Source organism: Veillonella rogosae JCM 15642 (assembly GCF_002959775.1).
In the GTDB taxonomy this organism is placed as follows: Bacteria; Bacillota; Negativicutes; order Veillonellales; family Veillonellaceae; genus Veillonella; species Veillonella rogosae.
The window spans coordinates 1-57671 of record NZ_PPCX01000014.1 but is presented as its reverse complement, the minus strand read 5'-3'; the positions used below and the strand labels follow the sequence as shown (position 1 = coordinate 57671).

53 protein-coding genes, 1 tRNA gene and 1 pseudogene (1 of these 55 running past the window's edge) are annotated in these 57671 nt (G+C 38.4%); 52 read left to right on the top strand and 3 right to left on the bottom strand.

Going from position 1 to position 57671, the window contains the following annotated elements:
• From VRHSUH09_RS10575 to VRHSUH09_RS09720, 11 genes and pseudogenes are all read left to right on the top strand, one after another.
• Positions 1–72 carry the end of a hypothetical protein gene (locus VRHSUH09_RS10575; RefSeq protein WP_009351667.1) on the top strand. The gene continues 114 nt to the left of window position 1, outside the view, so 72 of the gene's 186 nt are visible here — the last part of the coding sequence; the start codon falls outside the window, past its left edge; its stop codon occupies positions 70–72.
• Positions 73–197: 125 nt separating this feature from the next.
• Positions 198–1085: a shikimate kinase gene (locus VRHSUH09_RS09765; protein WP_105082062.1), complete on the top strand. Its 888-nt coding sequence runs from the start codon at positions 198–200 to the stop codon at positions 1083–1085.
• Positions 1057–1971 (top strand): annotated as a pseudogene (locus tag VRHSUH09_RS09760) (ATP-dependent 6-phosphofructokinase). Before VRHSUH09_RS09765 ends, VRHSUH09_RS09760 begins: the two are co-directional and overlap by 29 nt.
• A gap of 176 nt (positions 1972–2147) precedes the next feature.
• Positions 2148–3230 (top strand): efflux RND transporter periplasmic adaptor subunit, encoded by a 1083-nt coding sequence (locus VRHSUH09_RS09755; RefSeq protein WP_105082061.1) that lies wholly within the window; start codon positions 2148–2150, stop codon positions 3228–3230.
• A 12-nt stretch (positions 3231–3242) separates the two neighbouring features.
• Positions 3243–3965 carry an ABC transporter ATP-binding protein gene (locus VRHSUH09_RS09750; protein WP_009351652.1) on the top strand — a complete coding sequence of 241 codons (723 nt, stop codon included), beginning with the start codon at positions 3243–3245 and terminating at the stop codon, positions 3963–3965.
• Positions 3958–5169, top strand: a complete 1212-nt coding sequence (locus tag VRHSUH09_RS09745) for an ABC transporter permease (RefSeq protein WP_009351697.1) — start codon at positions 3958–3960, stop codon at positions 5167–5169. Before VRHSUH09_RS09750 ends, VRHSUH09_RS09745 begins: the two co-directional genes overlap by 8 nt.
• 166 nt (positions 5170–5335) lie before the next feature.
• A complete protein-coding gene (locus VRHSUH09_RS09740; RefSeq protein WP_105082060.1) occupies positions 5336–5800 on the top strand; it encodes a PaaI family thioesterase in 465 nt (154 codons plus the stop codon).
• A gap of 36 nt (positions 5801–5836) precedes the next feature.
• The gene (gene pheS / locus VRHSUH09_RS09735) at positions 5837–6859 is read left to right on the top strand and encodes a phenylalanine--tRNA ligase subunit alpha (protein WP_105082059.1); all 1023 of its coding nucleotides are present in this window, start codon (positions 5837–5839) and stop codon (positions 6857–6859) included.
• A 9-nt stretch (positions 6860–6868) separates the two neighbouring features.
• Entirely contained in the window at positions 6869–9313 is a 2445-nt protein-coding gene (gene pheT / locus VRHSUH09_RS09730) for a phenylalanine--tRNA ligase subunit beta (RefSeq protein WP_105082058.1), read from the top strand.
• An 88-nt stretch (positions 9314–9401) separates the two neighbouring features.
• A complete protein-coding gene (locus VRHSUH09_RS09725) occupies positions 9402–11825 on the top strand; it encodes a U32 family peptidase (RefSeq protein ID WP_105082057.1) in 2424 nt (807 codons plus the stop codon).
• Positions 11826–11838: 13 nt separating this feature from the next.
• Complete coding sequence (locus VRHSUH09_RS09720; RefSeq protein WP_105082081.1) at positions 11839–14217, top strand: endonuclease MutS2; 2379 nt, start codon at positions 11839–11841, stop codon at positions 14215–14217.
• Between the two features lie 138 nt (positions 14218–14355).
• On the opposite strand, the gene VRHSUH09_RS09715 is transcribed toward VRHSUH09_RS09720, so the two are convergent.
• Together VRHSUH09_RS09715 and VRHSUH09_RS09710 are read right to left on the bottom strand one after the other, a co-directional pair.
• Positions 14356–15477, bottom strand: a complete 1122-nt coding sequence (locus VRHSUH09_RS09715) for an IS1249 family transposase (protein WP_009351498.1) — start codon at positions 15475–15477, stop codon at positions 14356–14358.
• 264 nt (positions 15478–15741) lie between these two features.
• Positions 15742–17835, bottom strand: coding sequence for a transglycosylase domain-containing protein (locus VRHSUH09_RS09710; RefSeq protein ID WP_105082056.1), 2094 nt, complete (start codon positions 17833–17835; stop codon positions 15742–15744).
• Positions 17836–17997: 162 nt separating this feature from the next.
• On the opposite strand from VRHSUH09_RS09710, the gene tyrS reads away from it, so the two are divergent.
• The 9 genes from tyrS to VRHSUH09_RS09660 all read left to right on the top strand — a co-directional run bounded on the left by tyrS (position 17998) and on the right by VRHSUH09_RS09660 (position 27493).
• Positions 17998–19206: a tyrosine--tRNA ligase gene (gene tyrS / locus VRHSUH09_RS09705; RefSeq protein ID WP_105082055.1), complete on the top strand. Its 1209-nt coding sequence runs from the start codon at positions 17998–18000 to the stop codon at positions 19204–19206.
• Positions 19207–19444: 238 nt separating this feature from the next.
• Positions 19445–20062 carry an NUDIX hydrolase gene (locus VRHSUH09_RS09700; protein WP_105082054.1) on the top strand — a complete coding sequence of 206 codons (618 nt, stop codon included), beginning with the start codon at positions 19445–19447 and terminating at the stop codon, positions 20060–20062.
• Entirely contained in the window at positions 20059–20301 is a 243-nt protein-coding gene (locus VRHSUH09_RS09695; protein ID WP_054748518.1) for a hypothetical protein, read from the top strand. Before VRHSUH09_RS09700 ends, VRHSUH09_RS09695 begins: the two co-directional genes overlap by 4 nt.
• A 2-nt stretch (positions 20302–20303) precedes the next feature.
• Positions 20304–20750: a hypothetical protein gene (locus VRHSUH09_RS10440; protein WP_167386492.1), complete on the top strand. Its 447-nt coding sequence runs from the start codon at positions 20304–20306 to the stop codon at positions 20748–20750.
• Between the two features lie 410 nt (positions 20751–21160).
• Positions 21161–21769 carry a hypothetical protein gene (locus VRHSUH09_RS09685; protein WP_105082053.1) on the top strand — a complete coding sequence of 203 codons (609 nt, stop codon included), beginning with the start codon at positions 21161–21163 and terminating at the stop codon, positions 21767–21769.
• A 796-nt stretch (positions 21770–22565) separates the two neighbouring features.
• Entirely contained in the window at positions 22566–24947 is a 2382-nt protein-coding gene (gene ppsA, locus VRHSUH09_RS09675) for a phosphoenolpyruvate synthase (protein ID WP_054748510.1), read from the top strand.
• A 98-nt stretch (positions 24948–25045) separates the two neighbouring features.
• Positions 25046–25675: a helix-turn-helix transcriptional regulator gene (locus VRHSUH09_RS09670; protein WP_009351664.1), complete on the top strand. Its 630-nt coding sequence runs from the start codon at positions 25046–25048 to the stop codon at positions 25673–25675.
• Between the two features lie 10 nt (positions 25676–25685).
• A complete protein-coding gene (locus VRHSUH09_RS09665; protein ID WP_054748506.1) occupies positions 25686–26507 on the top strand; it encodes a pyruvate, water dikinase regulatory protein in 822 nt (273 codons plus the stop codon).
• Positions 26504–27493, top strand: a complete 990-nt coding sequence (locus VRHSUH09_RS09660) for a deoxyguanosinetriphosphate triphosphohydrolase (protein WP_105082052.1) — start codon at positions 26504–26506, stop codon at positions 27491–27493. The genes VRHSUH09_RS09665 and VRHSUH09_RS09660 overlap by 4 nt, the downstream gene beginning before the upstream one ends.
• Before the next feature lie 85 nt (positions 27494–27578).
• On the opposite strand, the gene rpmB is transcribed toward VRHSUH09_RS09660, so the two are convergent.
• Positions 27579–27767 carry a 50S ribosomal protein L28 gene (rpmB, locus tag VRHSUH09_RS09655; protein ID WP_008601135.1) on the bottom strand — a complete coding sequence of 63 codons (189 nt, stop codon included), beginning with the start codon at positions 27765–27767 and terminating at the stop codon, positions 27579–27581.
• A gap of 223 nt (positions 27768–27990) precedes the next feature.
• On the opposite strand from rpmB, the gene recG reads away from it, so the two are divergent.
• From recG to VRHSUH09_RS09495, 32 genes are all read left to right on the top strand, one after another.
• A complete protein-coding gene (recG, locus tag VRHSUH09_RS09650) occupies positions 27991–30033 on the top strand; it encodes an ATP-dependent DNA helicase RecG (RefSeq protein WP_105082051.1) in 2043 nt (680 codons plus the stop codon).
• A gap of 132 nt (positions 30034–30165) precedes the next feature.
• Complete coding sequence (locus VRHSUH09_RS09645) at positions 30166–30351, top strand: 4-oxalocrotonate tautomerase (RefSeq protein WP_004696087.1); 186 nt, start codon at positions 30166–30168, stop codon at positions 30349–30351.
• A 76-nt stretch (positions 30352–30427) separates the two neighbouring features.
• Entirely contained in the window at positions 30428–31882 is a 1455-nt protein-coding gene (gene guaB, locus VRHSUH09_RS09640) for an IMP dehydrogenase (protein ID WP_105082050.1), read from the top strand.
• A gap of 15 nt (positions 31883–31897) precedes the next feature.
• Positions 31898–32620, top strand: a complete 723-nt coding sequence (locus VRHSUH09_RS09635; protein ID WP_105082049.1) for a WecB/TagA/CpsF family glycosyltransferase — start codon at positions 31898–31900, stop codon at positions 32618–32620.
• Between the two features lie 13 nt (positions 32621–32633).
• On the top strand, positions 32634–33275 hold the full coding sequence (locus VRHSUH09_RS09630; RefSeq protein WP_009351347.1) for a phosphatidylserine decarboxylase family protein: 642 nt from the start codon (positions 32634–32636) through the stop codon (positions 33273–33275).
• Positions 33268–33939, top strand: coding sequence for a CDP-diacylglycerol--serine O-phosphatidyltransferase (gene pssA, locus VRHSUH09_RS09625; protein ID WP_009351323.1), 672 nt, complete (start codon positions 33268–33270; stop codon positions 33937–33939). Before VRHSUH09_RS09630 ends, pssA begins: the two co-directional genes overlap by 8 nt.
• Positions 33940–33958: 19 nt before the next feature.
• A complete protein-coding gene (locus VRHSUH09_RS09620) occupies positions 33959–35221 on the top strand; it encodes a glycosyltransferase family 2 protein (RefSeq protein WP_009351363.1) in 1263 nt (420 codons plus the stop codon).
• Between the two features lie 17 nt (positions 35222–35238).
• Entirely contained in the window at positions 35239–36000 is a 762-nt protein-coding gene (gene surE, locus VRHSUH09_RS09615; protein WP_054748497.1) for a 5'/3'-nucleotidase SurE, read from the top strand.
• 54 nt (positions 36001–36054) lie between these two features.
• Positions 36055–36138: transfer RNA gene (locus VRHSUH09_RS09610), tRNA-Leu, on the top strand.
• Between the two features lie 94 nt (positions 36139–36232).
• Positions 36233–37024, top strand: a complete 792-nt coding sequence (locus tag VRHSUH09_RS09605) for a hypothetical protein (protein ID WP_105082048.1) — start codon at positions 36233–36235, stop codon at positions 37022–37024.
• Positions 37025–37092: 68 nt separating this feature from the next.
• A complete protein-coding gene (gene acpS, locus VRHSUH09_RS09600; RefSeq protein WP_105082047.1) occupies positions 37093–37464 on the top strand; it encodes a holo-ACP synthase in 372 nt (123 codons plus the stop codon).
• 1 nt (position 37465) lies between these two features.
• Complete coding sequence (locus VRHSUH09_RS09595; RefSeq protein ID WP_105082046.1) at positions 37466–39037, top strand: NAD(P)H-hydrate dehydratase; 1572 nt, start codon at positions 37466–37468, stop codon at positions 39035–39037.
• A gap of 2 nt (positions 39038–39039) precedes the next feature.
• Complete coding sequence (locus VRHSUH09_RS09590) at positions 39040–39984, top strand: ComEC/Rec2 family competence protein (RefSeq protein WP_105082045.1); 945 nt, start codon at positions 39040–39042, stop codon at positions 39982–39984.
• 245 nt (positions 39985–40229) lie between these two features.
• Positions 40230–41327 (top strand): N-acetylmuramoyl-L-alanine amidase family protein, encoded by a 1098-nt coding sequence (locus tag VRHSUH09_RS09585; protein ID WP_105082044.1) that lies wholly within the window; start codon positions 40230–40232, stop codon positions 41325–41327.
• A gap of 3 nt (positions 41328–41330) precedes the next feature.
• A complete protein-coding gene (locus tag VRHSUH09_RS09580) occupies positions 41331–41891 on the top strand; it encodes a GerMN domain-containing protein (RefSeq protein WP_105082043.1) in 561 nt (186 codons plus the stop codon).
• Positions 41892–42005: 114 nt separating this feature from the next.
• Complete coding sequence (gene thiL / locus VRHSUH09_RS09575) at positions 42006–42986, top strand: thiamine-phosphate kinase (RefSeq protein ID WP_105082042.1); 981 nt, start codon at positions 42006–42008, stop codon at positions 42984–42986.
• The gene (tsaE, locus tag VRHSUH09_RS09570) at positions 42976–43470 is read left to right on the top strand and encodes a tRNA (adenosine(37)-N6)-threonylcarbamoyltransferase complex ATPase subunit type 1 TsaE (RefSeq protein WP_054748493.1); all 495 of its coding nucleotides are present in this window, start codon (positions 42976–42978) and stop codon (positions 43468–43470) included. Before thiL ends, tsaE begins: the two co-directional genes overlap by 11 nt.
• The gene (gene tsaB / locus VRHSUH09_RS09565) at positions 43454–44212 is read left to right on the top strand and encodes a tRNA (adenosine(37)-N6)-threonylcarbamoyltransferase complex dimerization subunit type 1 TsaB (RefSeq protein WP_105082041.1); all 759 of its coding nucleotides are present in this window, start codon (positions 43454–43456) and stop codon (positions 44210–44212) included. The genes tsaE and tsaB overlap by 17 nt, the downstream gene beginning before the upstream one ends.
• Positions 44212–44661, top strand: a complete 450-nt coding sequence (gene rimI / locus VRHSUH09_RS09560) for a ribosomal protein S18-alanine N-acetyltransferase (protein ID WP_043005854.1) — start codon at positions 44212–44214, stop codon at positions 44659–44661. Before tsaB ends, rimI begins: the two co-directional genes overlap by 1 nt.
• On the top strand, positions 44658–45689 hold the full coding sequence (gene tsaD / locus VRHSUH09_RS09555; RefSeq protein ID WP_105082040.1) for a tRNA (adenosine(37)-N6)-threonylcarbamoyltransferase complex transferase subunit TsaD: 1032 nt from the start codon (positions 44658–44660) through the stop codon (positions 45687–45689). The genes rimI and tsaD overlap by 4 nt, the downstream gene beginning before the upstream one ends.
• A 2-nt stretch (positions 45690–45691) precedes the next feature.
• Positions 45692–47080, top strand: a complete 1389-nt coding sequence (locus VRHSUH09_RS09550) for a sensor histidine kinase (protein WP_105082039.1) — start codon at positions 45692–45694, stop codon at positions 47078–47080.
• Positions 47081–47647, top strand: coding sequence for an ANTAR domain-containing response regulator (locus VRHSUH09_RS09545; RefSeq protein ID WP_054748489.1), 567 nt, complete (start codon positions 47081–47083; stop codon positions 47645–47647).
• A gap of 200 nt (positions 47648–47847) precedes the next feature.
• Entirely contained in the window at positions 47848–48129 is a 282-nt protein-coding gene (gene groES, locus VRHSUH09_RS09540) for a co-chaperone GroES (RefSeq protein WP_004696047.1), read from the top strand.
• 113 nt (positions 48130–48242) lie between these two features.
• Positions 48243–49868 carry a chaperonin GroEL gene (groL, locus tag VRHSUH09_RS09535; protein ID WP_105082038.1) on the top strand — a complete coding sequence of 542 codons (1626 nt, stop codon included), beginning with the start codon at positions 48243–48245 and terminating at the stop codon, positions 49866–49868.
• 298 nt (positions 49869–50166) lie between these two features.
• Positions 50167–51423 (top strand): diaminopimelate decarboxylase family protein, encoded by a 1257-nt coding sequence (locus VRHSUH09_RS09530; protein ID WP_054748487.1) that lies wholly within the window; start codon positions 50167–50169, stop codon positions 51421–51423.
• 293 nt (positions 51424–51716) lie between these two features.
• A complete protein-coding gene (gene sufC, locus VRHSUH09_RS09525) occupies positions 51717–52460 on the top strand; it encodes a Fe-S cluster assembly ATPase SufC (protein WP_105082037.1) in 744 nt (247 codons plus the stop codon).
• An 8-nt stretch (positions 52461–52468) separates the two neighbouring features.
• Positions 52469–53878, top strand: a complete 1410-nt coding sequence (gene sufB, locus VRHSUH09_RS09520) for a Fe-S cluster assembly protein SufB (RefSeq protein ID WP_054748485.1) — start codon at positions 52469–52471, stop codon at positions 53876–53878.
• 9 nt (positions 53879–53887) lie between these two features.
• The gene (locus VRHSUH09_RS09515; RefSeq protein WP_054748483.1) at positions 53888–54934 is read left to right on the top strand and encodes a SufB/SufD family protein; all 1047 of its coding nucleotides are present in this window, start codon (positions 53888–53890) and stop codon (positions 54932–54934) included.
• 11 nt (positions 54935–54945) lie between these two features.
• Positions 54946–56175, top strand: coding sequence for a SufS family cysteine desulfurase (locus VRHSUH09_RS09510; RefSeq protein ID WP_105082036.1), 1230 nt, complete (start codon positions 54946–54948; stop codon positions 56173–56175).
• Between the two features lie 13 nt (positions 56176–56188).
• Positions 56189–56614, top strand: a complete 426-nt coding sequence (gene sufU, locus VRHSUH09_RS09505; protein WP_009351377.1) for a Fe-S cluster assembly sulfur transfer protein SufU — start codon at positions 56189–56191, stop codon at positions 56612–56614.
• A gap of 1 nt (position 56615) precedes the next feature.
• Positions 56616–57299, top strand: coding sequence for an HAD hydrolase-like protein (locus tag VRHSUH09_RS09500; RefSeq protein WP_105082035.1), 684 nt, complete (start codon positions 56616–56618; stop codon positions 57297–57299).
• Positions 57300–57512: 213 nt separating this feature from the next.
• A partial coding sequence (locus tag VRHSUH09_RS09495; RefSeq protein WP_420856581.1) for a transposase-like zinc-binding domain-containing protein occupies positions 57513–57671 on the top strand: 159 nt, incomplete at its 3' end.

Here is a 57671-nt window from a genome sequence, read left to right as displayed (position 1 = left end):
ATAGAAATAGAAGATATAGAGCGCAAAGGCAATGTAGTTTACGTACATTGTGCTGTGAAATCAAGGATATAGGTACAGTATAAATATTGCGATCTTTATAGGGACAGATTATAGATATTATGTCTATAGTCTGTCTTTGTTTTTGATCCATTTTATAGTACAATGAAGGATATGAAATAATAAGGGGCACATAATAAATGATAATTAAACGCAATATTATGCTCATCGGATCTATGGGGAGTGGTAAAAGTCACTTCGGTCGAAATCTTGCAGAACGCAAGGGATGGCAATTTGTAGATACCGATCGCGTATTAGAAAGTCGTTTTGGGTTGCCCATTGCTGAAATATTCAAAAAGATAGGGGAAAAAGCATTCCGCCGTGCTGAAATGGATGTACTTAAAAAGGTATGCTTGTATCATGAAGCCGTTATTTCTGTAGGCGGCAATTTCCCTATTGAACATCGCACATTAAAGGTATTGAAAAAATACTCATATATCATTGGTATTCGAGCAGCACAATTCCGTATAGTGAGTCGTGTCAATCGCCGTATTGGGAAGCGGCCTACCATGGACTATACTAATGTTAATGCCTTTGTACACGCTATGATACAGTCTTGGAAGCCAGTGTATAAGCAGTGCGATTTTGTACTGGACACAACAAATGGTCGGACCTATGATTTTATGCAGCGTATTGAGGACGAATTAGAGGCCTCAGATGTGCAATTTAAAGCAAGACGTCAACCCAATGAAACAGACGAAGTAGATGCTATAGTGGCATCTAGAGAAACACAATTTAATAATCATCAACGTAGAAGAACAGAGGATACCAAATTAATATCCCCTATAGCTAGCTCTAGTACAGGAATGGCCAATAAGGGAGATTCTAATAAGGTATCATCTAAAAAAGTCCGTTATGATAAACGCCGCAATCAAAAGGCGTCTAATGTAGGAAACAAGAATCGAAAAACTGAGACTATATCCAATCAACGTACACCACAAGGGGGTAATGGATATGAGAAGAATCGCAATACTAACAAGCGGCGGAGACGCACCTGGAATGAACGCCGCCATAAGAGCCCTAACTAGAAAAGCCATACATGAAGGTTTTGAAGTATTTGGCATTGAACGAGGTTATTTAGGAATCATTGAGGAATAAATATTTCCTTTATCTAACCGTGATGTAGGTGGCATTATTACCCAAGGTGGGACGATGCTAAAAACGGCTCGCTTTCCTGAGTTTCAAAATGAAGAGGTTCAGAAAAAGGCCTATGATATTTTAAAAGCTCATGATATAGATCATCTCATCGTTATTGGTGGCGATGGTTCTATGCGTGGCGCTACAAGTTTGGCAAAACTCGGTATGTCCACCATGACTATTCCTTGTACCATTGATAATGATATGGGGGGCACTCAATATACATTAGGTTTTGATACAGCTTTAAACACTGTAGTTGATGCGGTTGGTCGTATTCGCGATACATCTAACTCGCATGAGCGGGTAGCCATTGTAGAGGTAATGGGGCGTAAAGCTGGTCATATTGCACTTAAAGCTGGTCTTGCGTGTGGTGCAGAAATCGTATTGGTTCCTGAAAATCCTATGCCTTTACATGATGTATGTCGACATTTAAAGGAAACACAAATCCGTGGTAAAGAATATAGCGTTATTCTCGTAGCGGAAGGTGCCTATAATAGTGGTGATGTAAAAGCCTTTATTAAGGAACATACGGAGTTTGATCCGAGCTTGACCGTATTGGGATATTTACAACGCGGTGGCGGGCCATCTGCATTCGATGCAATTTTAGCAGCCCGTATGAGTGAAGCATGTCTTAATCTATTGATGAATGGCGTGGATAATCGATTACTGGGCTATATAGATGGTCATATCCGTCCCATTTCTTATCAAGAGGCAGAACTCTTAGATTTCCCTATTAATGAAAAAGACTACACCCTATTATCAATATTGAGTAGTTAATTTATATAATAAAATGGCCCATTAGGGGCCATTTTCTATATATGTCATAATTTATCGTTAATGAAATTATATTGCATAAAAGAAATTGGTGCTGTATAATTTAAAAATACTATATGTGTTGATATAGAATACTGTCTCTTTTACATATATCTTCATCTTTATTTAAGGAGATCATAATGAAAGAATTTTTCCAAAAGCATCGTAAACGCATAGTAGCGGGTGCCGTTGCTCTTTGTGTTCTTGGTGGTGGTACGTATTACTACATGGATAGTCAAAATGCTAGCCACACACAAAATTTATATACTACTGGTAAAGTAGAAAAAGGTGATGTAAAAACAAGTATTAGTGCGACCGGTACTATTAACCCTGTAAACTATGTAGATGTATCTACAAATGTAGCAGGTAAACTTGAAAGAGTTTTAGTCAAAGAAAATGATCACGTTACAGAGGGACAAGTTATCGCATATATTGATACGCGACAACTACAGGCTTCTGTTGATGATGCTCGCGCAGCGTTATCTAAGGCTGAGCTCGATATGAATCGCTACAAAGCTTTGGCTGCTCAAAATGCTATTGCTCAACAAACCTATGATGATGCCGTAACATCTTATGAACGTGCTTTATCTACGTTTAATCGTGTATCTGCCGATCTAAGTGATGCTACGATTACTGCACCTATGTCGGGTACTGTTGTAGGTACGCCACTAAAAGCTGGCCAAACGATTAGTACTGGTATTTCTACCCAAATGATTATTGCTACAATTGCGGACCTAAATAATCTAGAAATTTATCTTACTGTAGACGAAACAGATATTGGTAGTATTAAACAAGGGGCTAAAGTAGAATTTACTGTAGACTCTAAGCCTGGTGAAACTTTCACAGGTTACGTATCTGAAATTGCAAAAGGTACAAAAGGTAACATGGGCGCTACGAGTAATAGCGTAGTGTACTATACAGTTAAGGTTCAAATTCCTGAAAATATTGCAGGTAATTTCTTACCATCTATGACGGCTCGTGCTACTATCTTTGGTGAAGATATTAAAAATACCTTAGTAGTTCCTCTTACTGCAGTACGTACAGATAAACAAGGTGAATACGTATATGTAATGAAAGACGGTCAACCAGTTCGTACAGCTGTTTCTACAGGCGTAACTGGGGATACTAATGTACAAATTCTAAAAGGTTTATCTGAAGGTGATGAAATCATCGTAAGTGGTGATGTTACTGCTCCTAAGAATAATAGCCGTGGACCATTCTAATAGTAGGTGAATATGAATCAAACAGTAATCGATATACAAGGGATTACGAAGACCTATGTAAATGGTAAATTATCGGTGCCTGTATTGCATGGTATCGACTTACAGGTCAATAAAGGCGAATTCGTATCTATCATGGGTCCTTCTGGCTCAGGTAAATCTACCTTTATGAACATTCTTGGTTGTTTAGATCGGCCAACGACAGGTTCCTATCGTCTAAATGGAGATGAGGTAGCTACTTTATCTGATGATGAACTGGCCTTTGTACGAAATAAACAAATAGGCTTTGTATTCCAAAGTTTTAACTTATTAACAAAATTAACGGCTGTAGAAAATGTAGCGCTCCCTATGATTTACGCAGGGATGGATAAAAAAACACGTAATGAACGTGCTGCTGCCTTATTAGCGTCTGTTGGTCTTGGTGACCGCATGGATCACTTGCCATCCGAGTTATCTGGTGGTCAGCGGCAACGTGTAGCCATAGCTCGTGCATTGGCGAACAATCCAGCCATCATTATGGCCGATGAACCGACAGGTAATCTTGATTCTAAGTCTACTATCGACGTTATGAACATCTTCAGAGGGCTTTATGACGAGGGCCGTACAATTATTCTCGTTACTCATGAGCCTGAGATTGCTACGTATGCAAGTCGCAATGTAGTATTACGAGATGGGTTAATTGTAGAAGACTCCCAGAATCATAATATGACACCTGTACAGGAGGTGACTCATGTATAAAGAGAGTTTCTTGATGGCATGGGCATCCCTCATTGCTAATAAAATGCGTTCCATTTTAACCATGCTAGGTATTATTATCGGTGTAGCTGCCGTCATTGCTTTAGTATCTATTGGTAATGGTGTAAAGCAAGATATTCAAAACTCCATTTCTAGCTTAGGTTCAAATTTATTGATGGTTATGCCAGGTGCGCCGCGTACTCCAGGGGTACGACCATCGCCAGGATCCATGAAATCCTTAAAGGTAGCTGACTACGAAGCGATTGCAAAACTAGATGGCGTTAAAGCTGCAAGCCCAATGACAAATGGCGGATATGTAGTTATTTATCAAAATAAAAACTGGACTACTTCAGTATCTGGTGTTAATGCTAATTATTTAGATGTTAATAACTGGACCATGAAGTCTGGTCGATTCTTATCTGAAAAAAATGTACAGAATCGTGAGCGCGTAGCTGTAGTTGGTAAAACAGTTGTTAAAAATCTATTTGGTGATGAAGATCCTGTAGGTAAAGAGATACGTGTTAAGAATATTCCATTCCGCATTATTGGGGTACTCAATAGTAAAGGTAGTGGCGCTATGGGTAATGACCAAGATGACATGGTGATTATTCCTTACACAACAGCTATGGAACGGGTAGACGGCATTGATTATTTACGAATGATATATGTGGTAGGCAAAGATGAAAATGGTATCGATCGCTTGCAGTCCGATATTGAAAACTTATTACGTGTACGACATGGTATCAAAGATACAAATCTTGATGACTTTAACATTCAAAATATGAACTCCATTATGGAAACTATGGAAGAAACAACGGGGACATTGACATTGTTCCTAGGTGCAGTAGCGGCTATTTCTCTCGTAGTTGGTGGTATCGGTATTATGAATATCATGCTTGTATCCGTTACTGAACGGACTCGAGAAATCGGTGTGCGTAAAGCATTGGGTGCAACTTATAATGTCATTGTCACACAGTTCCTTATCGAAGCTATTGTAATTAGTTTGATGGGTGGTATCATAGGTATTATTCTCGGCGTTGGGTCTTCTAAGTTAATTGGTATGGCCTCGGGGATGAGTACTGTTATTTCTATTCCAACCATCGTAATGTCATTCGCCTTCTCCGTGGCAATCGGTTTGGTATTTGGTATTTATCCTGCTCGTAAAGCAGCAAAACTTAATCCAATCGATGCATTACATTATGAATAGTTTTGAACTTGGCATAGTGATTTGTTAAGAACATGTCATATAATTAGATAGAGTTGTTCGCATATGGTGCGTTGCATGATACAATATGTATGATGTAACGCACTATTTTTGTAAGTTTTATATAAAATATCCATGGGATGTGTAAGTATATTGATTGGAGAAACAGATGGCTACAACATTATTAGAATATTTCAACGAATTACGAGCTCAAAATCAATTTTCTTGGGTGAAAGATTCAGAAGTTACAGCAGTTGAACCAGGTCATGCAGAAATGACCTTACAAACAAATGATACAGAGTATTGTAATTTTCGAGGGGATTTACATGGTGCCGTTTGTATTGGTTTAGCAGATAGTGTAATGGGGACCGCTTGTTTCACATTGGGCAAATCTGTTAGCACTATTGATCTTAATGGTAACTATGTAAAATCCGTTAAGGGTGGTACTGTATTGCGCGGTGTAGCCAATGTAGAGCATAATGGTAAAACAACTATGGTTGCTACAGCACGTATCTATAATGAATTAGGTGAACTTGTTCACTTGGCACGTGGTACATTTTTTGTACTAGAAGAGAAGTCATTACCTGAATTACCATGGCGTTTTATTGAAGAAGACAACCCTGATTTGGTATAATATAGTTTAGACTTTTAAATATAGGAGGATGCTTTAATGAAAGAAGAATTACAACGGATTAAGGCTGAAGCTCTTGATGCGATTAAAGGGTTGACAGATATACAATCACTGCAAGATATACGCGTTAAATATTTAGGTAAAAAAGGTGAGGTAACGGCATTACTAAAAGGTCTTGGTAAATTATCTCCAGAAGAACGCCCGAAGGCTGGCGCCCTCGTTAATGCTGTTCGTGAAGCATTAGAAGCCGAAATTGATACGATTAAAGTTCGTATGGAAACGGCAGAGTTAAACGCTCGTTTAGAACAAGAACGCATCGATATTACATTGCCTGGTCGTGTACCAAAAACTGGCCATATTCATCCATTAACAAAGGTTAATGAAATGATTGAAGACTTCTTTATGAAAATGGGTTATACCGTTGAAGAGGGGCCAGAAATTGAACAGGATTACTTTAACTTCGAATGCTTAAACTTGCCTAAAGATCATCCAGCACGCGATATGCAAGATTCCTTCTATATTACAGAAAACTTCTTATTGCGTACGCATACATCTCCAGTACAAGCTCGTACAATGCAACGTCATGAGCCTAACAGCCCAATCCGTATGATTGCGCCTGGTAAGGTTTATCGTTGGGATTATGATGCAACACATTCCCCAGTATTCCATCAAGTGGAAGGTCTCATCATCGATGAGCATATTACATTTGCTGATTTGAAAGGCACATTAGAGTCCTTCTTGCGTCACATGTATGGGGATGAAACAAAGGTACGTTTCCGTACAAGCTTCTTCCCATTCACAGAACCATCTGCAGAGGTAGATATTTCTTGTGTAATGTGTGGTGGTGATGGTTGTCGTGTATGCTCTCATACAGGTTGGCTTGAAATCTTAGGCTGCGGCATGGTTCATCCTGACGTATTGCGCATTAATGGGTACGATCCTGAAAAGGTTAAAGGCTTTGCCTTTGGCATGGGCGTAGAACGTATTGCAATGCTGTTATACGGTATTAACGATTTACGTCTATTCTTTGAAGATGATGTACGATTCTTGGAACAATTTTAGGAGGAACTCATGAAAGCAAGTTTACAGTGGATGAACGAATACGTGCCTGTGGATATGAATCGTCCTGCTCAAGAATTGGCCGATGAATTAACACAAGCAGGGATTCCTGTAGAAGATGTCATTCCTATGGATAATGGCATTAAGAAAATTTATACTGGTAAAATCGTAGAAATTACGAAACATCCAGATGCAGATAAATTACAAGTATGCCAAGTAGAATGTCTTACTGAAGAAGGTGAGCCTGTTACTAAGCAAATCGTAACAGCAGCAACAAATGTAGCGGTAGGTCAAATCGTACCTGTAGCGTACCATAAATCTCGCTTAGCTGATGGAACAGAAATTAAAAAAGGTAAATTGCGCGGCGAGGTATCTGAAGGTATGTTCTGTTCTGTTGCAGAATTTGGTATCTCCAGCGATTTAGTATTGCCAGAAGAAGCACAAGGTATTTATATCTTTCCTGAAGGCACACCAATCGGCCTTGATGTAAAAGATGTATTAGGCTTAAACGACATAGTATATGAATTTGAATTGACTGCAAACCGTGCGGACTGTTTCTCCATGGTTGGTTTATCCCGTGAATTCGGAATGATGACAAATCAAAAAGCTCTATTCCCAGTTATCATGGTCAACGAAAATGGTGAGTCTATTGAAGGCAAAGCAGCTGTTGAGATTGAGGCAGATGATCTTTGTACTCGTTTCACTGCTCGCGTAGTAACTGATGTTAAGGTAGAGCCATCTCCATTGTGGATGCAAAACCGTTTGCGCAACAGTGGCATTCGTCCTATCAATAATGTAGTAGACGTTACAAACTACGTTATGTTAGAGCTAGGACAACCTATGCACGCATACGACTATGACCATGTAAAAGGTCATACATTAGTGGCTAGACGCGCTAAAAATGGCGAAGTACTTGTAACACTCGATGGTTCTGAACGGGAATTAAATGACTCCATGCTTATTATTGCCGATGCAGAACGCCCTGTAGGCGTAGCTGGTATTATGGGCGGTTTTGACAGCGAAGTAACGAATGAAACGACTACAGTTATGTTTGAAGCTGCTGTGTTTAATGGTCCATCCATTCGCCGTACTGCAAAAGCTCTTGGCATGCGCTCTGAAGCATCTGGACGTTTTGAACGTGGCGTAAACCATAAATATACTGCCTATGCTATCGACAGAGCAGCACAGTTGTTGCAACAAATTTGCCCATCCTGTAAAGTTGATGTAGGCATTATCGATGTGTACAAGAACCCTGTAGAGCAACATACAGTTACTTTCACAGCAAAACAAATCAATGATTACTTGGGTACAAATATCGAAAAAGACGAAATGGTTCGCATTTTGACTGCTCTTGAATTCGTTGTAACTGAAGAAGGGGACCAATTATCTGCCCTCGTTCCAACATGGCGCGGTGACGTAACAGTAATGCCTGATATCGCTGAAGAGGTCGCTCGTATTTATAACTATGATAATATCGCTCCTACAATTCCTGTAGCCGTATTGTCCTCTGGTGGTATGACGCCTAAGAAAGCTCTTACGAAAGAGGTAACACATACGTTAGCTAAATTGGGTATGACTCAAATCATTACATTTAGCTTTATGCATAAAGATGGCCTTTCCAATATGATGCTTCCTGAAGGGGATAGCCGTTATACAGCCATTCCAATTTTGAATCCTATTTCCGAAGAATTCCCTTATATGCGTACTACATTGGTGCCAGCTGTTATCGAAGCTGCGAAACGCAATATTGCGCAACAAAATAAGGATCTTTGGTTGTTTGAAACAGCGAATGTATATGAACCCAAAGCATTGCCTTTGACAGAGGTACCTCATGAACGCCCTATGGCTTGTGGTATCTTGATGGGCAAAGCAAATCAAGCTGGCTGGAATCAAGCAGAACGCACTACAGATTTCTATGATGTAAAAGGTATCGTAGATGCGTTGTTGGCTGAACTAGGTGTTAAAGGCTATGAAATTAATCGTGGCTCTGAACCTTACTTCCACCCTGGTGTAAGTGCTCAATACGTAGTTGATGGTAAAATGATTGCTCAATATGGTGAATTACATCCACAAGTGAGCAAAAACTTTGATTTACCAGGAAAAGTATACATGTTTGAAATCGATTTGGAAGCAGTATTATCCTTAACGATTCCACCATTCCGCTATACATCTTTCAGTAAATTCCCAGGTACTAGCCGTGACCTTGCTATTGTGGCACCTGTGTCCGTATCTAGTGGTGAAATTTTATCTATTATTAAAGAGCATGGTGGCGAATATTTAGAAAGTGCATCTATCTTCGACGTTTACGAAGGTGAACATATCGAAGCTGGTTACCGCAGTCTTGCATACAACTTGCAATTCCGCTCTATGGAAGGCACGTTGAATGATGAAGATATTGATGGTAACATTCAAGCTATTATCGATGCATTAGCAGAAATTAACTGCAGATTACGTTAATCTCAAGCAGTATATTGAAAGGGTTTACCATATGGTAAACCCTTTTAGTACTATAGTTATACCTTTAGTTAGGTAGAAAGGATTATCCATGGAATTATTGGCTCCTGCCGGTACGATGGAAAACTTTATAGCCGCTTTAGAATCTGGAGCTGATGCTATTTATCTTGGCGGTAAAGGCTTTAATGCCCGTGCTCATGCAGCAAACTTTGGCATTGAAGAACTGGCTGAGGCTATTCGTTTGGCTCATATTTTAGATGTGTCCGTATATGTAACCGTAAATATCCTCATAGGTGATTCCGAATTAAAGGCTCTCGAGGCGTATTTAAAGGACTTAGAGCGCATCGGTGTGGATGCTATTATCGTTCAAGATTTAGCAGTTGCTAAATTGGCACAACGAGTGGCTCCTAAACTTCACTTGCATGGCAGTACGCAGATGACGGCTGCTACATTAGATGCTGTTCGTTTTTATGAAAGCCTCGGTTTTACCCGTGTTGTATTAGCTCGTGAATTGAGCCTTCCTGAAATTGAACATATTTGTAAAAATTGTACAGCTGAAATCGAAGTCTTCGTACACGGCGCCTTGTGCGTATGTTATTCTGGTCAATGCTTAATGAGTTCTTTCATCGGTGGTCGCAGTGGCAACCGTGGTGCTTGTGCACAACCTTGCCGCTTGCCTTATGAGCTATTGGATTCATCAGGCACTAGCTTATTGCCAAAACACGAAGCCTATCTATTGAGTCCAAAGGATCTTAACTATAGTGAACATATGAATGAACTTGTGGCGGCCGGTGTTACGTCCTTTAAGGTAGAAGGACGTATGAAAAAGGTTTCCTATGTGCGTCAAGTTATTGGAACCTATCGTCATATTTTAGATACGGCTCATATAGACTCTTCTGATGCCGATGCATTGGCTTCTGGCTTTAATCGTGGGTTCTCTACAGATTATTTAACAGACCATGTAGGAAAATCCATGATGACCGTTGTGGCCCCAAATAATCAAGGGAAATTGATTGGCAAAGCAGAGGTCAAAAAGGGACAAGTTCATTTGTACCTGACAGAACCGATTGAAAAAGGTTCACTCTTAAAGGTCATGCAAGCTTCTGGTAGTATTACGTACTATCAAATCGATCAGAATTGGTCTTTAGTTGATGAAAAGCATTTTGTAGGTAAACCTGATGAAGGCTTTGCAGCAGGACAAGTATTCTTAGCATCCACGCCAAAATCTCAAAAGCAACGGGGCTTACAAGACTTTAGTGCTAAATTAGAGGTACATGGGTATCTATCTATTAATACAGACCGAGAACAGCCTTGTACAGATCTTACCTTTGTATTAAACGACGGTCGTACGGTCACAGTATCTAATGAGTTTGAACCTGTTTATGCTAATAATAAACCGACTACATTAGAGAAGGTTACAGATCAAGTAGGACGATTAGGTAATACATTGTTTACTCTAGGCTCTATGTCTATTCCAGAAGGTCCATATATGTGGCCTGCTAGTGTGTTAAATGCATTGCGTCGCGATGCAGTGGAGGCTTTAGAAACTCTGTTAATTACAGAGCATGAAAAAGCTTGGGCAGAACTTGCCGTAGAACCCCAAGATATGTCATCCTTAGTAGCTAAGGATACGATTCAGTACACAGAGCCAATGGTGAGTGCTCGCGTTGATGAATTAGATTCTGTAAAAGCTGCTATTGAAGGGGGCGCTAAGAAGATTATCTTTGGTGGTGATCGTTTACAACGCAAGCCTTATGAACTCAGCATTTACGAAAAGGTAGCTACTCTTTGTAAAGCACATAATGTGCTTTGTGTATTTGCTACGCCTCGCGTCGTGAAAGATGATGAAGTTGAAGCGTATATGAGTACTCTTAAGGCCATAGTTGAGGCTAAACCAGATGGTATTTCTATTCATGTACCACAAGCTCTATTGTGGCTCCGTGATTTAGGATATACAGGTGCTATTGAAGCTGATACAGGTCTTAACATATTTAATGGCTCTGCACTACAAGTATGGCAAGACTTTAATATGAGTAGCATAGCGCCATCTTTAGAGTTAACCTTGGCACAACTTGTTAACTTGCAAAAATCTACTAAATTGCCATTAGAAATTATGGTACATGGTTACACGGAAATGATGATTTCTGAATACTGTGCCATCGCAAGCTTTGTGGGCACTGGCAAGAAGGAAAACTGTCCTATGCCATGTGTAGCCGAGGACTATGCATTGAAAGACCGTAAAGGGGAAGTGTTCCCATTGCGTACAGATCCTTATTGCCGCATGCATATCATGAATAGTCATGAAATGGACATGCGTGCCTACGTACCAGAGTTACATCGAAAAGGGCTACATATATTGCGTATCGATGGTAGACATATGGATCCAAAGAGATTACGTACAATCGTAGCAGATTATGTATCCATTCAAAATGGAACAAAAGAGGCTCCGCCTAAAAGTGTAGGTAAAGATGATACACCTATTACAAGGGGCCACTATTTTAGAGGTATTTTATAAAAGAGGTAGTACATTGTTTAACGAAGATGTATTAGACTTTCACCATATAAAAGAACAATTAAAACAGCACTGTAGTTCTACCATTGCTAAAGAGTTAGCTATGCATATTGAACCCATGACGGATGCTAAAGCTATTCAAGAGAACCTTGATGAAACAGCAGAAGCCATGCGTTCTTTGCAAACTGAGGTAGAACAACCGTTAGGCGGTACGCGAGATATTCGTGAATCCTGTAAAAAGAGTCGTAAAGATTTTGTTCTTACTCGTGAAGCATTGTGGGATATATATTTGACCATTGGTGCTTATAAGCGTATGACAAAGTTCTTTAGAACAAAATATATGGAGTATCCATTGCTATCCCTATGGGTACAGGATATGCCGAATACAGATCGTATTGAAAACCGTTTTAAACGAGTCTTTGATGAAAAAGGGGAATTGCTTGATACAGCATCTCCTAAGTTGGCGAGCCTTAGAAATACGATTATTAAAACTCGTGAAAAGATTAAAAACGATATTCAAGCTATTTTGCACGACAAGGATAATCAAAAGTATTTCCAAGAAGCAATTATTACGCAGCGTAATAATCGCTATGTAATCCCTGTAAAACAGGAATATCGCCAATATTTTGATGGTCTTATTCACGACCGTTCTGCAACGGGTCAAACCTTATATATTGAACCGATGCGCTTGGTGAATCTAAATAATGAATTACAAGAGGCATTAATTGGTGAAGAGCAAGAGGTATTGCGTATTTACCGTGAATTATCAGCCCTTGTAAAACAACATAGTAATGATTTGATGGATGCTTGTGAAAAGGTTTCACACATCGAATTTGTATATGGTAAGGCGAGCCTTGCTATTTCTTATAAAGGTGTACCAGCAATCTTGAGTACTGATAGAACAGTTAATCTCATGAGAGCTCGTCATCCATTAATTCCACCAAATGTGGTAGTGCCTACGAATATTCAATTGGGCACATCGTATCGTATTTTATTAATTACTGGTTCTAATACAGGTGGTAAAACAGTATCCCTAAAAACTTTAGGGTTATTGAGTTTAATGAATCAATGTGGTTTATTTATTCCTGCCGATCACGGTTCTATGTTACCTATATTCCATAATATCTTTGCCGATATTGGGGACGAGCAAAGCATTGAGGCCAGCCTTAGTACGTTCTCTGCTCATATGACACAAGTTATATCTATCATCAAACATTGTGGTCCAAATGACTTAGTATTATTAGATGAGCTTGGATCTGGTACTGATCCAGAAGAAGGTAGTGCACTTGCTGTATCTATCCTTGAGTTCTTCCGTAAAAAAGGGGCTCTCATGATGGTAAGTACCCATTATAATGAGCTTAAAAATTATGCATACCATACGGAAGGTATTGAAAATGGTCATGTAGAGTTTGATGAGCGCACATTAAAACCAACGTATCGACTCCATATCGGCGTAGCCGGTAGTAGCCATGCATTGAGTATTGCTGCACGCTTAGGCTTACCAAAGGATATTGTGACGCGCGCAGCAGAATATAAATCTCAATTTGGTAGTCATGAAATGGAAGAGGTTCTTTCAGATTTGAATGAACAACTTCGTAAAGCCTCTGAACGTGAAAGAGTGTTAAAGAAAGAGCTAGATGAAACACGTCGTATGCGTGGTCAATTAGAGAAGGAAAAGAAACAGTTTAACGAAAAACGCAAACAAATCTTAGCCAAGGCTCAAGCCGATGCAGAATCTATGAAACGTAGCTTACGCGTTGAAGGGGAAGCGATTATCAAGCAATTGAAAGCGCAATTCTCTGAAACAAATAAAGATAAGCGTCAATCTGCCATCAATGAAGCTCGTAAGGGCATCTCTAATGTGCATGTACCAGAAGCTCCAATAGATGATGATCGCAAGTCCTTGACGGCAGATGCTATTAAGGTGGGCCAAGCTGTATATGTTACGTCATTGCGCTCATTAGGTACTGTATTGTCTATCAATGGTAATCGAGTGAATGTAGATATTAATGGATTAACAGCTACAGTTAAGGTTAGCGAATTACAATCTACTACACGTGAAGAAGGCAATAAGCTGGCTCGTGAACAAAAGGCATCCATGCCTAAGACACGAAAACGTATGGGTGGTTCTGCTGTACAACGCCAAAAAGAGGTTCGCACTGAAATCAATATTCTCGGTCAAACTGTAGATGAAGCGACAGTATCTGTTGGTAGATTTATTGACCAAGCCTTACTGGGTGGTGTCAATCAAGTACGCATTATCCACGGTAAGGGTACTGGTGCATTACGAGAAGGTGTACATCAATATTTGCGCACCTTACCGCATGTAGCTCACTTTGAAACAGCAGGCTATGATGAAGGTGGTGCAGGGGCTACGAATGTAGTTCTAAAATAAACTAAATCATTGTTTTATCGATGGTATTTTATATTGTTATGTTACATAGTTAGATATCATTAGTGGGCAATAGAAAAAGGTAGTAAGTTCTTTGAACTTACTACCTTTTTGGGTTATAGGACAAAACGTGTTGGTACTTTAATCCCAATCATTGAAAGATAATTTGTCATAGTTATGCAAATCACCCCAAGAAATGGCATCCCCCCAAGTTGGAATTATGCCTTGAAGTTGGGCTCTTTCATTCATAGAACTATATATTTTAGAAATACTTGCATCAGTTGGCATTACCTTAAGTATTTCTTTTGCAGAAAGCGGTCTTGGTGAGTGTAAATAACACCACCAAAAGACCGCTTTTATGCGTTTTTCTACAGACATCCCTCGATGGTAACGCAATAAACGTCTGAGTTGTGCGTTTACTCCGCCTTCAATAGGGTTATTAGTCCTCGGACATTCTTTATCCAACACCAATGTTTCATCTAAATATCGAAACATTGTCTCTGTATTAATTAATACCACTAGAGAGTTATAGGCTTTTAATAATCGTTCATGCGTAGCTCTTAAATTATCATTACTATCACGTGTCATTTCACTTAGAAACTCTTTAAAAGTCACCCTCCAATTAAATAATCGTTGAATCCATATTTTTGCATCTTCCTGTGTTTTTACGTTATATAAATCGCTTGCTAAATCTTTTAACATAATGCCTGCTAATGTCTTAGGCCGCCTAGTAGTGTAACGATGTACTTGCCATACGGCATGAACAATACAACGTTGAAGCTTGGCGGTACGCCAAACTTTTTTTAATGCTTTTCTAAGACCAGGTCCACCATCAGAAACGACCACAATGGGTGTCGCTATTCGCTGCATAAGAGCTTGCCATGAGCGAGACTGTTCTGACCTACATAAATACCACCCTAATACATATTCACCATCATAACAGATCAAAATACAAGCTTTTTTAGCTAAGTAAATACCATCAACGAATACCACATCTCTCGAGGTTTCAATTTTGGGCGGCATAGGCCATATTTGCCAGAAATCAGCTATCTGTCTACGAAATGTACGGCCCTGCCCAGGCATGTCCTGTTGTGTTTCTTTACTAAATAACCAATTTAGAAATCGATGAAAACATTTAGTAGTATTATCAATAGTTTGTGTAAAGGTGATGTTACACTGCTTACAATGCCATCGTTGTGATCCAGCTTTAGTTTTCCCATATTTTTGACAAGAAAATCCACAATTTATACATCTTACCAGCATGATTATTCCCTCCACTTAGAACACGATTTTCTAAGAAGATATAACCTTATTGAAGCCAGTAAAATCAAGGGGTTTGGGACTTTTTACCAACACATTTTGTCCACCCTCTAAGTTTATCAAAAGAACTTAAAATGGCGATGGAAGCAGTAATTTACTGGCTCCATCGCCTATAAAACCAACACGTTTTGTCCTATAACCCACCTTTTTTGATAAACAAAAGAGGCGGAACATTACGTTCCGCCTCTTCTTGAGGAATACTAAAAATTAGCGATCCTTTTTACTAGATTTTTTGCTCTTAGATGAATTAGATTTTTGTTCACTAACTTCCTCTTTAGAAGAGCCACTGTCATCTTTTACTGCTTCATCTTTTGACTTGTCTTTATCGTCTTTTTTATCTGCCTTTTCGTCCTTAGCGGCTTCTTTTTTAGGCTGTGCTTTTGCAGGGTTGTAATAACCTTCAGAGACAGCTGATTGTGCGCTAGCAGGAACAGAGAAGTCAGAAGCAGGGGTATTGGCAAGAGCATTTGCCATGAATTGGCCCCACATAATAGCAGGTGTGTCACCACCGGTGATGCCTCGTAATGTTTCCGAGCCATAGTCATCACCAATCCAAACGGCAGCTACTAAATCAGGCGTGTAACCAACGAACCAAGCATCCTTGGAATCATCTGTTGTACCAGTTTTACCTGCTGCAGGACGACCGATTGCGGCATTACCACCAGTACCGCCATTTATAACGGATTCTAGCATATTTGTAATGATTGCTGCATCTTTTTCGTCTACAACGCGTTTTTCTTGGATGGAGTGTTCCTCCACAACTTGACCGTTGCGATCTACAATTTTAAGGATTGCCGTAGGTTGAACTTTGATACCGCCATTAGCGAGAACGCCGTAAGCTTGTACCATTTCAAGAGGGGTAACACCATGTGTTAAACCACCAAGTGCTGTAGACAAGTTGTAATCTTGATCAGTTAGAGTAGAGATACCCATTTCTTTAGCAAGTTTAATAACCTTAGTCATACCCACTTCATCAGCAATTTTTACTGCTGCTACGTTACGAGAATGTTGTAATGCGTAGCGGTATGTAATATTACCTACGAAGTCGTTTTCATAGTTTTTAGGGCTCCAGCTACCAAATGTAACAGGGCTGTCATCTACGATAGAACCAGGAGTTTTACCAGATTGAATAGCTGCTAAATATACAAATGGTTTCATAGCGGAACCTGGTTGACGTTCTGCTTGTGTAGCACGGTTAAATGCATCATCACCACGGCCACCAACCATAGCCATAATATAACCGTTGTGTGGATTCATAGCTACGATAGCACCTTGAGGTTGATGTAAACCATTGCTATCAGTGTAGTAGTTAGGCAAGTTTTGCATTGCTGCTACAGCTGCATTTTGTGCATCCATATCGAGTGTGGTATAAATTTTTAAACCATCTTTATAGATTGCATCGTCACCATATTTTTCAGAAACTTGTGCAATAACATAGTTAATGAAGTAAGACGCATTAGATTTCTCATGCGTTTGTTCTTGTTTTGCTACTAAGCCTAAATCTGCTTGGCGCGCTTCATCGGCCTGCTCTTGTGTAATGTAACCGTATTTAACCATTTGGCCTAATACAACGGCTTGACGTTTTTTACTAGCCTCTAAATCATTGAATGGAGAGTAGTAGTTAGGACTTTGTGGTAAGCCCGCAATGAGAGCTGCTTGGGCAAGCGTTAATTGGCTAGCATCCTTACCAAAGTACACATGAGCTGCAGATTGTACACCGTATGCACCTTGACCAAAGTAGATTTGGTTCATGTACATTTCAAGGATTTCATCCTTTGTGTAATGTTGTTCAATTTTTAGTGCTAGCAATGCTTCAGAAATTTTACGTTTAAATGTTCTGTCTTGAGATAAGAATGCATTACGCGCTAACTGTTGAGTGATAGTAGAACCACCTTCAGAAACGCCACTATGAACAAGGTTAACCCATACAGCACGCAAGATACCAACTGGGTCGATACCGTGATGGGAATAGAAGCGAGAGTCCTCAGTAGCAACAAAGGCGTTTTGTAAATCCTTTGGTACATCTTTTAAAGGTACTGGTAATCGATTCTCTGTGGAATGAACCGTTGTGATGAGATTACCATGCACATCGTAAATTTGAGACGATGCGGAAGGACGTACATTGGATACATCTGGTAGGTTAGACAGTGTGGCACTGATAAAACCACAGCCACCTCCGGCTACGATGAGTATAAGGAGAAGGGCACAAATCCAAAATAGACGCTTCGGACTTGTTTTCTTCGGTGTAGAGCCGCTACCGTTAGAACGGCGGCTGCTTCTCGCATTTGAGTTATTACTCATAGAGTCACCTCTTTTTTCTTTTGTTAGTAAATATAACGTAAATTCTATTACGCAGTTATAAATATTATATCATAAATGGCTTAAAACCAATACTATATATATAATTGTGAAAGTTTTTAGATAATGGTATACTAAAACAATAGTATTTCGAGGAGGATTATCATGGTTAGTGCTCAAGAACAAGTGCGCCAAATTAAACACGGCGTAGCAGATTTAATTAACGAACAAGATCTTGTAAAAAAAATAGAAAGATCCATTAAGGAAAATAAACCTTTGGTTGTAAAATTAGGTTTGGACCCAACAGCGCCAGATATTCATTTGGGTCATACTGTACCACTTCGTAAATTACGTTTGTTCCAAGAATTTGGTCATCAAGTAGTTATTGTTATTGGTGGTTTCACTGCACGTATTGGTGATCCTACTGGTAAAAGCGTTACTCGTCCACCACTTACAAAAGAAGAAGTATTGAAAAATGCTGAAACATATAAAACACAAATCTTCAAAGTGTTGGATCCTGAAAAAACTATCGTTCGCGACAACAGTGAATGGCTTGAATCCATGAACTTTGCTGATGTACTTCGCTTGGCAAGTTCTTACACTGTAGCGCGTATGATGGAACGTGATGATTTCAATAAACGTTTCAAAGAAGGTCGTGCAATTGGTGTTCATGAATTTATGTATCCATTGATGCAAGGTCATGATTCCGTCGCTTTACATGCTGACGTTGAATTTGGTGGTACAGACCAGACTTTCAACTTGTTAATGGGTCGTCATTTACAAGAATTAGAAGGTCAAGAACCACAAGTTGTTATCACAATGCCATTGCTTGAAGGCCTTGATGGGGTTCAAAAAATGAGTAAATCTTTAGGTAACTACATCGGTATCGATGAAGAACCTAAAGAAATGTACGGTAAAGCAATGTCCATTCCTGATGAATTGATGATGCGCTACTTCATGCTCGTTACAGATATGCCAATTGAAGAACAAGAGGACATGGAAAAACGTCTTGAAAGTGGTGAATTACATCCACGTGATGCTAAAATGCAATTAGCTCGTACAATCGTTCGTTTGTACCATGGTGAAGACGCTGCTCTTGAGGCAGAAGAAGAATTTAAACGCGTATTCCAACAACGCGCGTTGCCTACAGATATTCCTGAATACGCTATGGATGCGCCAACAGAACCAATCTTTGTACCACAATTCTGTACAGATGCTGGTTTGACTGCTTCTAATGGTGAAGCACGTCGCTCCATTAAAGCTGGTGCTTTCAAAGTAAACGGTGAAAAATATACAGAAGAAAACCTTACCCTTGAAGATGGCATGATCGTTCAAGTTGGTAAACGTAAATTTGTAAAAATTAAATTTAACTAATATGAAACTGTGATGAGATAGAAACCTCATCACAGTTTTTTTTGTCTATTTTATCTATAAGAATTTCTGCTACTGTATCCTATACTTAAGATTAAACGGATTTGGCTGCAAGTTAATGTATAATAAATATAAAATATAAATACAGATATAAATACAGATACAAATATAAAATACAAATTTAACACATAAAAGATTTATACAGATATTGTATAGTATCTATAAAGTAAGAGGACTATATATGGACAAAGAACTAAGCAACTTTTTAGAACAACGAGAACATACTGTTCTTACCGATATTGATGTTATAACTGCGGCAGTAGCTGTACCATTATTAGAAATCGATGGGGAAGATCATGTAGTATTTACTGTGCGCAGTAATAAGCTACGCCGTCAACCAGGTGAAATCAGTTTTCCTGGTGGACATTGTGAGCCTAATGATAAAAGTGGTGCCCATGCTGCCATGCGTGAATGCTCTGAGGAACTGGGTATCGATTTAGATCAAATTGAAGTTCTGGGCAATTTAGACTGCTTAGTATCTGCGATAGGTGTCAAGCTATATGCCGTAGCCGTGCGCCTGCATACAAGCGATTTGAAACCAAATCCAGACGAAGTAGGAGAGGTGTTCACCGTTCCATTACAATATCTATTAGACATGGAACCGACGGTGGGGCATCTAGACATTGGAACTAAGCCTTTAAAAGACTTTCCGTTCCATTTATTGGAGGGCTACAATATTGATTGGAAAATCAGACAAAACTACTCCGTCTATTTCTATCCCTATAAACAATACACCATATGGGGACTAACGGGGCGAGTACTGAAGAACTTTTTAGATATATATAAGGAAGTTAAATGAAACCTGAATTTGTTCCATGGTTATGGATTATATACGTGTCTTATGTTTTATATAAGAGATATAAAGAAAATAGTCGTTTAGAAAAATATGAAATCATACTTGCTATATTAAGCTTAATAGCTGTGTGTGGCGGATATCTACTTATGATACATTATAACCTTAGTGAAACAGGAATATTTTGGGTTAACTTATTTTTTGTTTTGTTCATGATTTTAATGAAAATAGTATTTGGTGAGTAAATTTGGAAATATTAAATTGGCTTGGTTTTGCAATGCTTCCTATAGGGATATTAATATCAATATTATTGATTTTATTGGGAACAATAAAAGAAGTTAAGTTTATAAATCCTAGAGTTCCATTAGGACGCTTACTCTTCTTTTTTGGAAGTGGATTTTCTTTTGTAGTAGCTGTTATATCCTTAAAGTATGGCCATAGTGCGTTGTATGCTAATACCTTTAGCGATGGATTGATATATAATATTCTAGGGTATTCATTTTGTATATATGGTTTCACTTTCTTTTTTATGACAGGTATGAGACGAGCTTCTGATATCGGTATACCATTTTGGGTATATCCTGTTTTTATAATATTAATTTTATCGAGTAGACTTATAAATGAAGAGATTTCTGAGTTTCTTTTTTTAGGTATGTATATATTTTTACTACAACCAGGCAGAATAAGAGACTAATAACAATCCAGAGTAAATAATAAATTAGTGAAAACAGTGAAAACGGTTATGTCTATAAAGTATAGGTAATATGAATGTTATTAAATAATTTACTAGATACAATTTTAATCAAATTAATTGATATGCCAGATTATATTTTTAATTCTCTGATTATACTGTTTTTCTGTTTAGTTGGAATATTATTTCCTTGGCTTAATGATGTTGTTTATGGAACCTATAAAAGATCCTATAAAGTAGAAAGAATTACTTTTCTTATTATTTTAAGTATTACATTAGCTTATATTTTCTATCAGATTATATCAGTATAAATGCAATAAAATATTTAAATCTTCATACGGATGAAGATAAAGTTTAGCGCATTAGAAGATATATCAGTAATCACAATTTATAGTAATAGAAAGAATTGTTTTATGAAAAAATCTTTAAAGTTGTTGTTGTTTAAACCTATTTCAACTGGCGCAAGTTACATAATGGAAAATGAAACCATTAAGTCTTTGTTTTCATTCTTTTTAATGATATGGTTTATAAACCACTTATTAATAATGCTCGTAGGTGGACATGTTAAGTATTGGAAAGTAATGTATCCTTTGTCCATAGATCAATATATAGGTTTTAGTTTATTCCCTTATATTCTTAACTTTAGTAGTATTATCTTAATAAGTATTTTTATAGCATTCCTTTGTTGGGCTAATTTTAACATTTGGACAGAGGTAAAATTTACAAAACTATTAAAGGTATCTTTAATATTAGCCTGTTTACAACAAATTCCTGATTTTATAAGATTGTTTCTATTGTATCCAATTCAGTATTTATATGTATATAGTCCATTCTGGGCAAAGACAATATATGATTCCTTAAAATTTATAGCAGGTATATCAGAGATTTATATTGTGTTTCTCTTTATTGTATTGTTATATAAATTGACAAAAGTTAATAGATTGGGGATAACTATATTTGTTATAGTAGTACTTCTAGGTGTTACAGAACTTCAAAATATCTTTATTCAATCAATCTCTTAACTCCAACTTGAAAGGAATTATAATGTTACAAACCTTTATTAATCTCTTTATACGTCCTGAATCTGTTGGAATTGGTCAAGTAATTGAAACTATAACTTTAAAAGGTGCTTTAGGTTTATATACTGTATCTTGGGTACTGCTACGACTTGTTTTGGGAGATATAGGTGTTGATGTTCTTCATATAGCACCAATTATTAATGATGTTGAGATACTTTCATACTTTAGTACTATAGTAATTTTTTGTATTGACTATATAACTATTTTATTGAGATTAATCATAGCTATTTTATTATTATGGATTCTATATCGGTTATGGTGTACTGTATCCCTGAAAAAGCTAATAATAATATCAGTTTACTTTATGGGACTATGTTTCTTATTTGCTAGTATTAAACTTAATTTACAATCCTATTTTTTGAGCTTAGATTATCTCGATGACAGTAATTGGAGCTTTCTCATGTGGAATGTTGTGGGCTTATTGGGAAATATAGTTATATTCTATACTTGCATATTGCAATTTTTAACCTTATATCGTCTGACTAACATAAACAAACTCATATTCCTAGTTACCACAGTCATAGTATTTACCTTATACTCTACATTAGAGATTACTATTAAATACTAGTGCTTATAATTTAAAAGGTGATTGTCTAGTATTAGGCAATCATCTTTTTTAGTTTGTATTCAGTTTAATCAGCATATTAATGCTATAAAAATTGACAGATTGCAAATTAAGGTATACTATTTATGTGTAAAAGGTTTAATGTGTTGCACTAATTGATTAGGAGGTTCTCACATGAATCGCGAAACAGCATACGTACTTTGGTTTGATGAATTACAACGTGAAGATGTTAATTTAGTTGGTGGTAAGTCTTCTTCCTTAGGGGAATTGACATCCTCCACTAATGTACCTGTACCTTACGGTTTTGCTACAACTGCTCATGGTTATCGTGAGTTTATGAAAGCAACAGGTTTGGAAGATAAAATCCGCGCTGAACTTGATGCGTTAGATGATGTAGAAAATTCTGCATTATTGCGTGAAGTATGTGCTAAAATTCGCCGCATGATTTGCGAAGAAGAAATGCCTAAAGAATTGGCAGATGCTATCCGTCATGCTTATGAAGAACTTGGTAAAAAAGTAAACGAAGAAAATCCATTCGTAGCAGTTCGTTCTAGTGCAACAGCAGAAGACTTGCCAGATGCAAGCTTCGCAGGCCAACAAGATACATATTTAAATGTACGTGGTGCTGACGTTATCATCGAGAAAGTAAAAGAATGCTACGCATCTACTTTCACAGACCGTGCCACATATTACCGTGTAAAACAAGGTTTCGATCATATGACAGTAGCATTGAGTGCTGCCGTTCAAATGATGGTATTCTCTAAAGCCGCTGGCGTAATGTTCACTGTTGACCTTGTAACAGGCAATGATAACAATATCCTTATCGAAGGTTCTTGGGGCCTTGGTGAGTACGTTGTACAAGGTACAGTTACACCAGATAATTTCCATGTAGATAAAGCTAAAATGGAAATTACTGATCGTATGATTAATGACAAACATATCCGTTTAGTTCGCAAAGCTGATGGAGACTGCGTTGAAGAAGTTGTTCCAGCAGATGAAGCTAAAAAACAAGTTATTACAGATGCTCAAGTTTTAGAATTAGCTAAATATGCAAAAGCAATCGAAAAACATTATGGTTGTTACATGGATATGGAATGGGGCGTAGATGAGCGAGATGATAAGATTTGGATCTTACAAGCTCGTCCAGAAACAGTATGGTCTCGTAAAGAAAAATCAGAAACAACTGAGCAAGCTAACACTCTAGATACTGGCAATCGTGAAATTATTGTAAAAGGTTTACCAGCTTCTCCTGGTAATGCAGCAGGTAAAGCTCACGTTATCATCAATCCTGAGGATATTGATGAGTTCAAAGAAGGTGAAATCCTTGTCACTGCTATGACTGCTCCTGACTGGGTACCGGCTATGAAAAAGGCAAAAGCTATTGTTACTGATGCTGGCGGTATGACTTGTCATGCGTCCATCGTTAGCCGTGAGCTTGGTATTCCTTGTATCGTAGGTACTAAGAGCCGTAGCCATGAAGCAACAACATCCATTAAAGATGGTCAAATGATTACTGTTGATGCTACAAATGGCATCGTATACGATGGCGTATTAGAAGATATCGTTAAAAAGCCAGAAGCACAAGCTACTGCAGGCGTTGTTGCTGAATCTGTTCCTGTAACAGGCACTAAAATTTATATGAACTTAGGCGATCCTGATTTGGCTGAAAAACATGGTGTGTTGCCATGTGATGGTATTGGTCTAATGCGTGAAGAGTTCATTTGGACTACTTTCATTCACGAACATCCATTACATCTTATCGAAACAGGCCGTAGTGATTTTGCCGTAAATACATTGGCTGAAGGTATGCGTAAAGTTTGCCAAGCCTTAGCTCCTCGCCAAGTAGTAGTTCGCTTGAGCGACTTCAAATCTAGCGAATACCGTGATCTTAAAGGTGGCGACAAATACGAACCTCATGAATCCAGTGCTTTACTTGGCTGGCGTGGTGCTTCTCGTTACTATGATCCAAAATACACACCTGCTTTCAAATTAGAATTAGAAGCAATCAAAAAAGTACGCAATGAATTTGGTTTCAAAAACTTGCAAGTTATGATTCCATTCTGCCGTACTGTAGAGGAAGCTGAATTAGTAACTAATTTAATGGCTCAAGAAGGTCTTGCTCGTAGTAAGGACTTCAAAGTTTGGCTCATGGCTGAGATTCCATCCAACATCATCTTAGCTGATCAATTCAATAAATACGTAGATGGTTATTCCATCGGTTCTAACGACTTGACTATGCTCGTTCTCGGTTGTGACCGTGATAACGAAACAGTTCAACATATCTATGATGAACGTAATCTAGCAGTTCGCAGAGCAATTCGTCATCTCATTGAAGTGGCGCATAAAGATGGCAAAACTGTATCCATCTGTGGCCAAGCACCAAGCGTGTACCCTGAACTTTGCGAATTCCTCGTGAAGAGCGGTATCGACTCCATTTCTGTTAACCCAGATGCGGTTGTGAGCACTAAGAAAATGGTGGCTCAAATCGAACAAAGAATTATGCTCGATGCTATGACTGGTCGTGGTCGTCAAGAATCTGACGAACTAAATTGGTAATAATATAGTTATGGTGAAAGAGGAGGCCCGTAGGTCTCCTCTTTTTCTGAATGGTAACTTAGGATATAATACAAACAGAGATGAAAGGGGGTTACCGTGTGAAACTGTCGAAACGACAAGAACAAATTGCTCAAATCGTTCGTGAAGAAGGACCTGTAACAGGCAGTGCCATTGCTGAACATTTAGAGGTTACACGATCTGCATTGCGTTCAGATTTATCTGTATTAACTATGTTAGGTGTGCTAGATGCGCGACCAAATGTAGGTTATTACTACGTAGGACTTTCAAAGGAAACACAAACGGCTGAGCGATTAAAGTCATTTCTGGTAAGTGATGTATTATCTCAAGCAGTCGTGGTTAGTGGGGAAACTAGTTTATATGACACGATTGTTACTATATTTACAGAGGATGTAGGTACGATATTAGTGTGTGATGATTCGTACCTAGTAGGCGTCGTATCTCGAAAAGATTTACTGCGCGCCTCTATGGGACAAACAGATTCGCACGCCATGCCTATATCTATGATCATGACCCCTGTTAGTAAGGTTATAACTGTGGAGCCTACCGATACGTTAGTAGAGGCGGCTCAGAAGATGATAGATTATGAAGTAGATTGTTTACCTGTTGTTGTTCGCGAGGACGTAGGGAACAAGAAACGCTTAAAGGTCGTGGGCCGCGTGTCAAAAACGACGGTAGCAAAAGTATTTTTAGAATGTAGCATACATTGAGGTTGATAGAATGGCAGAAAAAATTATTTATGCAATATCGGATTCCCTAGGGGAAACCGCAGAGGCTGTAGCGCGAGCTACGGCGAGTCAATATGATAAAGAACAAATTGAGATTGTGCGCATTCCTTATATCGATAGTGAAAGCCAAATCGATGAAATCGTAGACGATGCAAAGCGTGGTCATCACGTTATTTGTCATACTATCGTGTCCGAGTCTTTGCGCAAATATCTTCATGAGAAGGTAGCAGAGTACAATATTCCTGCTGTAGATATCATGGGGCCTGTTCTCGATGCAGTAGGTACTGTGGCGACTACAAAACCACGTATGACAGCAGGTATGGTTCATAAGCTTGACCAAGAATATTTCAAAAAGGTGGAAGCCATTGAATTTGCCGTAAAATATGACGATGGTAAAAACCCATCTGGCTTTGAAAAGGCAGATGTTGTCATCATTGGTGTATCTAGAACTAGTAAGACTCCATTATCTATGTTCTTGGCGTATAAAAAAGTTAAAGCTGCCAATTTGCCGTTGGTACCTGAAGTACCATTGCCAGAGGAGTTATTCAAAATTCCAGCAAAAAAAATTGTAGGCCTTATTATTGACCCATTCAAATTAAATAATATTCGTAGTGAACGTTTACGCGCTATCGGTCTTGAAGACGAAGCAAACTATGCATCCATTGAGCGTATTCAGGCTGAACTAGAATATGCGAAAGCTATTATGCGCCGTTTGCACTGCCAAGTATTAGATGTTTCTAATAAATCCATTGAAGAAACAGCTTCTCTTGTGATGCAGTTAATCGATAAAAACCGCGCATCGGAGGGTAGATGAATATACGAGAACAAATAGAGGAACGGGAGGCTTTACTCCTGTCCCCCTATGCAGCTAAAAGTCGCGATGCCATCCGTGATGTAGAGGAAGCTCCCGATCCACTTAGAACAGCGTTCCAACGAGATCGGGACCGCATTATTCACAGTAAATGTTTTAGACGGTTAAAGCATAAGACACAGGTTTATATTGCACCAGGCGACCATTATCGGACGCGTATGACTCATACCCTTGAGGTAGGTCAAATTGGGCGCACTGTGGCACGTGCATTGCGTTTAAACGAAGATCTTGTAGAGGCTATTGCCATGGGTCACGATGTGGGACATACGCCATTTGGTCACGTCGGTGAATATGCATTGCGCGACATGGTGGGGCACTTTAATCATAATGAGCAAAGCTTGCGTATGGTTGAAGTCTTAGAAAAGCATGGCGACCACCAAGGTCTTAATTTAACGACTGCTGTACGTGATGGCATCGTAGGTCATACAGGGGCACATATCCCTGTCACTTTGGAAGGTCAAATCATTCGTATTGTAGACCGTATTGCTTATTTGTGCCACGATTTTGACGATGCACAACGGGCAGGTATGTTGACCGCTGAGGAGTTACCTTTTGAAGTGCGCGAGCATTTCGGGATGACTCCATCTAGCATGATTACAGCCATGGTAGAGGATATGGTACGAGAATCTTTAGACAAGCCAGCCATATCTATGTCCAGTGATGTGGAAATGACTATGAATCTATTCCGCCAATTTATGTTTAAAAACGTTTACTTGGCACCAGCGTTAATTCCTGATCGTAAAAAGGCATCCCATGTAGTAAAAAATTTATTTACTTATTTTATGGAGCACCCAGATGATATGGAAGGGTGTGAAAGTGGTAAGGAATTTTATTCTACACTCGATGTAGTAGACTATGTGGCCGGCTTAACAGATCAATATGCTATTAAGCTCTTTAAACAATACTATATTCCAAATATTACCTTATAAATAACAAAAAAAGCAGTTAGTTCAATTTGAACTAACTGCTTTTTTTGGGGCTCTAGAACCCCAAAGAGTACATGTACTTTTTATTTTACGCGCGTGTAACTTTATTAGAACGAAGGCAGCGAGTGCATACGTTTACTTTTTTAGTAGCACCGTCTACAACCGCCCGTACTCTTTGAATGTTCGGTTTCCAAGTTTTTCTTGTGCGAATGTGAGAATGACTCACGTTCATACCGCTAGATGTGGATTTGCCACATACTTCGCAAAGGTTTGCCATAGTTTCCACCTCCAAGCTTAATCTATAACATAACAAAAGTATATTATCATAAAGAGTAGGTTAAAGCAAGTATTTTTATCGTACATATTGCTCTTTTTATGAAATATACTACAATATAAGGTATACTATATATCATATTCTATGATATGAGTGGGCTTTTACACAAGGATATACAGAAATTGGATATATCTCATGTGTTTATCGTATATTTAAAGGAGTTTCTATGGATGAACGGTTGACGACTATAAAGGGGATTGGTCCTGGTCGAGAGAAACAATTACATAAGTTGGGAATTACCAATATAACATCCTTGTTAACGTATTTCCCAAGAACCTATGAAGACCGCCGTACGATTTATAGAATTGGTGATTTAAAATCTGGCATGACTGGTGGAGTAGTAGGTACTGTTATAGCAGTTCAAGAGAAACGTCCTCGCCCTCGATTGTCTATTTTAGAAGTAGTCATTGCAGATGGTACAGGTCCTTTAAAGATTGTGCTATTTAACCAAGGTTATAAGAAGAACTTTTATAAAAAAGGGCAGCGTTTATATGCATATGGAAAAGCGGAATTTCAATATGGCTCTATGCAGATGAATACGCCACAAATAGAAAACCTGGGAGATGGAATGGAGCCAGATCGAGGTATCGTCCCTATTTATGCGTTGGCTGATGGGGTATCTCAATTTGTAGTGCGTTCATCGGTACGAAATTGGTTTGCCGCTAATCATGAGTTACCAGAGATTTTACCTGTTGAGGTTCGGGAGGCTCACCATTATATGAGTCGGTATGATGCATTTAAGATGATGCATTTCCCCGATTCCTCTGAGCGTTACGAAGAGGCTCGTCATCAACTCGCTTATGAAGAGTTATTTGTCATGCAAGCGGGCTTAGCGTTGTTGCGTAATAAAGAGCAGTGCCATAGAGGTCCGAAGATGGGACCTAATGGAGAGTTAATGGCTAAATGCATTGAAAATCTACCATTTTCGTTGACCGGTGATCAACAGCGTGCATTAGAGGATATTCGTATCGATATGGAAGATGAACGTCCTATGCAACGGTTATTACAAGGTGATGTAGGCTCTGGTAAAACTGTTGTAGCTACGTTGAGTTTGTTGAAAGCCATTGAAAATGGGTACCAAGGGGCGTTAATGGCTCCAACGGAGATTTTGGCGGCACAACATTACGAAGGTATAACAGAAGTGTGTGGTAATTTGGGGATTACCATAGAGCTGTTAACGGGCTCTACTACAAAAAAAGAAAAAGAACGTATCTATGAAGGGTTAGCTGATGGATCGATTCATATGATTATTGGCACCCATGCTCTTATTCAAGAAGGTGTTAACTTTCACAACTTAGGACTTGTTATCATTGATGAACAACATCGCTTTGGTGTAGAACAACGGGCTCGGTTGCAACAGAAGGGTACATATCCTCACGTACTTATCATGACGGCTACACCGATTCCTCGAACCATGACATTATCTGTGTATGGTGATTTGGCAGTATCCTTGATTAAAGAGATGCCACCAGGTCGTAAGCCTGTAAAAACCTATGCTGTAGATAGCTCTTATAAAGATCGACTACGGGCATTCTTTGGTAAGGAGATGGCGGAAGGGCGCCAAGTCTACGTAGTGTGTCCACTCGTTGAAGAGTCGGAAAAATTAGACTTGCAAGCTGCAGAAGAATTGTATTTAGAACTAAAAGAGTACTTTTACAAGGCCTATGAAGTGGGACTCGTTCATGGTCGAATGAAACCTAGTGAAAAGGATGAAGTGATGAATGCATTTCACAATGGAGACATTTCATTACTGGTTTCCACTACGGTTATCGAGGTTGGTGTCAATGTACCTAATGCGACCATCATGTGTATTGAAGGGGCTGAGCGATTTGGCTTGTCTCAATTGCATCAGTTGCGTGGCCGTGTAGGTCGTGGTTCTCATCAGTCCTACTGTATCCTCGTAAGTGATTCAAAAAATGACGTAAGTCAAGAACGTTTGAAGCTGATGGAAGAAACGCAAGATGGTTTTGAACTAGCGGAGCAAGATCTATTGTTACGTGGATCAGGTCAATTATTTGGATTAGCTCAATCGGGCTTACCTGATTTACGGGTTGCTAATATCATTAAAGATATCGAAATTCTAGTGGAGGCGCGCAAGGATGTGCTAGACTTTGCATGTCAATTTGGTATGGAAACATTAGAATCTGTCATGAAAGAAGAATTAGAAAAAAGATTTGGTGAAAAATTCCTAAGAATATTGTATAATTAAGAGGTAGGAATAATAAGTACATAAGTATCGATAATATTAGATTTTATCTGGCTTTTTCCCTTGTGTATATGTTCCTCATACCGTATAATAGAACAAACAATTTATTTCATTTTTTCATCTATGGAGGTTAATATGCCAATTATCCATGTAGAGCTCGTTGAAGGGCGCACAAAAGAACAAAAGAAACAATTAGGTGAAGCTATCACTAAAGCTGCGGTTGATATCGTAAATGTTCCTGCTGATGCAGTAAAAGTTATCTTCGTAGATATGAAAAAAGATGATTATATGGAAGGCGGCATTTTGCGGTCTGAACGCTAAGCTACGACTGACCGCCTAGTCCCTATGGACTAGGCGGGTCGTAGTTTTGTTTTATTATACGGAAAGGAAATAAATAATGAGAGACGATAAATTCGGTATGCGTGGACTCACTTTTGATGATGTATTATTAGTACCAGCGGCTTCTGATGTGCTGCCAAGTCAAGTAGAGTTGAAAACTCAACTGACTCGCGACATAACGTTAAATATCCCGATGATTAGTTCTGGGATGGATACGGTTACTGAATCTCGTATGGCTATTGCTATGGCACGTGAAGGGGGCCTTGGCGTTATCCATAAGAATATGTCTATTGAAGAACAAGCCCATGAAGTTGACAAGGTAAAGCGCTCTGAACATGGTGTTATCGTTGATCCTATTTTCTTAAGTCCTCAAAATTTACTATCTGATGCAGCAGAAATTATGGAAAAATATAAAATTTCTGGTGTACCTATCACAGAACATGGTAAACTAGTAGGGATCATTACAAATCGCGATATGCGTTTTGAAACTGATTTAACGCGCCAAATCGGAGATTGCATGACAAAGGATTCCCTTGTTACTGCGCCAGAAGGTACATCTCTTGAAGAGGCGAAAGCAATTTTAAGTGAACATCGTATTGAAAAATTACCTCTCGTAGATGGCGATGGTAACTTAAAAGGTTTAATTACTATAAAAGATATTGAAAAAGCGACAAAATATCCAAATGCAGCTAAGGATACTAGTGGTCGATTATTAGTTGGTGCCGCAGTAGGTGTATCTCAAGATATGTATGATCGTCTTGATGCCCTTGTATCTGCTAAAGCTGACGTGATTATCGTTGATACTGCTCATGGTCATTCTGCAGGTGTATTACGTACATTGAAGGACATTAAACAAGCCTATCCTCACATTCCAGTAATTGCTGGTAATGTGGCTACTGCAGCAGGTACTGAGGCACTCATTGAAGCGGGTGCTGATGCTGTTAAGGTTGGTATTGGACCTGGATCTATTTGTACAACTCGCGTTATTGCTGGTATTGGGGTACCTCAAATTACAGCGGTATATGAGTCTGCTCAAGTAGGTCGTCGCTATGGAATTCCTATCATTGCTGATGGGGGCATTAAATACTCTGGCGATATTGCTAAGGCTATTGCGGCTGGTGCCAATGTAGTTATGATGGGTAATATTTTAGCTGGTACTGATGAAAGCCCAGGGGAACAAGTGATTTATCAAGGTCGCTCCTATAAAGTATACCGTGGCATGGGTAGCTTAGGAGCTATGAAGCTTGGTAGTAAAGATCGATATTTCCAAACAGAAGCTAAGAAATTAGTTCCTGAAGGTATAGAAGGTCGCGTACCGTATAAAGGTATGTTGGCCGATACAATTTTCCAAATGGTTGGTGGTTTGCGTGCAAGTATGGGGTATTGCGGATGTCATAACATCCAAGAAATGATTGAAAATACTCAATTCATTCAAATTACAGCGGCTGGTTTGAGAGAAAGTCATCCGCATGATGTAAGCATTACCGTTGAGGCACCAAATTATAGTGGTTGATAATGGAGTATTACATTGAATAAACGTATTTCTGTTTTATCTGTGCCTATCGATTGTGTAACAATGGATGAGGCAGTCCAACGAATTTTACAATTGACTGAACAGCCGGGGCTACACTTAGTAGCCACGGCTAATGCAGAAATGGTTATGTTGGCTAATGAAAACCCTACATTGCACACCATATTGAATGATGCTAGTCTCGTCGTGCCTGACGGGGCTGGCATTTTGTGGGCAGCAGAACGTCAAGGTGAACATGTACCTGAACGTGTAACAGGTGTAGACGTAACTAAGGAGTTGTTCAAAGTTGCGGCTACCCATCATATTCCTGTATACTGCTTAGGGGCGGCACCTGGTGTTGCTCAGCGTGCAGTTGATAATTTGGCGGCTCAAGTGGGTGAGTTAAATATAGCAGGAATTCATGATGGATTCTTCGATAGCGCAGAGGAACAAGAAATCATTGATACTATTGGTGAATCTAAGGCGAAATTAGTATTTGTTGCCTTAGGTGTGCCAAAGCAAGAGCAATGGATTGCAGAAAAATTGAGTCACCTTGATGGCGTAGTGGCTATCGGTATTGGTGGTTCCTTTGATGTCTTGGCAGGTAATATTCCTCGGGCTCCAGAATGGATGCAACGAAATCGACTTGAATGGTTGTATCGATTATATTTAGAACCTCAACGGATTGGCCGCATGTTGGCTATTCCAAAGTTTATGTGGACCGTTATTAGAAATAAATAGGGAGTGTTGAATCGTGCCTACAGGACCAATTATTAAGGAAGGGTTTCCACTGATAGGGGCTATGCTCGTTATTACAGTGGTATTAGGATTTTTAGGACATTATGTAATTGCGATTATTTCATTTATTTTGGCATTATTTTTCGTCAATTTCTTTAGAAATCCTAAACGTGTAATCCCTCAAGATCCAGAATTGATTTTGTCCCCTGCAGATGGGAAAATCATGGATATCTCTGATGTATATGAAGATATTTACTTACATAAAGAATGTAAAAAGGTGACTATCTTCTTATCTGTTTTTGACGTACATGCTAATCGTGCGCCTATAGATGGTAAAATTACGTACCGTCATTATACGATGGGCAGTTTTTTGCCGGCCTTCAAAGATGATGTAGGCTTTGAAAATGAACGTCATACTATTTGTATTGAGAATGATCGTACCTCCGTTTTGGTAACACAAATCGCAGGCCTTTTAGCAAGACGTATCGTATCTTGGACAGATCTAGATAGCGAGCTTGAACGCGGTCAATTGTACGGAATGATTAAGTTCGGTTCCTGTACTGAGCTCTATATGGATAAGAATGTAGAGTTATTCGTGGAAAAAGGTCAACATATTACAGGTGGTGACACTGTTATCGGGAGGTTACGTCATGAATAAATCTATAATTCCAAATTTATTTACTAGTGCTAATTTAGCTTTTGGTGTGCTAGGTATCACATTCTCTGCTACAGGAAATACCTTCTATGCTGCTATCTGCGTACTATTATCCTTAGTTGCTGATGGTTTAGATGGTCGTGTAGCGAGAGCGTTAGGTGTGGCAGGACCTATGGGTCGTGAACTAGACTCTTTGTCAGATGTTGTAGGCTTTGGTGTAGCACCAGCTTATATGTTATATATGAAAGAGCTTTATGGTTTGGGATGGATTGCCTATGTACCATTATTAGTATTTGCTGTATTGGGTGCATTCCGCCTTGCTCGTTTTAACATTAAAACCGATGAAGTACATGGTTACTTTGAAGGATTACCAATTCCAGCTGCAGGCTGTTTGGCGGCAACGTACGTATTGTGTGGCGTATCGGTGCCTCAATTTGTATTGGTAGTTTGTATGATTGGTGTAGGCATCCTCATGGTTAGTGAAGTAAAATATCCTGACTTTAAAGGTAAGAGCGAAATTTACATTAATAAGCTTTCTTATGTGCTTACAGCAATTTTTGTGATAGCATGTCTCGTGTATGATTGGCATACTTGGGCTGTTATGATTTTTGCAGGCTATGTAATGTTTGGGCTCATCAATGGGGCTTTAAATATAGTACGTAAATAGGTGTGTGGAGGAAAATAGTATGAATTACCTACTGGATCTACTACTGATCCCTATGCAGGTAATAATCGTAATCTATACGGTTTATTATTTTATACTCGCCGTTGTTGGTATGTGGCGGTCGCGAGTACATAAAAACTATACCCCTAAAAATTCCTTTGCCATCGTTGTATGTGCTCATAATGAGGAAGCAGTAGTTGGTGAGTTAGTAAAAAACTTACGTGGCTTAGATTATCCTGATGAGCTATACGATATCTTTGTAGTAGCAGATAACTGTACAGATAAGACAGCTGAAGTTGCTAGTGCTGCTGGTGCTAATGTGCATGTGCGCGAAAATAAACAAGAAGTAGGTAAAGGTTATGCCATGGGGTGGATGTTCGATCGAGTAGAGAAAATGGAAAGGAAATACGATGCCTTCCTTATCTTTGATGCCGATAATTTAGTACATCCACAATTTATGTTAGAAATGAATGATCACCTTGAAAAAGGTGAGTCTGTAATTCAAGGTTACTTGAACTCTAAAAACCCAACGGATTCTTGGGTAGCAGGTACGTTCTCCATCGCGTTTTGGATGGTAAACCATATGTGGCATTTAGCAAAATATCGCATTGGTTTGTCTACCGCTTTGGGTGGTACAGGTATGTGTATCCGTACATCTATCATTCGCGAGTACGGTTGGGATTGTAATAGCTTGACTGAGGATATGGAATTCTCCATGAAGTTATTAACTCATGGTATCCGTACATGTTGGGGCCACGATGCCATCGTATACGATGAGAAGGTAACGACCATGATGGCCTCCTGTAAACAGCGTTTACGTTGGGCTCAAGGTCAATTTGACTGTGCTGGTCGATATATTCCTAAATTATTTGCTACAGGCATCAAAACCGGGAATATTATGATTTTGGATGGTATTTTCCAAGTGAGTCAACCCTATTTCTTATTGTTGACTACTGTATACTTGGTGTTGTCTTACATCAATGCGTATACTCCAATTTATACAAATATTTTGTATCAAATCATGCCAATGTCTGTTTGGACTATTATCGGTGTTGGTCAATATTTATTCCCATTAATCGTGTTATTGAAAATTAAGGTGCCACCAAAGATTTGGTTCTACTATTTACTATATCCATTATTTGTTTATTCTTGGATTCCAGTAAATATTTTAGGTTGGTTCCGTCGTCATAACAAAGTATGGTCTCACACAGTTCATACGAGAGCCGTTGGCTTAGATGACGTTAAATTAACGCGTATGGGAAATATGAATAAGAATAAAAAATAGAATCTGTAGGAGTGACTATGCATATTTTAATGTGTAATGATGATGGTATTTTAGCAGATGGTTTACGCCATCTTGCATCGTACTTAAGTCAATATTATCGAATTACCGTTGTAGCACCTGCGAATGAGCAAAGTGCTAAATCCCATGCATTGACGACTGAGGTTCCATTAAAACTAGATGCGTACAATGGCGAGGATGAAAATCCTCGCCTTTATGCTCTAACGGGAACGCCGTCTGATTGTATGAAGTTTGGCCTTAGTTATTTATTGACTGATGATATGCCTGACCTTGTAATTTCTGGTATTAATCATGGTTTTAACTTAGGCTCTGATGTATTGTATTCTGGTACTGTATCAGCTGCTATGGAAAGTTGTTTTTACGGCATTCCAGGATTAGCTTTGTCTGTTGAGCGCTATTCTGCTGAACGAGGCGCTGAAATGCATCCCTTTATTCATGAATTAATTGATAAAATTTATGTTAAGGGCCAGTTTAGTGGTTTGCTTAATGTGAACTTTCCGTTACGTGGCATTTGTGATTGGGATCATTTTAAAATGGTGAGCCAAGGCTTGCAGACTTATAGTAATATTATCGATGCTCGTATTAACTCAAGAGGGCAGGATTACTATTGGCTAGCAGGTGAATTAGATTATGGTGCTGAAAGTGTGCCTACTGATGTAGAATATGCTCGTAAGGGATATATTACAGGGGTAGCACTTACGTGGAAACAGCAATGTGATTCCGATATGGAAGCTGTTAAAAATATTTTAGGGAAAATATAAAAAACAGGTTGACATTGTGTAGGGATGTCTGTATAATAACAAATGTTCCGAGACGCCGGAGTGGCGGAATGGCAGACGCACTTGACTCAAAATCAAGCGGGTAACACCGTGTGGGTTCAAGTCCCACCTCCGGCACCAACTTTAGGCGGTAAGACTTTTGTCTTACCGCCTATTTTTTATATTTATTGAATTTATATACTTAATATACATTTTCCTTTTTTGAGGTGACATTATGGATCAAGGTGTAATTGACTATATTGCTAATGTCTTTGATATTCCAAAGCTAACACAACATGTAAGTGTTGTTCAAATGCCATTGCCTTTATCTCGTTTAGCAGAAATCCCGTTAGATTCGGGCGTAAATCAATGCCAAGGATTTTGTTATAACTCTAAAAAAGACGTTTTTGTTTTAGCTTGTATTAACTCTGAAAATACAAAGCAAATCATTTACGAAATTAGTCCTACAACCTTTAAGGTAGTTGCAAAATATGAATATAGTCATAAAAAGCTGTTAGGTCACATGAATACCTTAACTTATAATCCTAACAATAATCGCTACTATACGACAAATGCCGTTGTAGATGGTTATATTGTTACGCCTATAGAGGCGGATAGTATGATTGTAGAAGCACCTATTAGATTAAAAGAAAAGGTGTTTAACTTTGCCTTTGATAAAGACCGTAATGAATACGTATCTATTGTGCCGTTAACAAATTCTCATCGTACAATTAATTATTATGACTCTAATTTTAATAAGATTAAGACTTATAAGATTGACGCAGAGCATACAGATTTAAACAATAATGGTGCTTATGCTGGCAATGGTAATACTATTTTTACAACCTTAACAACCTTTGTTTTTGTCGATGAAGAAGGGGTTGTGAAAAATATTAGTCCTTATACATCTGGTATGGAGGTTGAGGATATGGATTATCGGAATGGTCAAATGTATATGGCTGTAAATCGTAAGGGGAAAGTTGAAATTTACGGCTTGCCTAGTTTACCATTCTCTATAAATGCCTAGATATTATCTATGTTTTAATCCCTTTTAAGAGTGTATAATAATAGTGTTAGGGTATTTTAGGAGCTATTATGAAATTAGGGAACGATATTATAGAAATTGAACGTATCCGCCAAGCTATAGAGCGGTCTAGTTTATTTGTGGAGCGTGTGTATACGCCTCATGAGATAGATTATTGTGAAAGTCGTAATAAAGGGCGTTATGAATCCTTCGCAGGAATTTATGCCGCAAAAGAGGCGTTTATTAAAGCGCTAGGGACGGGGATGCGCCATGGATCTTGGCAAGATATAGAAATATATCACGATGAATTAGGGGCGCCTTTGATCCGTTTACAAGATACTTTCAAAAATATCTATGAAACCTTAGGCTATACTAATATTCACGTATCAATTAGTCATTGCAAGGAATACGCAATGAGTACGGTTATACTTGAAGGAGCATAAGATGAATATTTTAACAACTGAAGATGCTCGATTTATAGATCGAGAGGTTCCTAAGCAATTAGGTGTCTCTTTGGAAATTCTTATGGAAAATGCAGGACGAGGCATTGTTGATGCTTTATGGGGACAATATGATTTGTTTTCCTTAGATAACGCCCGTTCTATCAATAGTTTTGTTCTATTTATCTGCGGTACAGGGAATAATGGGGCAGATGGTCTTGTAGCGGCTCGCCATTTAATGGAACAAGGCGTACCTGTACAAATTGTACTAGTAGGAGATACTAGCAAATGTAGTGATCTTTTTGCATTGCAATTAGAACGTTGTGAGGCCATGGGTTGTATCATCGATATGTATGATGAATTTAATGATTGGTCTAATGTAGCTGTTGCTGTGGAAGGTATTATGGGAACAGGCTTAACTGGAAAGTTGAGAGATTTAACTGTGGATGTACTCCATGATATTGATACTATGCGCAGTCAATATAATTTTGATTTGTGGGCCATTGATGTACCTGCTGGCTTAGATGCTACAACAGGTCAAATAGCTGAAGGTACATTGGCCTATGATTACACAGTTACCTTTGGTGCCATTAAACAAGGATTATTACTATATCCTGGCAAGGCTGTAGGGGGGATAGCTGTTGTTGCTCCGTTAGGAGCACCTTGGCAGAAAGTGCTGGGAGATCGTGATATTACTGTAACAATTGATTCTAATTTAGCGGAAAAGCTTATTAACTATCGGATTCCTATGGCTCATAAAGGCGTCAATGGGAATGCCTTGATTATTGGTGGCTCTAATGATATGATAGGGGCTCCTATTTTAGCTGCAGAGGCTGCAGTTCATAGTGGCGCTGGCAAGGTGACTTTAGGTGTACCAGAAGTGATTAAACCAGTCGTACAAGGTCGCATTATACCGGAAGTAATGGTTACCTCTACAGAGGCTCATAAAGCTATGTTAGAAGGGCGTCAAGTGGTTGCTATGGGACCAGGCCTAGGACGTACTAGTGATATTCCTGATTTTGTAGATTCTATTTTAGATAGCTACGAAGGTCCATTGGTTCTTGATGCAGATGCTCTTTATGCATTGGGCCATGTAGGTTCTGTTGATAAAGATGCCTTACGCGATGGTGAGATTGAGTCTATATACGCGGTGGAACGAGATCTACCATATTGTGTTATGACACCTCACTTAGGTGAGTTTAGTAGGCTTATTGACTTGCCTATCAAATGGATTGAGCGTCATTACATTACGTTAGCAAGGGAATTTGCTAAGAAACACCAAGTTGTTTTAGTGTTAAAAGGGATTCCTTCTGTGGTAGCATTACCAGATGGAACTGTATATGTTAATACGATTGGCAACGCTGGTATGGGTTCTGGCGGTATGGGGGATGTACTAACCGGTGTAATCGCTGGATTCATTAGCCAAGGTTATTCCTTACAAGATAGTGCAGTTCTCGGCGTGTATGTACATAGTCGTAGTGCTGATATTTTAAACGACACTAAGGCTTGGGGGTATACACCTAGTGATGTAAGCACTTCATTAGGATGTGTAATTAGTGAACTGTTGGGAGAATAAGAATGACAAATAAAATACAACGTTTTATAGCTTTTTTGCTAGTATTATGTATTCCTATCTTTGCCATTGCAGGATGTACAAATAAAGATGTAGCTAATGCTGCTAATCAAGCGACCTCTAGTGCTAATGGGGCTTACTCTATTGATACTAAGACAACTACACCTGAAGGTAAGTTAGATGTATATATGCTAGATATTGGCCAAGGGGATGCTATATTGCTTAAGGTGGGCGATGAATATAGCATGATCGATACTGGCGATATTGAACATCGAGAAAATATTGTAGCTCAGCTAAAAGCCATGGGGGTTACAAAGTTAAAAAATATTATAATTACGCATCCTCATGCAGATCATATGGGTGGTTTCTATGCCATTGCCAAAGCAATGCCCATTGAAAATGTATATGATGATGGTATTTCTGTTGATAACAATATGTTCAAAACCTATGAAAAGTGGATTGAAAAAAATAAAATCAAACGTTCTACTTTGAGAAGTGGTGATGTAGTTGATTTTGGTCATGGTGCCGTATTTGTTGTGTATGCTCCTTGGACAGAGGTCTTAACTGATAAAAAAGGCGAACCAGATCTCAATAATAACTCTATTGTAGGTAAGTTAATCTTTGGTAAATTCTCAATGCTCTTTACGGGAGATGCCGAATTACAAGAAGAGAAAAAACTGGTAAAAGAGCAGAACTCTAAACTGTTTGCTCGCGTTCTTAAGGTAGGTCATCACGGTTCTCGTACAAGTAGCTCTGAAGATTTTTTGAAATCTATTAGACCAGAAAGTGCATTAATTTCAAATGGCATGTATAATAAGTATGGTCATCCTCACGATGTAACATTACGTCGTTTACAGGAAAACAATATTGCCATTTACCGTACGGATACGATGGGACGTATTCACATTAGTACGGATGGGAATGAATGGCAGATTACAACTGAACGATAGTGTCGATTGTATAGCATAAAAAATAATTTTAAGCAACTGTTTATTGTGTCTTTGATATAAAGACTTTATATAGTAATATGTATAATCGGCATACTTATCTTCATGTTTGTATGAAATAATCTATCTATAATCTAACATTAGTTTATGGATAGATTGGAACGATGAGATTTTGATAGACAAAGATATCATCGACTCATCTCTATGGTTTGGACACTATGTATGTCAGTTAGATTGGAGTGAATGTATTGCGTAAACTATTTTTTATGTGCCTTGCAGTCTTGATGGCGATACCTTTATTATTGACTCAAGCGAAGGCCGCTAATCTTGAAGATGCCCGATGGGTGACTAGAACAGATGCACCTGTACCATATGTTCGTATGGTTATGGATTTGTCAGCGCCGGTGAAAGCGTCCGCATCGATTAGCAAAGATGGGAAAACGACGACTGTTACCTTGAAAAACACGAAGCTAAAGACTGCTAAAGAGAACATTACAATGGACTCAAGCATAGCTAGTTCTGCTAAACTCTCAGAAGACGGCAGAGATGTTAAGGTTACAATCAAGACACCTTCATCTATCGATACGAGTGATGTAAAGGTATTTTCCCTAAAAAAAGATACGGTTAATAAGAAACCATATCGCATCGTTGTAGATGTTCAGAAAAAAGGTGTAACACCTAAACCTGCTTACTATGGTAAACGCCCATCTCCTTCTGCACATCCTGCGAAAAATGTACCGGCTGGATCCGGTAAATACTCAAGTAGCGGTGGTTTATCTGGTAAAACAATCACTATTGACCCTGGTCATGGTGGTAGCGACTCCGGTGCCATAGGACCACATGGCTTACAAGAGAAAAATGTAACATTACCAATTTCTAAGTATTTGAAATCCGCTTTGGAAAGCCGTGGTGCTAAAGTAGTTATGACACGCACTACAGACGTAGACGTATATGGCCCTAATGCAAGTGGTGTTGAAGAATTAGGTGCTCGCGTTAATATTGCGAACCGAAACAATTCTGATGTTCTTGTAAGTGTTCATATCAATGCTTTCACTAACCCAAGCGTGGGTGGTATTGCAACATACTACTACAGTAAATCAGGTAATGATGCTAGATTGGCACAAAAGGTTCAAACTCAAATTGCTAATACACCTGGTTTCAATGGTGACCGTGGCATTCAAGAGGGTAACTTATACGTGTTGAGACATTCTAATATGCCTGCAATTCTCGTAGAGCTTGGCTTTATCTCCAACCCTAACGAGGAACGAGCATTACAATCTGCTCAAACACAAGAGGACTTTGCTAATCGCATTGCAAATGGTATTGCTAATTACTTTGGAGGTTAATCGATGAAATTACGTAAACAAGTTCTTTCGATCCTCTGTGTAGGCATGCTAGCATTTGCAGCAGGTTGTACGCCTGATCAAGCTCCTACAACAGGTAAAAGCGAGCCTGTGCAAGAGGCGAAAGTCAATAAGGATGCAGAAATTACAAAAGTATCTCAAGAAAAGGTTAAGATGGTATTCTTTGTACCAACAGAGGATGGTTCTGGAGTAAAACAACAGACCGTTGAGATGGAGGCGAATAAAGTAACACCGAAAGCAGCTCTTCTAGCGATGTTAAAAGCTGACAGAGCTCAAAAATATCCAATATTCACTAAGGATATTGAGGTTACATCTGTTACTGTAAAGGATGGCATTGCTTCTGTTGAAGTAAACAATGCCTTCGTAAAAGGTAATGGTGGGGACTTAACTGTTAAATTACAAATGGCTGCCATCGTAAATACATTGACATCCTTTGATAATATTAACGGTGTTCTCTTCGTCAGCGATGGTAAAAAGGTTCCTACAGTAGGCTCCTTTGATACTAAAGATCCAGTTAAACGGATGACGAACTTAATCAAAAAATAATTCCCTTAGGAACATTGATAGCAGATAGTTGATATATCAACTATCTGCTATTTTTGTTGTCTTTTATATATGTTACAATACAATGAGTATAATAATCAGAAACTAGGTGATCAGATGCAATTAAAAGATGTAGGGGAATTTAATTTCATTCGCCAAATTCAAGATAATACAATATATGACTCTAGTACCGTAGTGTATGGTATTGGTGACGATTGTGCAGTATATAGTGCCGCACCAGATATGGATCAACTCATTAGTACGGATACGATGGTGGAAGGGGTTCATTTTAGCTTTCACTATATGATGCCTTATGATATAGGATATCGGCTCATGACGGCTAATCTAAGTGATATAGCGGCTATGGGGGGGAACCCAAAACAAATCGTCTTATCTGTTGCAGCTCCCCAACATATAGATACAGAAATTTTAGATGAAATATATAGAGGCATTAAAGCTCAATGCCAACGATATAAGCTAAATATATTAGGTGGTGACACGGTGCGTACGGAAGGCCCTATGGTTTGGACCGTAACGATTATTGGTGAGGTACCTAAAGGAACTGCGGTTATGCGCAGTGGTGCTCAAGTAGGCGATGTTGTAGGCATTACTAATTATGTAGGCTATGCTGCCACTGGGTTAGGCGCACTTTCATACAATCTAGCAGGCTATGATATGACCAAGATAGGTCATCAACGTCCCGATCCTCAAATTGAATTAGGGGAACAATTGAGACAGTTAGGTGTTCATAGTATGAATGATATTAGTGATGGTCTTGGTAGTGAATTAAATGAAATTGCATCTGCTAGCAATGTTTCTATCCTTGTAGAAGAATCAGCTATTCCACTGCACGAAGAAACCTACGCATTAGCGAAGCATTTACAAACTAAGCCAGTAGATTATGCTCTATATGGTGGAGAAGACTTTCAACTAGTATTTACGGCCCCTAAGTCATTAGTTCCGAAATTAGAAAATCTAGCAGGTATTACATTGATTGGAGAGGTTGTAACTGGTCCTCCAAAGGTTGAGATGGTAACACAGGATAGAACGATTAAGACCATAGAAGCGAAAGGATATAATCATTTTCATGAATCATAAGGCACAGGTCCAATTAGAAACACATACAGTAGAAGATACACAACAATTTGGACAGACACTCGGTAAATGGGTACAACAGAATGGAGATCCTTTATGTATTGCCTTAATTGGTGATTTAGGGACGGGTAAAACTCATTTATCCCAGGGCATAGCTAAAGGCTTTGGCGTAACAGAGGAGATTACAAGTCCTACCTTTGCCATTATGAATACCTATGATGTGAATCGAACGCATTTATATCATTTTGATGTGTATCGCTTGGATGATATTAGTGAACTGGAAAATATTGGCTTTTACGAATATACAGAAGATTGTGTATCCATTGTGGAATGGGCAGATAAATTCCCTGATGAATTGCCTGATGAAACATTATGGATTTATTTAACGTCCATTGACGATACAAGCCGATCTATTATTTTAGGTAGTGATTACCTTACAGCGGAAGATTTAGCAGAAATAGGAGGCCCATATGTGGTTGGGAATTGAGACGAGCTCACTCGTATCGAGTGTGGCCTTGATGGACGAACATAACCTTATAGGGGAATTGACCATCCAAGCTGGATTGACTCATTCCGAGCAATTAGTACCTCATATCGATATGTTGTTACGTGCCTCTCAAGTTGAAAGAAATGAATTAAAAGGAATCGTAGTTAGTATTGGGCCTGGTTCCTTTACGGGCTTACGCATTGGCATGGGGACAGCAAAGGCAATGGCTTACGCATTACAAATTCCTTTATATGGTGTTATGACTATGGATAGCTTAGCGCACAATGTATCCTATACAGATCATACAATTTGTACCGTTATTGATGCACAGAAGAAACATGTCTATGCGGGCATTTATCAATACGAAAGTCACGAACTAGTGTGCAAGGAAGAGCCATTTGTTATACCTGCAAGTGATTTGTTAGACCGATTTAGAGCAAATGATGATAAAGTATTATTCCTTGGGGATGGCATTAAACGTATTGAAAAACTGTTAGAGGCAAAGGATACTAATTTAACGATTCTAGATATATCACAACGTATTCCGAAGGCTAGTTCGTTACTGCTAGCTGGTCGTAAATTAATAGATACAAATGAAGTATCTGATCCTATGGATATGGTACCGTATTATATTCGCCGCTCAGAAGCGGAAGTATTATGGGAAGAACGCCATAAGGATAATCCTGCCATGTTGAGCCAAAATCCTACCGTAGTAGTGACAGAGGCAGCAGGTGCAGAATGATGGAGATACGTTTAGCCACTATTGAGGATGCTCACGCTATTTATGAGATCGAACAGCAGTCCTTTTCTGTTCCTTGGAGGTTAGAATCTGTTCTCGCTGAGCTGGAAGGTGCAGCAAATAAACTATATATGGTAATTTGTGAGGAGAACCATATTGTAGGATATGCAGGTGCTTGGCTTGTATACGATGAAGGTCAAATTACGAATATTGCCATTTTGCCTTCTGCCCGTGGTAAAGGATACGGATCAAAACTTACAAAGCAATTAATTGATGAATGTTTTTCGCGAGGCATGCACGAAATCTTTTTAGAGGTGCGCATATCTAATTTAGCCGCATTGGCTATGTATAGAAATTTAGGTTTTTCTGTAAAAGGAATTCGTAAAGAGTACTATTCAGAGCCTACGGAAGATGCGTACATTATGTCTCTCGTTTCAGAGGAAATAGAATGAGTATATACACATTAGCCTTAGAAAGTAGCTGTGATGAAACATCAGCCTCTGTCTTAAAGGATGGACGAACTGTTTTATCTAATGTTATTTCTAGCCAAGTGCCGATTCATAGAAAATTTGGTGGCGTTGTACCAGAAATCGCATCGCGTCACCATATAGAACAAGTTATACCTGTTATAGATCAAGCGCTACGAGATGCGAATGTGACCTTACAAGATATCGACCACATTGGCGTTACCTATGGTCCCGGTCTTGTGGGAGCACTATTGGTAGGTGTAGCAGCAGCAAAGGGTTTATCCTTTGCTACGGGCATCCCTTTGGTGCCAGTTCACCATATGGAAGGTCATATTTTTGCCAATTTCTTAGCTAATCCAGAACTAGAGCCTCCATTTTTGAGCCTCGTCGTATCTGGTGGTCATACAATGCTAGTCCATGTAAAAGGGTACGAAGAATTTGATATTCTTGGCCAAACACGAGATGATGCAGCTGGTGAAGCTTTTGATAAAATTGCTCGTGTCATGGGCTTTCCATACCCAGGTGGCCCTCATATTGATGCTCTTGCTGCGGAAGGTGATGCTAATGCCATCGAGTTTCCAAAGGCTTTGAGCGAACCTGGTAATTTTGAATTCAGTTTTAGTGGCTTGAAATCAGCAGTACTAAACTATTTAAATAGCAAACAACAAAAGAATGAGCCCATCAATCAAGCCGATGTGGCAGCGTCCTTCCAAAAGGCTATCGTTGATGTGCTTGTAGAAAAAACAAAAGATGCAGCTCACACATTAGGTGAAACATGTATTACTATTGCTGGTGGTGTATCTGCTAACAAGGGGTTACAACAAGCATTAGAAGCTATGTGCCAAGAAGAAGGATTTACTTATTACAAGCCTCATAAAATTTTGTCTACTGACAATGCGGCCATGATTGGTTGTCGAGCCTATTACATGGCAAAAGCTGGTAAATTTGGCGATTTAACATTGAATGCAAAACCAAGCGTAGAAATTGGTCATGTATCTTGGAAAGAGGATTAATTGTGGATATTGGTCAAGATATTTTAAATACAACACCATTAGGACCATTACAAACCTCATTACTTGAGCATATTAGTAAACTTATATCCTTTGGCGAGTCTTTGACCCGTCAAAGGATACAGATTTTTACGCCCCTGCTTAAGAAATCACATGGTAATGTACAACAGGGTGCTGATATGTTATGTATAGAACGCAGTGAAACTGGAATCGTTACACATCACTTAAAAGGCAATCATACTTGGCATGTGATGATGGAAAATGGGCAGCCACTCATAGGGGAAGATAATGAGTTTAGGCAGCATGTTTTTCCTGTAGTAGATAATGGAGGACGTATTATTGGTGGTATTTCCTTTACACTGTCCCCATCTATCAAGGTAGAGCAATATGAACAAGAATATACTTTATCTGATACGATGCAACGTCTCATGCTGACTGCTACGGATGAACAAATTCAATCTTACGAACCTATCTCTTATTTTGATGGTTTAATTATCTTTGATGATTCTCATAAAATTCTATACGGCAATGATGCTGCATTACAATTGGTAGACTTGTTAGGCTTTGATCGACGCTTAGTAGGTTCATCTATTTATAGCAGTACTTTAAAAATATCGGCTATCCAACAAGTCTTGGCAGATAGAACTATATATACTAGTGAAGAAATATATCAAGATATGGTGATTCGTCAGCATATGATTCCTATTGCTATGGGCCGTAATGAAACGAGATGTTTTTTAGTGTTACATGATTGTACTCGTGAAAGTAAGCAGCAACAAGAATTGTTGGTGAAAAACTCAATTATCAAAGAGGTCCATCACCGCGTAAAAAACAACTTACAAACTGTAGCTGGTCTATTGCGTATGGAGGCGAGACGTTCAAGCTTACCAGAGGTAAAACAGGCTCTTCAAGAGGGTATTAATCGTATTGAAAGTATGGCTCTAGTTCACGATATAGTGTCTCATTATGATGAGGATTATATTGGTATACGATCCATTTATGATGAGCTATGTCGATTATTGCGTATGAGTATGGTCAGACAAGATCAAGAGGTTACCTTTACTTATAGTGGAGAAGATATATTGATTTCTTCTCATATGGCAAGTTATGTATCTCTTATCATTAATGAATTAATCACTAATAGCTTAGAACATGGCCTAGAAGGGGCGCATGGAGAAATTCATCTTCATGTTAATGACATAGAGGGAAACATTAAATTAGCTTTCACAGATAATGGGAAAGGATTGTCTAGTGATTTTTCTATTTCATCTAATAAACGATTGGGACTTACAATTATAAATAATTTAGTTACTCATGAATTAAAGGGAAGTTTATCCATAGAAAATACTGGTCATGGTGTATTGGCCACAATACATATGAAGAAGGAGGCGTAAATGCGCGTTTTAATCGTCGATGATGAATCCCTTATACGCATGGATTTGCGAGATATTATTGAGTCTTGCGGTCATGAGGTCGTAGCAGAGGGAACCAATGGCGTTGAAGCTATACAACTCTGTAAACAGCATAAACCGGATATCATTTTAATGGATGTTAAAATGCCAGAATTAGATGGTATTGAAGCTGCTCGGCAGATTGGCTTTCACCATGAAGCACCTGTTGTGTTGTTAACCAGTTATAGTCAACAAGATTTAATTGATAAAGCTAGAGACTCAGGCGTATATGGATACCTAATTAAACCTGTACGAGAGGAGCAATTGGTACCTACTTTAGAAATGGCATTAGGTCGTTATAAAAGTGATGCTCAGCTACGCGAAAAAATGGCTGAATTAGAACAGTCCTTAGAAGATCGTAAAATTATTCAAAAAGGGACCGGTATATTGATGGAGCTATACTCTATATCAGAAGAGGAAGCTTATAATCGCATTCGCGCCCTAAGTATGAAGAAACGTGATAGTATTGTTAATATCTGCAAAGCCTTGATTCATCAAGTTTCAAAATAGTAGAAAAGACTAGTATGAAGATTAAAACTCATACTAGTTTTTTTGCTTCTAATTCACATAAAGACTAAAAAGTCAAAAAATCAAAATTTTTACTTGCAATTATTTTGACATAGGTTATAATAATACATGTAATTAGCACTCGATGAGTTAGAGTGCTAATAAAGTATAAATAATATCTAGTAAATAAGGAGTGACATCATATGTTAAAACCATTAGCTGACCGCGTTCTTATCCGTTTAGAAGCAAAAGAAGAAAAAACTAAAAGTGGTATCTTCCTTCCTGATACAGCAAAAGAAAAACCTCAAGAAGGTGTAGTTGTAGCTGTAGGTGCTGGTAAAGTATATGACAATGGTCAACGTGTAGCTCCAGAAGTTAAAGTTGGCGACACTGTTATGTTCGCAAAATATGCTGGTAGCGAATTAGAAATCGATGGCGCTACTCACTTGATTATCAGTGAGCGCGATATTTTAGCAGTACTATAATAGCTAATCTGTAGTCTTGTAAGACTATAAATACTGATGATACATTCTATATTGCTTAAGAGCACATATATTTCGTTACATTCGATAGTATTACTATCTAGGAGGTAATTCATATGGCAAAAGAAATCTTGTTTAATGAAGAAGCTCGTCGCGCTTTAGGCCGTGGCGTTGATCAATTGGCAAATGCTGTAAAAGTAACATTAGGTCCAAAAGGCCGTAATGTTGTTTTAGATAAAAAATTCGGTTCCCCAACAATTACAAATGATGGTGTAACTATTGCTCGTGATATCGAACTTCCAGATCCATTTGAAAACATGGGTGCACAATTAGTAAAAGAAGTTGCTACTAAAACTAATGACGTAGCAGGTGACGGTACAACTACTGCAACTGTATTGGCTCAAGCTATGATTCAAGAAGGTATGCGTAACGTAGCAGCTGGTGCAAACCCAATGATATTGAAAAAAGGTATTGAAACAGCTGTAAAAACTTTGGTTGAAGAAATCAAAAAACGGTCCATCAAAGTTTCTGGTAAAGCTGAAATCGCTCAAGTTGCTAGCGTATCCGCTGCTGATGAAGAAATCGGTGGCTTAATTGCTGAAGCTATGGAAAAAGTTGGTAACGATGGCGTTATTACTGTAGAAGAATCTAAAGGCTTGCAAACTGCATTAAATGTAGTAGAAGGTATGCAATTCGACCGTGGCTACATTTCTCCTTACATGGTAACTGATCCTGATCGTATGGAAGCTGTTATGGATAATCCATTCATCTTGATTACAGACCGTAAAATCAGCGCAATTGCTGATATGTTGCCAACACTTGAAAAAGTGGTAAAAGTTGGTAAAGAACTTCTTATCATCGCTGAAGATGTAGAAGGCGAAGCATTGGCTACTTTAGTAGTTAACCGCTTGCGTGGTACATTCAAAGCTGTAGCTGTTAAAGCTCCTGGTTTCGGGGACCGTCGTAAAGCTATGCTTGAAGACATCGCAATCTTGACTGGTGGTACTGTAATCACTGAAGATATGGGCCGTAAGCTTGATTCTGTAGAGCTTGAAGATCTTGGTACAGCTCGTCAAGTACGCATTACTAAAGATGAAACTACAATCATCGACGGTGTAGGCGATAAAGAAGTAATCGCTAAACGCGTAAATCAAATCCGTGCACAAGTTGAAGAAACAACTTCTGAATTCGACCGCGAAAAATTACAAGAACGTCTTGCTAAATTGTCTGGTGGTGTTGCAGTTATTGAAGTAGGTGCTGCTACAGAAGTTGAAATGAAAGATAAAAAACTTCGCATCGAAGACGCATTGAATGCAACACGCGCTGCAGTTGAAGAAGGTATCGTAGCTGGTGGTGGTACTACATTCATCGATATCATCCCTGCATTAAATACATTGGAAGCTACTGGTGATGTTCAAACTGGTATCAACCTTGTAAAACGCGCTGTAGAAGAACCACTTCGTCAAATCGCTTACAATGCTGGTCTTGAAGGTTCTGTTGTAGTAGAAAAAGTTAAAAATACTGACTCTGGTATCGGTTTCAATGCTTTGACTGAAGAATATATCGACATGGTTAAAGCTGGTATCGTAGACCCTGCTAAAGTTACTCGTTCTGCTCTTCAAAACGCTGCGTCTATCGCATCTCTTGTATTGACTACTGAAACAATCGTAGCTGATAAAGTAGAAGAAAATGCTGCAGTTCCTGCAATGCCTCCAATGGGTGGCATGGGCGGTATGATGTAATCAACTGCTTAACGCATAATAAATAGACCTATAATAATCCTAATGAATTAGAAACGATATGGTTTCAGTTCATTAGGATTATTTTTATATTAACTATACAAATATCGATAAAATTGATTTTGTATACAAATTATGATATAATTCTATAGAATTTAATTTAGTTTTATTTGATATGATAAATTATTATATATAGTTCTACATGATGTAGATTACTTTGGCTTATATAGCTAATTTAAATAATAATTTAGATAATAGTCTCATCTCTTGATGAGTCTTTTATTTATTTAGAGAGGTTGTTATGAACACAAAAACAGTTCCCTTTACGGCAGAACAATTAGAAAATATTATCGCTCAATATCCAACTCCATTCCATATTTATGATGAAGAAGGCATAATTGAGAATATGAAATCTTTCATCAACGCATTTTCTTGGAATAAAGGCTTTAAGCAATATTTTGCTGTAAAAGCAACTCCAAATCCATATATTATGCGTGTATTACAAAAGCTTGGTGTAGGTGCCGACTGCTCTTCCTTAGCAGAATTAATGCTATGTGAAAAAGTGGGTATTACTGGACATGATATTATGTTCACATCTAATGACACTCCATATGTGGAGTATAAAAAAGCATTAGATATGGGCGCTATTATTAATCTTGATGACATTACTCATATTGAATACTTAGAAAAGCATCACGGTTCTTTACCTGATACATTCTGTGTACGCTATAATCCAGGCTCCTTAAAAGAAGGTGGTAATACAATTATTGGCCTTCCTGAAGAAGCTAAATACGGCATGACACGCGAACAAATTTTTGAAGCTTACAAACAATTGCAAGCTAAAGGTGTAAAACACTTTGGTATCCACACAATGGTTGTATCTAACGAGCTTGATATTGATGGATTAGTTGGTACTGCAGAGCTTTGCTTTAATCTTGCTGTAGATATTAAAAATGAACTTGGTATCAATGTTGAGTTTATCGATCTTGGTGGTGGTGTAGGTGTTGCCTATAAGCCAGAGCAAACACCTGTAGATTTCAAGGCACTTAGCAAGGGTGTAGAGGAAGCTTATAATAGAATTCTCGTAGCTAATGGTCTCAGTGATGTTGCGTTAGCTTATGAATGTGGCCGTATGGTAACCGGTCCATTTGGTTATCTTGTTTCTACAGCGATTCATAAAAAAGATATTTACCGTCATTACATTGGTCTTGATTCCTGTATGGCAAATCTTATGCGTCCTGCTTTGTATGGTTCTTATCACCATATTACAGTAATGGGTAAAGAGAATGCACCTAAGGATCATGTGTACGATGTAACTGGTTCTTTATGTGAAAATAATGATAAATTTGCTATTCAACGTGAGTTGTCAAAAATCGATATTGGTGATCGTATCATCATTCATGATGCTGGTGCGCATGGTCACTCCATGGGATTCAACTATAATGGTAAATTGCGCTCTGCTGAGTTGTTATTACATAAAGATGGTTCTGTTACACAAATTCGTCGTGCTGAAACGTATGATGACTTGTTTGGAACTCTTGATTTTTCCAACCTATAATTTAATATTGAGAATCGAATAGGATGAGAATGAATATTAAATAAAACCTATCAATATATGTAATACTTGATATTCTTTTAATTCCTGTATATTTTAGTAGGAATATCTTGCTATCATTTAGATAAGAATGTATAATAATTGTAGATTGTTATGCACATACTTGCTAAGTTGGCGAGAATTACGGCGGTATTCACGTTAGTGCGTACCGCCTTTTTATATGTGTCAGTATATACGTTTTACATATAATGCATGTATGTTCTTATGGTACATACAAATAAAAAGGAGTGAACATTTTGGCTGAATTACTTCAGATAAAAGATTTAAAGGTATCCGTTGAAGACAAACAAATCTTAAAAGGTATCGACTTAACAATTAATAAAGGTGAAATTCACGTAGTAATGGGGACTAATGGTGCTGGTAAATCTACACTTGCCAATGCAATCATGGGTAACTCTACATATACAGTGGATAGCGGTTCTATCATTTTTGATGGTAAAGATATTACGGAAGATGCAGTAAATGATCGTGCGAAAGCAGGTATCTTTATGTCCTTCCAACATCCAATCTCCATTCCTGGCATTACTGTAGAAAACTTCATTCGTACAGCTAAATCCACAATTACTGGTGAAAACGTTCGCGCTTTATCTTTCAAAAAAGAATTGAAAGAAAAGATGGATGAATTGTCCTTCGACACATCTTATGCACAACGTTATGTTAATGAAGGTTTCTCTGGTGGTGAACGCAAGAAAAATGAAATTCTTCAAATGTCCATTTTGAATCCTAAATTGGCTATTCTTGACGAAACTGACTCCGGTCTTGACGTAGATGCGGTTCGTATTGTGTCTGAAGGTGTACAACGTTTCCACAACGAAGAAAACGCTGTATTAATCATCACTCACCACAATCAAATCTTACAAAAATTGAACCCTGACTATGTTCATGTACTGATCAACGGTAAAATCGTTAAAACTGGTGATGCTTCTCTTGTACGTGAAATCGAAGAAAAAGGTTACGACGCATACAAAGCATTAGCATAGGAGGCACAATGGAAGAAAGAAAGAAAACCCAAGTCGCGGATATGGACCGTGGTGTCTACGACATTAAGAATGACTTTGAATATTCTTATATCGCAGATGCTGGTTTAACTGAAGATATTATCCGTGAGATTTGGTCTAATAAAAATGAACCGGAATGGATGCTAGAGTTTCGTTTGAAATCTCTAGAAATCTATAATCGTATGGGCATTCCTAACTGGATCCCTGATATTTCTGGCTTAGATATGGCTAATATCCATACTTATGTTAAGCCAAAAGTAGATATGAAAGAAAACTGGGACGAAGTTCCAGAAGAAATTAAAAGCACTTTTGACCGTTTAGGTATTCCAGAAGCGGAAAAAACATCTTTAGCGGGTGTTGGTGCTCAATATGACTCTGAAGTTGTTTATCACAGTATTCAAGAAGATCTTGTAAAACAAGGTGTTATCTATACTGATATTGAAACAGCTCTTCATGAGCATGAAGAAATCGTAAAAAAATACTGGATGACATTGATTCCTCCTACTGACCATAAATGGGCAGCTCTTCATGGTGCTGTTTGGTCTGGTGGTTCCTTCGTATATGTTCCAGCAGGAGTACAAGTAGATATTCCATTGCAATCCTACTTCCGCTTGAATGCACCAGGTGCTGGTCAGTTCGAACATACGATGATTATCGTAGAAGAAGGTGCTAAATTGCACTTTATCGAAGGTTGTTCCGCGCCTAAATATGACGTATCTAACCTTCATGCAGGTGCCGTTGAATTGTTCGTAAAAGATAATGCTACTTTGCGTTATTCTACAATTGAAAACTGGTCCAAAAATATGTACAACCTTAATACAAAACGTTGTGTTGTAGGTAAAGGTGGTACTATTGAGTGGGTATCTGGTTCCTTCGGTTCCAAAGTATCTTGCTTGTATCCAATGAGTATCCTTAACGGTGAAGGTGCACATGCTGAATTTACAGGTGTAACATTCGCTGGCGAAGGCCAATTCCTTGATACAGGTTGTAAAGTGGTTCACAACGCACCATATACAACAAGTAATGTAAACTCTAAATCTATTTCTAAATCCGGTGGCGCAGCTATCTACCGTGGTCTTTTGAAAATTGGTCCTAAAGCAGAACATTCCAAAGCGACTGTATCTTGTGAATCCTTAATGCTTGATGCAGAGTCTCAATCTGATACAATTCCAGCTATTATCGTAGAAAACGATAATGTGGACTTAGGTCATGAAGCTAAAATCGGTCGTATTTCTGACGAAGCGATTTTCTATCTCATGACACGTGGTATTAGCGAAGAAGAAGCTCGTGCAATGCTCGTTCGTGGTTTCGTAGAGCCAATCTCTAAAGAATTGCCACTTGAATATGCAGTAGAAATGAACAATCTAATCAATCTTGAATTAGAAGGTTCTATCGGTTAAGGAGGAATTATGAGCGAATTACTATTTAATGAACTCCCTAGACCGACGTTCAGATGGTTACGTGTTAACCATACTGTAGGCTCTCTAGCTGGAGAAGATACAGCAGTACAATCTATCGCTGTTGAAGCGAATGAAAATATACTTTCACCATTGCCTGTAGGCACAGCATTATTAGAAGGCAAATATGAAGGCGCTAATAAAGAAGCGGTTCAAGGTTTGGTGGAAAAAGCAGAAGGTTATGCTATTAACGTTCCTGCAAATGCGAAAGAAGTTGTAGGTATCCGCATCGATGCTACAGCTCGCGTAGCAAATCGATTTCAATTTATCGTTGGTGAAGGTGCTGAACTAGAAGTTCAATTCTTTGTTACTGGTTCTGGTGATGCAGTAACTAATGTAAGCTACCTTAACGAATATGATGTTAAAGCAACTGGTAAAATTGTAGTGAAAAAGGTAAATCTTTTACCTGAACATGTACAACATATCGAGCATCGATACACTAAATTAGAAGATAACGCTGATGTTGAATATATCAATATCGAAATCGGTGGTAGCGAAAATATCTTGAACTACTATCATGATTTAGTAGGTAAAGAATCTCACATTATTCACGACATTGCTTATCTTGGTAACAAAGAGCAAAAATTCGATATTTCTATGATTATGAGTCATGGCGGCAAAAAATCTGTCAGCGATATTCATAACTTAGGTGCTCTTAGTGGCAATGCTAAAAAATCCTTCCGTGGTACCCTTGATTTCCTACATGGTGCAACTGCATCTGAAGGTGCGGAAGAAGATACTTGCTTGTTGTTAGACCCTACTGTAAAATCCATTTCTTTGCCACTCTTGTTGTGTAAAGAGGATAATGTAGTAGGTAACCATGCAGCAAGTGCAGGCCAAATTGATCATAATAAATTGTTCTACCTCATGAGCCGTGGCTTTAGTGAAGTAGAAGCTAAACATATTATCGTTGAATCTATGATTCGTCCTATTATTGATCGCATTGGTGATGAAACGATTGAAGAAGCAGCATTAGCGGCTGTACGTAATAAGATTTAAAGAGGCGTTTTATGAGACCTATTGCAGAAGCATATAAAGATTTTCCTATATTACATAAAGAGCATAATGGGCACCGCGTTATCTATTTAGATAGCGGTGCGACTGCGCAAATCCCTCAAGTTGTAGTGGATCGTGTAGTAGAGCATATGACTCAGCATAATGGTAATCCACATCGTGGTTCCCATGTTTTGGCTATTGAAGCTTCTGAAGCATATGAAAACGCTCGTGATCGTGTAGTGGAATTTATCAATGCCCGTGAGCGAGAAGAGGTTGTATTTACACGTAATACGACAGAATCTATGAATTTAATTGCCCATAGCTATGGTCTTAATAACCTTAAAGCAGGCGATAAAATCATTATTACTGTAGCTGAACATCATGCAAACCTTGTTACATGGCAATATGTGGCTGAAAAGACAGGGGCTACATTGGAATATATGTACCTTGATGAAAGCGGTCATTTAAAAGACGGTGAAATCAATAAAATTGATGAAACTACTAAGATCGTTGCTTTTGCCCACATTAGTAATGTTTTAGGCATGGAGTTCCCTGTAAAAGAATTGACAGAAAAAGCACATTCTGTTGGGGCTGTTGTCGTTCTTGATGGTGCTCAATCTACACCTCATAAAAAAATTGACGTTCAAGAACTTGATTGTGATTTCTTTGTATTCTCTGGCCATAAAATGTGTGCGTCCCAAGGTATTGGTGTACTCTATGGTAAAAGAGAATTATTAGAAGCAATGCCTCCATTCTTATTGGGTGGCGATATGATTGAATATGTAAAAGAGCAATCTGCTACGTTCAATGAATTGCCATACAAATTTGAAGCTGGTACACCCAATGCAGATGGTGCTGTTTCCTTGCATGCTGCTATCGATTATTTAGAATCCTTTGGTATGGATGCTATTGAAGCGTATGAAGAAGAATTGGTTGCTTATATTTTACCTAAATTGTTAGAGCTACCGCATATTAATGTAATCGGTTCTACCAATCCGAAAGAGAAGCATGGTGTAATTGCTTTCACTATAGATGATGTACATCCTCACGATGTAGCAACTATCTTAGATGCAAAAGGTATTTGTGTGCGCTCTGGTCACCACTGTGCACAACCATTAGGTGCATTCTACAATGTATCTGCATCTACGCGTTTAAGTATGTACTTGTACACTCGTAAGGAAGACCTTGATGCCTTCCTCGAAGTATTGAAGACTGTTCGTTCAGTCATGGGCTTTAAAGATTAGGAGATTACCATCAATGGAAATGGATCAACTATATACGGAACTAATTTTGGAACATAACCAAGATAAACGTAATAAACATGAGTTAACTGAATTCACAACTTCTGAACATGGTCATAACCCTAGTTGTGGTGATGACTTAACATTACAACTTAATGTAGTAGATGGCATTGTAAAAGATGCAGCATATACTGGTTCTGGTTGTGCTATTAGCCAAGCTTCTGCATCTATGATGATTGATATTATTAAAGGTAAATCTGTAGAGGAAGCTCTACGCTTGGTTGAAGTTTTCTTAGGTATGATCAAAAAAGAGATTACTGATGAAAGCGAGTTAGAACAATTAGAAGATGCTATGGCATTACAAAATATTTCTAACATGCCAGCTCGTGTTAAATGTGCAGTTCTTGCATGGCATACATTAAAAGAGGCTTTAAAGAAGTAATATGAAAAAGACAATATTATTTGACTTAGATGGTACTTTGACAGACTCTCAAGAAGGTATTTTAAAAAGTATTAAGTTTGCCTTAGAACATTTTGGCTATGATGTACCTGATGAAGAAACATTGCAATTGTTCTTAGGGCCACCATTGGTAGATGCCTTCCAAGAACATTGTGGCATGACTTTTGAGCAAGCTGAAGAAACATACTTCAAGTTTCGTGAACGTTATGGAACGATTGGTAAGTTCGAAAATACAGTATATCCAAATATTGTAGACTTATTAGCTAAATGTAAAACTGAACAATATACGATTGCTTTGGCTACGGCAAAGCCAGAACATTATGCTAAGGATATTTTAGACCATTTTGAGTTGACACCTTACTTTGATGTAATCGTTGGTGCTAATTATGAAAGTGGATTGTTACATAAGAAAGAAATCCTTGAAAAAGCTCTTGAACTTTGTGGTAATCCATTAACTGATGAAAATGGTAATCGTATGGCATTCATGGTTGGGGATCGTAAGTATGATGTAGAAGCAGCTAATGAACTTGGTTGTATCTCCGTCGGTGTTACTTATGGTTATGGTACAGAAGCTGAACTAAAAGAAGCTGATGCCGAATATCTCTGTGATGACGTTGATGAAATTGCAGATGTTCTCGATCTTGAAGCATTAATGGTTCGTAGATAATAACATATAAAAAAGCGGCTTATAGGACAAAAAGTGTGTGTAAAAACCCTTATAACACTAGATATTTACTAGTGTTATAAGGGTTTAATCTTTTTTTGGAGAAGTTTGAGGGTGGACAAAAAGTGTGGGTGAAAACATCAATTAACCCTTGTAATTACTGACTAAAATGAGGTTATATCTTCCTATATATAAACAAATATGGAGGAAGAGTTTATGCGACAAATAAAATGTCCTGATTGTAATGAAACATGCATTAAACACGGTGTTTTAAAATCTGGTTCTCAGCGTTGGTTTTGCAAACATTGTAAGGTGGCATTTACCGTTAAAATTAATAATTTAAGTAAAGAGTTAAGCCTATTCTTGAATTGGTTA

Bases quoted from the DNA above. Each gene is read 5' to 3' on its own strand.
- VRHSUH09_RS09765 (WP_105082062.1), top strand. From the start codon at position 198: ATGATAATTAAACGCAATATTATGCTCATCGGATCTATGGGGAGTGGT.
- VRHSUH09_RS09755 (WP_105082061.1), top strand. From the start codon at position 2,148: ATGAAAGAATTTTTCCAAAAGCATCGTAAACGCATAGTAGCGGGTGCC.
- VRHSUH09_RS09750 (WP_009351652.1), top strand. From the start codon at position 3,243: ATGAATCAAACAGTAATCGATATACAAGGGATTACGAAGACCTATGTA.
- VRHSUH09_RS09745 (WP_009351697.1), top strand. From the start codon at position 3,958: ATGTATAAAGAGAGTTTCTTGATGGCATGGGCATCCCTCATTGCTAAT.
- VRHSUH09_RS09740 (WP_105082060.1), top strand. From the start codon at position 5,336: ATGGCTACAACATTATTAGAATATTTCAACGAATTACGAGCTCAAAAT.
- pheS (WP_105082059.1), top strand. From the start codon at position 5,837: ATGAAAGAAGAATTACAACGGATTAAGGCTGAAGCTCTTGATGCGATT.
- pheT (WP_105082058.1), top strand. From the start codon at position 6,869: ATGAAAGCAAGTTTACAGTGGATGAACGAATACGTGCCTGTGGATATG.
- VRHSUH09_RS09725 (WP_105082057.1), top strand. From the start codon at position 9,402: ATGGAATTATTGGCTCCTGCCGGTACGATGGAAAACTTTATAGCCGCT.
- VRHSUH09_RS09715 (WP_009351498.1), bottom strand. From the start codon at position 15,477: ATGCTGGTAAGATGTATAAATTGTGGATTTTCTTGTCAAAAATATGGG.
- VRHSUH09_RS09710 (WP_105082056.1), bottom strand. From the start codon at position 17,835: ATGAGTAATAACTCAAATGCGAGAAGCAGCCGCCGTTCTAACGGTAGC.
- tyrS (WP_105082055.1), top strand. From the start codon at position 17,998: ATGGTTAGTGCTCAAGAACAAGTGCGCCAAATTAAACACGGCGTAGCA.
- VRHSUH09_RS09700 (WP_105082054.1), top strand. From the start codon at position 19,445: ATGGACAAAGAACTAAGCAACTTTTTAGAACAACGAGAACATACTGTT.
- VRHSUH09_RS09695 (WP_054748518.1), top strand. From the start codon at position 20,059: ATGAAACCTGAATTTGTTCCATGGTTATGGATTATATACGTGTCTTAT.
- VRHSUH09_RS09685 (WP_105082053.1), top strand. From the start codon at position 21,161: ATGAAAAAATCTTTAAAGTTGTTGTTGTTTAAACCTATTTCAACTGGC.
- ppsA (WP_054748510.1), top strand. From the start codon at position 22,566: ATGAATCGCGAAACAGCATACGTACTTTGGTTTGATGAATTACAACGT.
- VRHSUH09_RS09665 (WP_054748506.1), top strand. From the start codon at position 25,686: ATGGCAGAAAAAATTATTTATGCAATATCGGATTCCCTAGGGGAAACC.
- VRHSUH09_RS09660 (WP_105082052.1), top strand. From the start codon at position 26,504: ATGAATATACGAGAACAAATAGAGGAACGGGAGGCTTTACTCCTGTCC.
- rpmB (WP_008601135.1), bottom strand. From the start codon at position 27,767: ATGGCAAACCTTTGCGAAGTATGTGGCAAATCCACATCTAGCGGTATG.
- recG (WP_105082051.1), top strand. From the start codon at position 27,991: ATGGATGAACGGTTGACGACTATAAAGGGGATTGGTCCTGGTCGAGAG.
- VRHSUH09_RS09645 (WP_004696087.1), top strand. From the start codon at position 30,166: ATGCCAATTATCCATGTAGAGCTCGTTGAAGGGCGCACAAAAGAACAA.
- guaB (WP_105082050.1), top strand. From the start codon at position 30,428: ATGAGAGACGATAAATTCGGTATGCGTGGACTCACTTTTGATGATGTA.
- pssA (WP_009351323.1), top strand. From the start codon at position 33,268: ATGAATAAATCTATAATTCCAAATTTATTTACTAGTGCTAATTTAGCT.
- VRHSUH09_RS09620 (WP_009351363.1), top strand. From the start codon at position 33,959: ATGAATTACCTACTGGATCTACTACTGATCCCTATGCAGGTAATAATC.
- surE (WP_054748497.1), top strand. From the start codon at position 35,239: ATGCATATTTTAATGTGTAATGATGATGGTATTTTAGCAGATGGTTTA.
- VRHSUH09_RS09605 (WP_105082048.1), top strand. From the start codon at position 36,233: ATGGATCAAGGTGTAATTGACTATATTGCTAATGTCTTTGATATTCCA.
- acpS (WP_105082047.1), top strand. From the start codon at position 37,093: ATGAAATTAGGGAACGATATTATAGAAATTGAACGTATCCGCCAAGCT.
- VRHSUH09_RS09595 (WP_105082046.1), top strand. From the start codon at position 37,466: ATGAATATTTTAACAACTGAAGATGCTCGATTTATAGATCGAGAGGTT.
- VRHSUH09_RS09590 (WP_105082045.1), top strand. From the start codon at position 39,040: ATGACAAATAAAATACAACGTTTTATAGCTTTTTTGCTAGTATTATGT.
- VRHSUH09_RS09580 (WP_105082043.1), top strand. From the start codon at position 41,331: ATGAAATTACGTAAACAAGTTCTTTCGATCCTCTGTGTAGGCATGCTA.
- thiL (WP_105082042.1), top strand. From the start codon at position 42,006: ATGCAATTAAAAGATGTAGGGGAATTTAATTTCATTCGCCAAATTCAA.
- tsaE (WP_054748493.1), top strand. From the start codon at position 42,976: ATGAATCATAAGGCACAGGTCCAATTAGAAACACATACAGTAGAAGAT.
- tsaB (WP_105082041.1), top strand. From the start codon at position 43,454: ATGTGGTTGGGAATTGAGACGAGCTCACTCGTATCGAGTGTGGCCTTG.
- rimI (WP_043005854.1), top strand. From the start codon at position 44,212: ATGGAGATACGTTTAGCCACTATTGAGGATGCTCACGCTATTTATGAG.
- tsaD (WP_105082040.1), top strand. From the start codon at position 44,658: ATGAGTATATACACATTAGCCTTAGAAAGTAGCTGTGATGAAACATCA.
- VRHSUH09_RS09545 (WP_054748489.1), top strand. From the start codon at position 47,081: ATGCGCGTTTTAATCGTCGATGATGAATCCCTTATACGCATGGATTTG.
- groES (WP_004696047.1), top strand. From the start codon at position 47,848: ATGTTAAAACCATTAGCTGACCGCGTTCTTATCCGTTTAGAAGCAAAA.
- groL (WP_105082038.1), top strand. From the start codon at position 48,243: ATGGCAAAAGAAATCTTGTTTAATGAAGAAGCTCGTCGCGCTTTAGGC.
- VRHSUH09_RS09530 (WP_054748487.1), top strand. From the start codon at position 50,167: ATGAACACAAAAACAGTTCCCTTTACGGCAGAACAATTAGAAAATATT.
- sufB (WP_054748485.1), top strand. From the start codon at position 52,469: ATGGAAGAAAGAAAGAAAACCCAAGTCGCGGATATGGACCGTGGTGTC.
- VRHSUH09_RS09515 (WP_054748483.1), top strand. From the start codon at position 53,888: ATGAGCGAATTACTATTTAATGAACTCCCTAGACCGACGTTCAGATGG.
- VRHSUH09_RS09510 (WP_105082036.1), top strand. From the start codon at position 54,946: ATGAGACCTATTGCAGAAGCATATAAAGATTTTCCTATATTACATAAA.
- sufU (WP_009351377.1), top strand. From the start codon at position 56,189: ATGGAAATGGATCAACTATATACGGAACTAATTTTGGAACATAACCAA.
- VRHSUH09_RS09500 (WP_105082035.1), top strand. From the start codon at position 56,616: ATGAAAAAGACAATATTATTTGACTTAGATGGTACTTTGACAGACTCT.